Below are 57,671 nucleotides of genomic sequence, written 5' to 3'. Positions count from 1 at the left end.
TATTTTGCTTACAGGCGACATAGGCTGTAAAAAGCTATGCCATTTCTTTGACGCGGGTTTCGATGAAGTCAATTTCGTGCTGATCGAGGCCGTATTTGGCGTAGAGTTGCTGGTCGATTTCAGGAATTGATTTTGACCAGTCAATATCCGAATTGACGGTGAAGTCTTGTGTTGGAACTTTTGACCGGACATCTTTAGTTTTATTATGTTGTGTAGTTTTAACACCTAACAACACGCGTGCAAACTTCGTCTTAGAGATACTTTAATAAAGCATTTGCCTCAAAATCTGATTGGAAGTCACCCATCGATATGAATGTTGCGGTATGACTGACTCGGGATGGGCTATAAGAGGTTGCCCTATAAGGGGGGTTGGGATGATTTCCCCTATCGCTCCTGAACCATTTGCGGCTGGAACGAGAACCTTAAAGCTATTTAGATTTTCTGGAACTCGAACATAATCTGATTCAACCCACTTATAAACCCTCTCATTGCTTTGTCTGCCATAAATTTGAATTTGATTATCATTTTGTTTTTTTTCTAAGAAAATTTCTGGTATAGCATCAAAGATTCCAGATGTTAACTGGTTTCCAGATCCTTTGCCGACTCTATTTGGAAGATCTGGATAATCTTGATAGGCCCTAGTCGAAAATGTATAGCTTGTAACGCCGTAGATTAAGCCGCTTATGCTATTAAATAGCTCATTTTCTACTTTTTCTAGGATAGAGTTTAACTCAGGAAAAGGAGTGAACGTTTTGATAGCTCCAAAGTTAGTATTAGCATCGCGATACATAACTGCCACCCCGCCCATGATATCCGTGCCAGGAAAGATGCTAGATGAGTCTTGATGAAAGGACATAACCTTCAAATGTTCATCACTCAACATCTTATTATTCCATTCAAATCTTGTCGCGCCGGCGCCAAACAAAAACCTCGCTGGCGAAATTAGGCAGTACCGGTCAGACACCTTTTCAGCCAAATCATAAAAATACGGATAGATCGGCATGTCCTTTCCGCCATCCATACTTCTTGATACGGCGGAATCCCCACAACAGCGTCAAATTTCATAGTATTTCCTCCATTTCCAAATAGTTGTGCGAGCTTTGCTGGTGCGGTGCCACTTTTTGCCTCGGGTAGTAAATCGTGCATCGCAAAGTTGCGTGTACTTATGTCGTGGTCAACATCAAACCCGAAAATGTAGCTCGTGGTGATGCCGTGAAGCACGCCTGTTGGCGCTAGGCCATAGACTTGGTTTTCTAGTATGTGCTTCAGGCACTCCGCGTCGCTACTATAGTGCTGGCGGGTACCAGCAAAAAGCTTCTTCACAATCTCGGTGACGTACATACCAGATTTCATGTACAGGTCTATGAACATGCTGTCTGTGCGCTGGAATAGTTCTGGCTGCTCTTTTTCGAGACCATCTACCATCATCTTTACGACGCGTCTTGGCGTAAATATCTGGTTGTTCTTTTGGTTTGGTATCAGTTCAAAAATGTCTTCGTCTGTCTTGAAGTAATCGGCACGTTTGTGCTTTTCAGCTACAAACTCTGCAATAGAGGCATTGAACTTGTACTTATGGAATACGCCGTCGAAGTGCTGTCGCTCGCCGTTGTCATCGGTGTAGTCGAAGCCGTCACGAAGTTTATGGAATTCTTCTTTGGTGATGTTCGTTAGGTCTATGAAGTCTTCGTCACTGATTTGCTCGTCGAAATTATCAATCGTTATGACGTCACGGGATGCGTTCGCCATAACAAACATCGGGATAGTGCGGGTAAAGGCACGCAGGTGCTCGCGGACTTCTTCTTCTTTGGACTTTTGAACTGTTTCTACGGCTTTGGTCTCTTGCTGCTCGACCTTTGCTTGTACAAAGTCGTGTTCGATGATGGCTGTGAGGTTTTGCTTTAGCTGCTCGGCGTCTTTGATGTCGCTACTTTCGTATTCGGTGGTGGCAAGCCGTATTTTTTCGCCGATTTCTTGTTTGATCTCTTCAGCTTCGGCTTGGGTGAGCTTGTAGGTTTCTTTGTATTTGGCTATGAGTGGCTCAGCAACGGCGTCGACACTACCAGGCAAAGATTCCAGAGTTTCGTCGGCAGTCTCGTAGTTGACTGCGTTGTCTACTAGGCGCTCGATGTTGGCGGCGTAGATCTTTCGCCTAATATCACGCTGGTGTTTTCGTTGATTTTGGTTTGCTTGCCGACTTCTAGCTTGCGAGCGTCGTCGAGGTCGAGTTTGCGGTCGTCTTTTACAGCGCGTTTGCCGGTTTCTTTGTCCATCTTGTCGAGAATTTCTTCGACTTCTTTGGGGAAATGGAACACGCCTTTGATGTTGTCGTTAAACAGTAGGTTAGTCATGAACCTGGCTTGGACAATTTCTGTAGCCGCCAGAGCGTTCGGGAACGTCAAAACCTTTTCGGCGTCGAGCTCGACCATCTTGCCATTTACGTCCTCGGAAATAACTGGGAAGTAGTTGAGGAGCTCTTTTATATTGTCTTTGCGCTCTGCTTCAGTTTCTTCGCCATTTGCTGCACTAGGATTAAGCGCATTAGCAAAGGTATCGTAAATCTCGAGTACTCTTGTAGGGGCAAAATCAAACAGATAGGCAGACTTTTTGGCCTTGAACTCGCCGTTTTCGGTGAAGCGGAGTGGGTTTTGGGCGCGGAAGGCAGCCTGCATGTACTGTGATGGCGTCTTGATGTCAGTGAGCATGAGCACCGCGCTCCACTCTTTGATCGTCACGCCAGTAGTTAGCTGTCCGCAACTAAGCGTGATGGTCTTTGGATTTGTAGCAATGGCTTCTTTTACCTTATCGAAAGATTTTTCGTTACCCTTGAAGTCGCCCTCTTCTTCGTCGAACGATTTACCGTCACCTGCTGCAATGACGACTTTGTAATCTTTGAATATATTGTCATCGCGGTCTTCACCGAGTAGTTGCGCCAAGGCCTTTACTGATTCGACTCGGTTGCCTACATACCAAAAAGTATGCCGCAGCTCGTCGCGCAGTTCTGGGGTAGAAAATGGATATTTGGCATTGGTACTGAGGTTGCGTAGAAAATCGCGGACGTCGTCTTCATGAACAAACTTTTGGCTTTTTGTCGCAAAAAACTCGTTCAGGTCAAACGCATAGTCACGTGTTTCGTCGTCAATCTCTATACCTTCGTTCACCTCGCTAGCTGTCATCTGCGATATACGGTAGGTGTACAGACGAAGATCTGGCAGATCGGCGTGTGGGCCGCTATCCCCTACTAGTGGGTCGTCGAGCTCGGCCTGTTTTGCCTTTTGCTCATCCAGGTATGTCCAGTTAAATATTGCGTCTTTAGGGAACTTTTGGTTGGCCAGAGCTTTGAATGGTGTGCCGCTCAGGTGCAGCGTGTGCTTGCGCTTGACGATTTCAAAAGCTGCATCTGTGCGACCGGTGTCGACACCTTCGTGGGCTTCGTCAATAACTAACAAGTCCCACTCAAGGTCGGCAACCCAGCGGAGCTTATCGTGACTGCCGCCAAAGAACTTGGAGCCTTTGAGGTCTTGAAGTGACAGGAACGTGATCATCGACTTATCATGGCCTTCTATTGCATTGTATTGTTTCATGAGTGAGCGACCTGCGCTCAGAAAGCGAAGAGGTGTCTGAAATGAAATAGTAGCCGTCGATAAACATCTCAAAATCGTCAAACCAGCTGTTCGCGATGGCTTGGCGGTTGGTGACGATAAGGACTTTTTTGGCATCGAGACGCTTCGCGAGATCGTAGCTTGCAAGTGTTTTGCCGAAACGTGGCTTAGCGTTCCATAGGAATTCACCGTTTTCGTGAGCTCTGAAATACTCGACGGCTTTCTCTACAGCGCCTCTCTGTTCACTACGGAGTTCATAGCGAATCTTCTGCCCACCTGCCTGTAGTGCCGCGAATCCTTGTTGACGAAAAGTATCAAAAAGCTGCTTGGACTTTTCTGGTGTGCCATTGAAGAAAAACCACTCTTTACCTAGGTCTTGTCGATTTTCGATGCCATTTTTTACGAGGAATTTGTGAAATGTCTTGTCAGAAAAATCTTGTGGGGGCTGTTGTTGGTAAAACGCCGGAGCGCTCCATAATTTGTCATAACGGTGATGTTTTGCTGCAGTGTTTACTTGTTCTCGAATTCGCGCATCGACATCTTTGCGCTCAGTGTAGCCAATTTTTTGTGATCCTTCATTGTCTGTTTCGTCCGGAAGGGTATACGAATAAACCTGCGGATATACTACCTTTGTGGTTTTAATTTTTGGCATATCAATTATTTCTGAGTTATCCGGAGTTTGTTCATACATATTATCCAATATTATACCCTAAAAACAGAGATGATAGGAGGGCTAGACGGCAATTACGCATCACAAATTATTTGTGGTCGTTAAATGCTTGTAGAGTAACGAGCTCTTTTACCATTTGATCGGGTGTGGTGCGCAGGTCAATCTCGATCCACGAGTTGAGCACGCCATGCTCCTGAAGGTCGATCTTCTCCCCTGTAAAGCAATCGTCGTCGAACCAGAGAAATGGCTTTGCGAAGTCAATGGCTTCAGTCTTTTTGATGCTCCAAATCACCGGTTTGAACTTTTCGAGCCATGGACGTAAGTCTTCATCGGCCGCACGATTGAGATACTGTATGGCATGCTCGGTCGTGCCGTCCATGCAATGGGTTGTTAGCCAATACACATCAAAATGCTCGACGGCGTATTTGATAAACTCTACGGCACCAATTGCTAGATTATCTTCGTTGGCGAGTAACACGCCATCTATGTCGAGGTATACATTCATGAGTTAATAATAGGCAGAATAACGGTAATAATCTCGTCAGTTTCCTGTTGAGTCAATGGCTGTTTCTTCTTTTTGGACTTCATACAATGAAATCCTCGATATATTCAATCAAGGCGGGGTGAGCATCAAGTGAATTCGCCAGCCCTTGCGGTGCCGTGAATCCACGCTTCTTTAGCTTCGAAAGAGGGATAACCCCATCCTCGGCCTCACCTATCAGCTTCAGGCGAAAAATTCGCGGAAAGCTTCAAGATCTTTGAACACCCCGCCCAGAATGCGGCATCTATCTAGGGCCAGTAATACGTCAGCACCACTCAGTTTATAAACCCACCCGCCCACGAGGAGATAACTCGTACGTACACAACATCCCCGATTGCGAACTTATTGCTCGTTACCCAATCCATTTGGTTATTGGTCTGAAGCGAACCCTCGGCATTATAGGTTGCGGGGTTTGATGCGATGACCCAATTGCTCATCTGTTCTTTTCCTTGATCGACTCGACGAGCCTCATGACTTCCTCGTCAGAGACATAGGCGGCCATAACATTCTGTTTCGGCGCTACAACTGATTCGGCAAATATGAGGCGACCTTGTTGAGTTATATTTTCTGCGCCTGATTCACCCACTAGCCATTCGCTGTCAGCAGTAGACGCTACTGCAAAAACAAGTCGGCCAGATACGCCACCCATCAATTCACCTGGAAGCACATCCTCGCTTGGACGCTGTGTTGCAATATACATATGGATTCCAACCGCCTGGCCCAGCATCCAGATTTTGTTGAATGCCTCACGATAGAACTTGTTATCTACCATCATCAAATCAGCAATCTCGGTGCAAAGGAGGATGATAAATTGGAGCTTGTCTTCAGTCTTTGCGTTGTACTCAGCAATTTTGTTTATGCCAGCATCAGTAAATAGTTCGAATCGCCTATCTATCTCTTCTATCAAGTCGGTTACAGCAGACTTTGCACCTTCGGGCGTAAGAGCCAGCGGTCGCCACAAATACGAGATGCCCTCATATGGAGTCAGCTGAACTTGTTTCGGATCAATCATGACAAACTGTAATTCTTTAGGTGAATAGTTCTGTAAAAGATTTGTGACAAACACTGCTTCGTCGTAGCTGGCGTGTCCCGAGCCAACATGTCCAGAGGATATAAAGTGCCCTGTTTTCTGGAAGTCTCCATAGACTGCCATGCCGTCGTCGGTAGTTCCTACGAGAAACTGGAGCGTTGTACCATCGTTCATACCTAAATTATAGCTGATAATGATTATTTAATATCATGTCACTTCACGTACTGCCTCATTATACGTACCGAGCAAACCCGTCAAGGTCGTTCGTCCCGTTGGTAAACGTCAAGGGGCGCTCCACCTTGACAGATTTGCCATGCGGCACCGTGCTTTAACTCCGTTACGTAAAGTAAAGGAGAAATAACAATGAACGTAGCAGAGGTACAGACATACAATGGGTGGAGTAACTACGAGACGTGGCTCGCAAATCTCTGGCTCACAAACGATGAGTCAAGCTATGCGCTCCTGCTAGAAGCTACGAGCAAAGATGCGTGGCGAACATATGAACAAGCTGACTGGCTGGAGATGATGCTACGGTACCAGCTAGACGATGAAATAGATGTACCGTGCCTGTGGCAAGACTTGCTACAAACTGCTTTCGGACGCATTAGCTGGTCCGAGCTTATCGAGAGTAACCTCGAATAGCTCAAACGCCCTGAGCATGGCGCAAAAAGGCTACTTCGAATCAAGATAAGCTGAAGCCATCAGCTAGACACTTATCCATAGATGATAGCATTAATCGTGTTTTTCAATTATTCCGTTAAATATTACGATGCGCCTTTGAAAATTCTAGTCTCTTCTGGTTATATTCTTCTTCTGTTTTGCTGGTTGTATGCCAGCCCATACAAGTGCGACATACATATGAGCGCTTGAGTTCGCCGTTGCTATATTTTACAGCAAGATCTGCTTTCATTTTACTTTCAAAAAGAAGCTTATTCCTATTTATCGTATAGCAATGAGTCATACTCCTGCTATTATATGATCTATATATTTTTTCTTTAATGTTTTCTCGCACTTTTTGGCGATTTTCCCAGTCTCGTTTAGTTAGCTTGGTCATCAGATTCTACTCGTCCAATAAGACTAACCCTTTGACTCGTATTTACAGCCAGTTTAGGAAGATTGAGGAAGTCGGTATCTTCTATGTTACTGACACTTTTTGTTAATATTTCGAATGTTTTTCTCACTTCAAAGTTTGGAATATCCCAGCCAAGAACAGACTCAATAACTCCAAGGCCAGATATATCCTCGCTAGCCAATATGGACAATTCTTTATGTACTACTTCTGTATTTGGGTCTATAGCAACTATAGCCATTATTCCAGTTAAAGATATCGATGGCGATGTAGCTTGAGAAACTTCAGTATTCCAATAGGTGCTAGTTCTGAATTGCACTAATGCCACCCCCTCGGCCGCATAGTCTGTAATCGAAATAGCTCTTTTGTGTTCTATGTATTCCTCGTTTGTTATTGATATTTCATTTTGGAAATAACTTTTCGGCTTTATCCCAGGGGTCAATTGCGCCGTCATCGCTTTCATCACCGTAATCACTAGTAGCTACTTCCATGCACAAGTCGCTAATAAAAAAATGTGATGTGCCGTTCAGGCGATAGCATAAAGCCGTTTGTTAAAAGAGCAGTTCCGGTTCTTGTGTCGGCCTTTTCTAGTGTGCCGTAGAAAATGCCTAATTGGTTTTGAACCAATACAGGCTTACCGGTCAATGTTAGATCGTTATTTTGTGTTGTATTTAATAGCTTATCTTCTGGCTTTTGAGCCATAGACTATCCTCCTTGAAGATTCTTGATGATAATTATAATAATGATTCTGAATCTTTTTGTAGAATCATTAGGTATACAATGCACCTTTTGGTTCATTATGTCAAATTTGTTGCACTTATTAGTGAGGTATTTCCTTCCTCTGTCTCCTCAGTATACGGGCGCATTAGCTCGCTTGAGCTAAACGAGAATAAACTCGAAGTGTTTCACCGTGAACTCGACGTTATTAATACTTAGAATACATGCTATTGAAGTTAATGTTAAAATTTTAGTAATGGACTCTCAGTTAGCATTACTAGTTGGTTGTGCAATAGGTTATTGGTTGGCATATATAAACATAGACAATATTTTTATGTATGCTCGTTTACGTCGTTATTCTGGTAAAGATCCATATTTTGATTCCATATTTACTATGCTTGATTCTGAGGAAGATTTTAGTATCCATCACGGCGTAGTTTCAGGTCTGGGCTACAAACGATTCCATAAAATAATTCATGGCGGAACAGTAGATGTGAATCGTATATTCGCACAGTCAATGCATGATATCCTTAGATTCATCATTATTAGTTATAGTGTACTTTTGTTAGTGCCGTCGATTCTCGCAGTACAAGCAGCTCCATATTATGTCTTGGGGGTTGTATTAATGCATATTTCGTTTTTTTATTATAGATATACATTTTCAACAAACAGTCTCGCGTATTATGTATATTGGATGCAGGGGCTGATAATTAGAAAATATCTCGATACGGTTAATGGAGAAGAATCCGATGAACGTCAAAAATTGTAAACAATATAGCCAGCTTATCGAGGGCGAAGAAGCCGAGAGGATGTTAGCTACGGAAGAAAATACAGCTCCACGAATCCCGAAGATAGGATACTATTTACTCGAACTTCGCCGAGTATTATTCAGTAAACCATTCACCGAGCCAAGTTATTACCTGCTTCGTCACCAATAATCCGAAACAGATAGGTACCTGTTGGTCGGTATACAAGCTCATTACCCACGTCAACGTCGTTCGTCCCTAGGGCAAGTGCACTGGGACGTATTAGCTGGTCCGAGCTTATCGAGAGTAACCTCGAGTAGCACAAACTCCCTGAGTATGGCGCAAAAAGGTTCAAACAACATTTTTCAGCTCTAATAATAATTAACCTATTCTGCGGTTATTCCTATGTTTTTTCAATGTACGCACTGAACTTATTTAATCAACTCTGTATATTCATCAAATGGTTCTGGGAACTCATCGGCTGACACCTCCACATCACCATCATCACAAATAGATAACCATAGGTTTATCTTTTGGCCTATATAGGGAATATTAGCACCTTCTGAATCACCGTAAACAGTAAATGATTTTTTTAAAAGATCAGTCTTGACGGAATATAGCTTTTCTATACGATTTGGGTGTTTTTCGTCAGCTGCAATTTCGACACCTGTTATGGTAGCCGTAGGAAGTTTTTTGTTGGCAGTAGGCGGTTCCAGCGTTGAGCTACTTCTGCCATAGATGACGTCACCGACTTTCGGTGCCTTAGAATCTATAAAACACGTTAATTTTTCCGTAATGTTAGTTGGGGTTTCTGATAAATCATCACCTATGTACGCTAACCTAATGCTGTAAACGACTATATCTGGCGAACCGTCGATTGAGTAGTCGCTCGTTTTAGGACTTATTTTTATAACCTCTACTACTTTGTATGAGCTTATAATCATTTATTTTTCTTCATTTCAAATTAATTATATCAGCTATTAAAGGTTTTTTCCTTCCTCTGTCTTCCTCAGTATACGGGCGCACGTCCCGCGTCAACATCGTTCGTCCCTAGGGCTAAAGCGCCTGGGGGCGCTCCATATTGACCCTGGCCGATGCCAGCCCGTGCCCACCAGACAGAGAGGCAGAAAGCCCTCTCAAGAATAACAAGGAGGGTCTATATGGACACCGAAACAGCGTTAAATGAAACGTCTGCAAAGATTGCGGCAATAAACGACAACTTCCGTCGTGGGATGAGTGGTTGTACCGTCACGCGAGGCGTAGCGGCACTGGCACCGTTCATGAATGAGATATTCGTGAAAGTGAGGGACTTCGATAAGTTCTCTGAAGATAACGATCCGTACGGCGAGCATGATTTCGGATGTTTTGAAGCCCGGTAAAAGTTGTTTTGGAAAATAGATTACTACGACCAGAGTCTCGGATACTGGTGTGATCCGCTCAGTCCGGATTGCCACCGGGTACTGACTATCATGTTAGCCGAGGAGTATTAGCTCCTCGGTTTTCGTTATAGGTTGATGACGTCCCGAGCATGACGTAAAAAGGCTCAGTTTTTATTAGTACGTAAGTTTAGGAGATTCGATATGAAGATTGCAGAAAACATCACACGAGAAGACTTTAGCTATCGTGGAGGCGGTTGTGAGCTAGATTTATCTGCCTACGGTTACGAAGATGAGTTCCTGAGCGCCTACCAGAATTACTTAGGTGGCGGTATGCGAGGCGGTATCGGTAACAGTTGCACTGTCGAGGACTGGCAGATGGATGAGAGGCTCGTGCGATTAGCCGAAAGCTTAAGTGAGTACTACGCGGAGAAAATGCGTGAGCTCGAGTATATCGATGAGTATAACGAGATGACCATCGGGCGACCGGTGAGTTATCCAGGGCTTTAGAAACCCGTCCTGGGCATGACGTTAAACTGCCTCCTACGAAACGCTAAGCAATTATATGATGATAGTGTCGACCTAGGTATATTTTACTCGAATGTATAATCACGTATGCAGCCTGGGCTGGTATACTTTTTGTGGTAAATGCTGCCGCAATCGTCGCACTTGTATGATTCTTCTGCTCCCATTTCACACGCATCGTTAGTTCCTATCGGCTCAGTGATATATACATCTATATTTTCTACACCTCGGTGATACCAAACTTTGTAATCAACCAGATTGGAAGATCCACATTCACGACATGATCTTGATCTTTTGTGATTAATGACTTCATGCCTACATTGTACCAATGACACGCTCCATACTTCCACCTTCAGCTAAAGCTTCAGGTGCAAGAATGAATCATGTCTCAGATGTTTCTAACGAAACAACACAGGTTAATCAATTAATGAATATCTGCCACCAAGCACATCAGCCGGTACATATTCTTTCAGAAAATGTACACGTCTGTTGCACTAGTTAACAAATGAAACGCACCCTTAGTCGAAACAAGGCGACCATTACCTGCGCGCGATGCTTGCAGGCAATCGTCACCCAGCTCGTGAATTAACGTATCCAGTACTCATTGCAGCTTAATTTGATCCACTCCAGAAACTATACGAAACGCGAAGTCGCTATCATCGAGGTAGCTATCTTCCATCAATTGATTTATGAACTTACGTAAGCGCGTTCGATCCGACGCCGAAGAGCGCATGAAGTAGATGTCGGGGTATGTATCCCACTCCCATTCGTTTGATTCGTAGTTATCGATATACTTCCTAATGCGCTTCCTAATAAAGAATAGGTGCTGGCCATCGGCAACTTCTACGAAAAAGTTTTTGCCCGTTTGGGGCCTGACGAGCAATCCCGGCAATGGTTTAATAATGCCCTCCGTGCCATGTAGCTCCAAGGCCGTATCAATGGCTATTTTGTTACCAAATCGGGCCATAAGGTCGTTGTACGCTGCGTGGAGGGCAACTTGCAGATCGATGAAGTCTGGCGTTTTCTTGCCATCAGTCTTACGGCTTTTCCATATCGCATCATCAAGCTGGACGTCTGCTTGACTATGCAGGAACGTTAACGCTTGCTGGGTCAAAAAGTACCGTGCAGATTTATTTAAAAGTCGGTAACTTTTTTCATATATCTTTTCTAAGTAACCAGCTTTGCTGAGGATTTCTAATGCACTGTAGGCTGAGTTAGTTGTAATTGATTGATAGTGAGCGAGATTGTCGGTAGTTACGTATCTGAATTTGAGGACTGTTTTGAGATTTTGGATTTGATTGTTATTGAGTTGTCTGTCCATAAGGTATACATAGTATAAAAGAGAGAAACGCAAAAGTGCACTTTTACAGGGGCGGAATAGCAACAAGTTCTAATTTCGGAATTATAACTAAAATGCTTGTAGTTATCCCTATTGGTGTAGTATAATTATCCCTATAAGGTAAGCTTAACGAGGGTAGATATGAGCAGGCCTACAGGTTCAAAGAACAAAGAAACGCCACCAGAAATCGTCCAAGCGGACGAAGCGGATAGGCTTGCGTACTTAGCGACTCTCCTACTTGAGATAGCTGAAGAAGAACTTACACAGAGCGAGGCTACACTATGCACTCTGAATTAGCTGGCAAAAATGCCGTAGCAGCTATACGAGTATCCACGACCAAGCAAGGCACCGATGGCGATTCCCCCGAGGCGCAGAAAGAGCAAATCGAACGGTTCGCCGAGACTAAAGGCATAACAATCAAAAAGTACTTTGTGTTCATGGAATCAGCCAGTAAAGAACAGCAGCCCATGCAAGAAGCCGTTGACTACTGCAAAGATCCGAAGAACGCCATAGACCTATTTGTCATCAAATCGATTGACCGCTTTACCCGTGGTGGTTCTCTCAGCTACGATATCCTTAAGAACCAGCTCGAAGCGAGCAAAGTTCAGCTCGTCGATATATACGGCGTTATAAGCTCCCGGCAAGTGAATACGCTCGACCACCTTGGGTTCGAATATAAATGGAGCGTGTATAGCCCAAGCAAGAAGTCGGAGATCCTTGAAGCCGAACGTTCAAGAGACGAGCTGCGAGACATTATGAGCCGCATGATTGGCGCAGAGATCCGCTACACGAGGAACGGGTATTGGATGCGCAAACCGCCTTTTGGATACTACAGCGAAAAAGTAGACACTAATCAAGGAAAGCGTACCGTGCTAAGACCGCGCGAAGAAGAGGCGCAGTTTATACGCATGATGTTTGAATTACGGGCTGAAGGGCTGCTGACGGACACTGAAATCGTCGACAAGCTTAACGATCTCGGTTACCAAACTCGTGTGAGTTACATCCGTAACAAAGACGACTTAAGTAAAGTCATTTGTAAAAAAGGCGGTCGCCCACTCACCGTCAAAAGCATGCAGAAAATGCTGCAAAGCACAATTTATGCGGGTATTAATGTAGAGAAATGGACTGATTACCAGCCAGTTAAATGTGCCTTCGAAGGCTTAATCTCCATCGACTTGTTCAATAGAGCAAATCGCAGCAAAAAGTATATTGGCTACAACGAAAAGGATGGTGAGTATGAAATCCACCGACAAGCTCCGAAGCCACATTTAGTAAATAAAGTTATGAATAACCCTGACTTCCCTTACAAAAAAGTGGTATTGTGCCCCGAATGTAAAAATACGCTCCTCGGCAGCGCTAGCCGTGGCAAGTCCGGCAAATACTACCCGGCGTATCACTGCAGCAACAGAGGGCACTATTTCCGAGTACCAAAAGACGATATGGACGATAAGATTACGCAGTTTATCGCTCGCATAAAGGTTAACCAAGACCAGATAGACTTGCTACTCGATACTGTCCGTGCCGAGTTTGAGCGCAGACAATCACTGTCTGGTGCTGATAAGGCAACTATAGAAAGCCATATTACGGCACTTCAGGGCGAGGCGGAGGCTGCAATCAGCAAAATCATGCTTCTGTCGAATCCAACCGCTATCGCCTACATAGAAAAAGAAATCGAAAGCATCCACAGCAAGATAACAAAGTTAGAGAAGGAGAAACAAGCCATGCAGAACAAAAAACCTATCGATATCGACCGCATACTCTCGAGAGTGCGATATTTTCTGGAACACCTCGATTCACTACTGTTAAAGCAGCAGGATCCACTCAAAAAGGCCAAGTTATTTGGCTTATTGTTCAACGAACTTCCTACCTACAATGATTTAGATTATGGAACACCAAAAACACCCCTTTTTACGGGGGTGAATTCGGTCTTTCGGCTTGCGCCGCTTGAAAAATCTCTTATGGTGACCTCACGGAGAATCGAACTCCGATTGCCGGGATGAAAACCCGATTTCCTAACCGTTAGAAGATGAGGCCAAAAGCGCTAGCACTCCATTTTAATTTACATTCTTCATTTTTCAAATGGAGTTTAGCTGAAACAGTGTAGCATAACAGGGGCGAAAAGGGAATAGTGGTAGAATGGAAGAATAAAGGAGAAATGTATGGCAAAGCACGTTGTTGAAGCAGAAGTGATAGATAGGAGCGACAGGGGAGCCAATAAGCGTGTACGGAGACACCGGACAGTCATTCGTCAGGGCGGCGGTAACTCGGTTTACTCTATAGGCATGATTGGTGCGGCGATTTACTATATATCGACAGCAACTGGGTTCTGGATGGGCGCTTTTGGACTGCTGAAAGCTCTTGTTTGGCCGGCTTTTCTGGTTTACCACGCCATGAAAAACCTCGGCATGTAGCATATCGAGTAGTTATTATTACAGTCGCCTTCAGCGATTTTTTACCTGGGACGGAGTAATAACAGATACAAGTTTTACTTCACTTGATTTTCTCAAGAACTCTTAACTCCACTTAAGGCTCATATAGATGCACCTGTCCTTTAAGTGCTAACTAATGAAATATACGGGAGCTATTTGCTGTCATTTTTTTATTGTAGCTGTCTAGAACAAAGAAAAACTGTGCTCCCAAACAATCCTTCCGTGATACTATATTAATCATGAGCATGTCCAGGCGCAGACTACAACGAGCGGCAAACGAACCAGAGATGATTACACATGGTACAGTTACCGCCATTCCTTCGAATTTAACCGTCAGCCTCAGCGGCAGCATTACTACCACTTTACCGGTTACCTTCGATGGCCTCAATATTTCCGTCGCCCAAGACACCGGTGGCTACCCGTGGGTAGCTTCGACCGCTTTTGCTAATGGCCAGACAGTTAACGGTACTTTTAACCTGTCGGGATCGCTCACCTTGAGCGCTGGTAACTTCGTAGCCTATGTATCATACAGTATCGACAACCAAGCGACTTGGATTGTCGGGCCAAAGGTACAATTCAGCCTGCCGAGCACTAGCCCTAACACTATAACCAACTTTTTGATATCGTCTCCGACCAACACTACCCTTAACCTTGCTTGGAGCTATTCTGGCAGCGCGCTCAACGACTTTACGCTTAGACGCAACGGCAACATCATTGCATCGCCCGCAGCTGCCGCTCGAAGCTACAACGACACTGGCCTCACGCTTGGTACGAGCTATTCCTACAGCATAGTCGGTAACTTCTCGGCTGGTGGGACGACAAACACCGCTACGGTCACAGGAAGTACCACGGGCGGGACAAGCTCGCTTCCTGCCATTCTGGCTGGGTACTACGTCAACAAATGGAATTCACCGACACTGTCACAGTGTTTCTCGCATGGCGCCACTCATGCCTACGCATTTGTTGCCCAATCAGCCGCTTCGGGGACTGGTACATTAAGCTACTCGCCATTTGAGGGTGATGCCGCATTTATTGCTGCTAAACAAGCCGCTGGTAAAAAGGTGATCTTGACACTTGGTGGCGCCAATGATGGCGGCATTGCACTACAAACTGGCACGCACGTCACCCAGATGGTCAATAGTGTCAAGTCAATCATTGACCGGCTGGGACTTGATGGCATCGACTGGGACCTCGAATCATCCTCGTACACGGTAGCAAATATTATCAGTGTGTCGCAACAGCTTGTTGCCCACTATGGTTCTAGCTTCATGATTACCATGGTACCGCGGCCATGGGAAACCGCTCCTTTCCAAGCCGCCCAGCAACTACAGCAAGCTGGCATGCTCACACTGTTTGGCCTTCAGTTCTACGACAGCCCCGAGTACAGCAATTACTCCCAAGGTTGGTCGTATATCCAAACCTATATCAACAAAGCCGTCAGCACCTATGGTATACCTGCAAATAAGGTAATAATGGGCGTGACTGGCCCCAACTACAGCAACGGTGGTATGGCGTATTCACTGATGCTGCAATACTGGAGTTCTGCCCGCAGCCAATGGCCAACTCTACGCGGTATGTTCTTCTACGACGGTCCTATCGATCAGGCCGATGGTTGGGGATGGGCGAACAACGTACTTCCGACCGTTCTCTCTTCGTAGGAATCATACCCCTTCAGAAACAGCACCAGTAGACTACACGTAAGCAGCTTCAAATCAGAAGACAACAGGTCCACTAGACGCGTTTTACTTCATTCGCCAACAAATGGTTGGGCAAGGGGGAGGGTTGGGTCGAATTCGGCTATGCGTAGGAGCTCGTTGTATTTGGCGACACGGTCGCTGCGGCTTAAGCTACCGGTTTTGATTTGCCCGGCAGCAGTGCCGACAGCTAGGTGCGATATAAAGACGTCTTCTGTCTCGCCGCTGCGGTGCGAAATGATTACGCCCCAGCCAGCTTCTTTCGCGCGGTTGATTGCCTGAATAGTTTCGGTGAGTGTGCCGATTTGGTTTACCTTTATTAAAATGGCATTTCCGGCTTTTAGCTCAATAGCTTTATTGAGTCGTTCAAGATTGGTTACCAGTAGGTCATCGCCGACAAGTTGTGTCTGCTCGAGCTTTTGAGTCAATTTTTGCCAGTTGTCCCAGTCGTCTTCGGCAAGTCCGTCTTCAACAGAAACTAGCGGGTACTTCTGAGTGAGTTGCTCGTAGCGTTCAATTAGTTCCGCCGAGCTGAGTGTCGTATTTTCCCGGGCAAGATGGTAGCTGCCGTCTTTGTAGAGTTCGCTCGCGGCAACATCTAGGGCGAAAAATACATCTTTCCCCGGAATGTAACCAGCCTTCTGAGTGGCTACCGCAAGCAGGTGCAATACCTCTTCGTTATGATTGACGGCCACCGCGAAGCCGCCCTCATCACCAACCTGGGTTGAGAGCCCCTGATCTGCCAAGTGTTTCTGAAGCGCGTGAAATATTTCGCTGCCCATCCGGACGATATCGCTAAAACTGTTTGCGCCAGCCGGAATGACCATTCCTTCCTGAAAATCAGCTCCACCGAGGGCGTGTTTGCCGCCGTTGACGATATTCATCATGGGCATAGGTAGGCTCATGGCTGGGTTCCCGGCGATGTCGTTTAGGTGGCGATAAAGTGGCACGCCGCGCTCTAGTGCAGCGGCTCGAGCTGCGGCAAGGGATATTGACAATATGGCATTGGCACCCAGACGAGATTTGTTGGGGGTGCCGTCTAGCTCAATCATCAGACGGTCGAGAACGAACTGATCGTCGGCCGGTTTGTCGCATAGGGCTTTAGTAAGTTCACCGTTTACGGCGGCAACAGCTTTTTCGACGGACTGCCCGCCGTATTTTGTCGTATCACCGTCGCGCAGTTCGCAGGCTTCGTGGGTGCCAGTGCTCGCCCCGCTTGGTACCGCAGCGCGGCCCATAACGCCACTACCCAAGACAACATCGGCTTCGACAGTCGGGTTGCCTCGTGAATCTAATATTTGTCGTGCGTGTATGGATGTTATTTTCATATATTTATCATCGCATATTGCTTACGTTTATGCCACTAGCTATACTTTGCCGCTCCTCCCTGCGGGCTTTGAGGAAAAATGCACTTATGTTTGCCCTAGGAAAGCAAAATGCGTGACAGAGCCTATGCGTTTTATCCCGCTTATGGCATACTGAAGGCATATGGCACTAATCTATTTTTACGACGCTTCGAGCCTAGACAGGCGGCAACTCGAAGATGGTCTCAAAAGCACTGACCACCGCTGGACTTTTGTGGAAGAGGGTATAGCTTTAAACAATCTTGATCCCGAAGCCGAGGTTATTTAGGTGTTTGTCACCAGTAGTGTGACAAGTGAGATGTTAGAGAAACTGCCCAGGCTAAAACTTATCGCCTGTCGCTCAACCGGCTTCAACAATGTCGACCTGACGGCCGCTGAAGCCCGCGGTGTAAAGGTAGTAAATGTACCGACATACGGCGAATCAACAGTAGCCGAATATACTTTTACATTGCTCCTGGCACTTACCCGCAAACTTGCCCCCAGTCTAGGTTTTTTGAATCATGAAGTCGAGTTCAGCACACTGATGGGCAGTGACTTGCACGAAAAAACCATTGGCGTAGTGGGAACTGGGCATATTGGCCAGCATGTTATAAAAATTGCCAAGGGTTTTGAAATGCGTGTCGTTGGGTTTGACCCATACGGCAAAGAAGAGTTGGCGCGTGACCTTGGCTTTGAATATGTAAAGCTGGAAGAGCTTTTAAAGATTAGCGACGTAGTGACACTTCATGCGCCGTTTACTCCTGAAAATAAGCATCTCATAAACGCTGAACGACTAGCGCTCATGAAACCAACAGCCTTTTTAGTCAATACTGCCCGCGGTGAGCTCGTCGATGCCTCGGCTCTGGCAGATGCGCTCATGCACGACCGTCTTGGCGGTGCCGCGCTCGACGTGTTGGAAGGCGAACAGCTTTTCAAAATGGAGGAAGAAGTTGGCCTGCTGCGCAGTAACAAGTTGCCGCCATCAACCGGTGCCCAAAGCGTGGCGCTGATGGCACTCAACAAGTTGCCAAACGTGATACTGACCCCACATAACGCGTTTAACACCGAGGAAGCGATTGGCCGTATAAACGGCACAACCTGCCAAAATATCATTCGTTTTTGGTACGGCGACATACCAAACCAGGTAAAACCTATCAAGCCTACCGCTGGAAAGCTTTTGCTGACGCGTCACGCCGAAAGCGAGTGGAATGCAAGTGGTAAGTGGACAGGCCTAACGGATGTTCACCTGAGCGAAAAGGGTTTTCACGAAGCAAGTTTGCTTGGCATAGCGCTCCGTGAGCTCGACATGAAACTCGACAAAGCCTATTGCTCAGAGCAAGTGCGCACGCTCGAGACTCTTGAGGGCATGCTCAATGCCTCTCAGCAGTTCAATGTTCCGTATGAACGCCGCCGAGAAATAAACGAGCGTGATTACGGCGACTACACCGGAAAAAACAAGTGGGACATGAAAGAGCTAGTTGGCGAAGAAGAGTTTAACGGTATTCGGCGCGGCTGGGATCACTCGGTGCCAAATGGCGAAACGCTCAAAGTAGTCTATGAGCGCGCGGTGCCATTTTACCAAAATGAAGTTGTCCCGCTACTTATGGCTGGTAAGAATGTGCTGCTCGTTGCGCACGGCAATTCACTTCGCGCCCTCATAAAATACATTGAAAATATATCCGACCAAGCTGTTGAGAGTCTAGAAATGCCCTTCGGTGGCATTATTGCCTATGATGTTGACCCCGAAGGTCACATGCTTGCCCGCGACGAAACCCACATCGATACCCCACCCCCCAACGCGTAACTACCCCTGTGACACAGGCGGCTTGTCCTAGTTGGTCTTGCCTACGGTCAAGTCTGGTCGAATGATTGTACGGCCCTTCTCATCAGTGATAGGGCGGAAAGTATCAAATATTGAGCCTTGTGGCCCAGCTGCTATTTCAGCAATCAGAATAATATCTTTTTCCTCATCGGTCATAACGGTACTTTCATTAGGTTGTTCAGCTTCGGTTCGAATGGGTTGCGGCAATGCTTCTTCTATACTAAGCCGACCCGAGGGTATGAATGTTACAACAGTATCGTCCTTGACTCTATAAGTGTCGCTTTTCGGTCCGACGTAGATTCCGTGCACACTTGTAGGTGAAGCCAATTGGAGGTATGTGACGGCTTGGCCAGTAGTTTCATCAGTTATGGTACTGCGAGCTACAACAAGCTCTCTCGGCACCAGTTCACCATTAATGTTTGATCGATACAACCGCTTAACGGTGTACTCTACGCCGTCTAACTCAAAGACTTCTTCTACGACAGGGTTTTGTTTAGTATCGTCAGCCCTTAATACAGTCGTTTGCAATTCATCTGCCCAAATAACATGCTCAAGTTTTCCGGCATCATCCCATGCACAACCCGCTATAGGCAAGCTGCGCTTTCCCGTAATTCTTTCAGCTGAGTTCTCCACTAGGGCTGCTCTTGGGTCAGTAATGTTTACCCATATTTTTGATGGATCTATTTTGTCACGCTCGCCCTTTACGACCTGGAGCGGGGGATCTTTTTCCGGGATTATTGGTTTTATGGCAGACGGTAACTCACCGGTCACAAAGAATTTGTAACCGGTGTATGGTCGCGTATCGGCATACGTCCCATCAACGCGTGCCGTACCCCCACTGAGCGCGCTGCCAAGGACAAGACCAGCAAATGCCCGTCTCTTTGAGGTGATCTCGTCGTGGTCACCGCTACTGTGTTCTGGGTAGGCTTTAGTAATCGCTTCCCGCAGCTCATCAGTCACATCTGTCCCTGCAATGTTGCCCCTACCCCATAAGCTCCTGATAATATATGCAAAACGTGGTGCAAGCATGAGCCTATGAGTTTCGCGCAACTCATGCCTTACGGTGGCAATGTCAAATTTTGCACGGTTGTGATCCTCGTCAGTCGCAGAATCATTAGCAATAATTTCTCGGGGTATTTGACATAATGCATTCGCAGCTGCTGCATTGTCTTGAATATCTTGTCGAATTGTTTCAAGTGCCATTACAGCATCGAACAACTCATTTTTCTCTGGGGGTGTGTGAATTCCTAGCATGCGTACACTATAACAACAATTGTTAGATATGTCAAATATTTTGAAATAACTCGGCCTGGAGGTATGATAAAAGCATAAGAATAAAAAAGTAAAAAATCTTACTATCTGAAAGGTGGGCGAGCAATATGTATAAATACCTCAAGTTCTTCGAAGAGCTGAGCATAAACGATATTCCACAGGTGGGGGGCAAAAACGCTAGTTTAGGCGAAATGTACCATCACCTACGGCCGCAAGGGGTTAATTTGCCAAATGGTGTCGCTACAACGGCCGATGCCTACCGCTACTTTTTGAAAGATGCTGGCTTAAGTGAGGGGATTACCAAAACGCTCGAGGGGCTGGATGTCACAAATGTTCCTGAGCTTGCCAAGCGTGGACAAATCATCCGTGACATGATTGTTGCCGCAGAAATGCCGCAAGACTTCCAAGACGAAATACTGCTCGGCTACAAAGAGCTGAGCGAAAAATGCGGCCGTCCCAAAGGTGATCTGGTGGTTGCCATCCGCTCATCTGCCACAGCAGAGGACTTACCAAACGCATCATTTGCCGGGCAGCAGGCCACATTTTTGAACATATCTGGTGAGCAGGACGTGCTCCGTTCGGTCAAAGAGTGTATTGCCAGCCTTTTCACCGACCGAGCCATTGTCTACCGCGTGACAAACGGGTTTGACCACATGAAAGTGGCGCTCTCTGTCGGCATACAGCAAATGGTTGCCGTTCGCAGCGAATGTGCCGGTGTCATGTTTACCATAGATACTGAAAGCGGCTTCAAAAACGCTGTCGTGGTGAGTAGCATTTACGGTCTTGGCGAAAACATTGTTCAGGGCCATGTCAGCCCAGATGAGTTTATAGTCTTCAAGCCAACTATGGCGATTTTGAAGCGTCATCTTGGCACCAAAAAAATGAAGATGATTCCTATTGGCAATAGCCGTACAAAAAACAACGATGTTTCGGTACATGACCAAGAGCGTTTTAGTATTACAGATGAACAAGTAAAAACACTGGCTCATTGGGGCATGCTTATCGAGCAACACTACGGTCACCCGATGGATATTGAGTGGGCCCTAGACGATGACGACAAGCAACTGTACATTGTCCAAGCCCGTGCCGAAACGGTGCAGTCGCGCCGCGATGTCAACGTCGTCGAAGAGTACAAGCTCAAGCAGGAAGGCCGCGTGGTCGTTAAGGGCACAAGCGTCGGTAGCAAAATTGGTAGCGGTAAGGCCAGCAAGATTATGAGCGTCAAAGACATCGACGATTTCAAAGAAGGTGACGTGCTTGTGACCGAAATGACTGACCCCGACTGGGTGCCTATTATGCAAATTGCGAGCGCAATTGTAACCGACAAAGGTGGACGCACCTGTCATGCAGCGATTGTTTCCCGCGAGCTGGGCATACCCTGTGTTGTGGGTACTGGCAATGCATCACAATTAATTCACGACGATCAAGATTTGACAGTCAGTTGTGGTAGCGGTGGTGACGAAGGCACGGTTTACGACGGCATACTTGAGTTTGAGGTTCAAAGAACAGACATTGCTAATCTTGAACGGCCAAAAACGAAAATTATGATGAACATTGGCTCCCCGGACCACGCATTTAGCTACTCGCTTCTTCCAAATGACGGCGTGGGGCTGGCACGTGAAGAGTTCATTATCGATAGCCATATAAAAATACATCCACTCGCGCTACTACGCTTTCCGGAAGTGAAAGATAAGGCTGTCCGAGCACAAATCAAGGAGCTTACCAAGGGCTACGACGACAAAGCGCAATACTTTGTCGATAAGTTGGCTGAGGGTATTGCCATAATTGGCGCAGCGTTTCACCCAAATGATGTCATTATTCGTTTCAGTGACTTTAAAACCAACGAGTACGCTGGTCTAATCGGTGGTGTGCAATTTGAACCGAAAGAAGAAAACCCCATGATCGGCTGGCGGGGCGCTAGTCGTTACTACAGTCCAGAATATAAAGAAGCATTTGTACTAGAATGTAAGGCACTCAAAAAAGTCCGTGATGAGTTCGGACTTACCAACATTAAGGCAATGGTTCCATTTTGCCGTAACCTCGACGAAGCCGATAAAGTAATCGCCATTATGGCAGAAAACGGCCTAAGGCGCGGCGAAAACGGCTTCCAGGTGTATGTAATGTGTGAGATTCCAAGTAACGTCATCCTGGCCGAGCAGTTTGCAGAGCGATTCGATGGGTTCTCAATAGGCAGCAACGACCTAACGCAGCTCACACTCGGTGTTGACCGCGACAACCACACCGTGGCGCATGACTACGACGAGAACAACGAAGCGGTAAAAGTCATGATCCGCGAAGTAGTACGTGTTGCCAAAGCAAAAGGCGTCAAAATTGGCATTTGTGGCCAGGCTCCCTCGGACTACCCAGAGTTTGCCCGTTTTCTCGTCGAACTTGGTATAGACAGCATCTCTCTTGCGCCCGATACTATCGTCAAAACTACTATAGACCTTAAGAAAACCGAAGAAAGCCTCGGCCGCTAGAGCAGCTCCAGCTCGCTGTATGTACCACTGTTAGCGTCTCCAGGCTTTAGGCGCGCGAGCCCGCACGGCGCTTACTCCAAGTTCGTGTTAATCTAGGTGTCGCAGTCGTCTGATTACTAAACACTTCCCAGTGACATTTGTCACAGACAGCGAATGGTGTAAACTATGAGAAGTATGATTCCGCAAACTCACGAGCATTTTGTGCCCCTTAAACGTTATAAACGTACCAAAATCATTGCCACAGTAGGCCCTGCCACCGATAGTTATGCCGCTATCAAGCGCCTCATAGAAGACGGTGCCAACGGTTTGCGCCTCAATTTTAGCCACGGCGATCACCCTCAAAAGACACAGCACATAGCGTGGATACGCAAAGCCAGCCGTGAGCTGAAAAAGCCTGTTGCTATCATTCAAGATTTACAGGGCCCCAAAATTCGTCTCGGTGAATTTGACGACATCATCACAGTACAAAAAGGTCAGACACTCAAACTAGGCTACGATGCTAACTGGCTCGAAACAGGCATAATCCCAACGCAGTACGACTTAAGCTCCAAGGTAAAACGCGGGGAAAGGTTGTATATTTTTGACGGCAAAATTCGTACCAAAATTACGACAGTCCGCGAAGGAATAGTTTATTGTGAAGCAGAAAACGACGGCATTTTGATTAAGCGCAAAGGTATCAACCTTCCAGATACAGATTTTGGCGGTGACGTCATAACCGAAAAAGATAGGGCAGACCTCGCTTACGGCAGCACACAGGATATTGACTATGTCGCAATGAGCTTTATCCAGTCTGCTGCGGATATCGAGTCAATGCGGGGCATACTAAAAAACCTTGGGTATGACGTTAAAATTATCGCTAAACTTGAAACCAAACTTGCCATCGACAACATTGAAGAAATTATGCAGGTGACCGATGCGGCAATGGTTGCTCGTGGTGACATGGCAGTTGAGGTAAATCCTGAAGTTGTACCAGTCGCACAGCGTCAAATTATCAGTTTTGGGCTGCAGTACGGCAAACCGACCATTGTCGCGACACAAATGCTCGGCAGTATGACCGAGTCCCCAGAACCAAGTCGTGCTGAAGTTTCTGATGTTGCCACGGCTGTATACCTCGGTGCTGACTGCGTCATGCTCAGTGATGAAACAGCCATGGGCAAATATCCGCACGAAGCTGTAAAGATTATGAAGAGAATTATCAATTATTCCCAGCAACACGGTGTGGTGAGAGTAACATTTCGGAGTCAGGCAGAAAAACATCCATCGCGCCAGCTGGCAATTAGCCGTGGCGTCATAAAAATGGCAGAAAGCATCCACGCCAACGCCATTGTGGCCGAAACCAAAACCGGTGCGACTGTGCTAAACATTGCCTCTGAACGTCCAGACGTACCGATAATTGCCGTAACAGACAGCCATCGCACCGCCCAACAACTTGCTATCGTCTACGACGTAAAAAGCTACGTGCGACCAGTCAGCGCTCGTGCAGCCCAAAAAATCACTGATTTCATGCAGCGCGAGCATGTATTTAGCAAAGGCGATATCATTGTCATGGTGAGTGGTAAGCAGCCTGGAGTCGTTGGTACAACTGATACTATCAAAATCCGCCAGCTCGACTAAAAGGTTAGGTAAAGATAGAATATTCTGTTGGTATACGCTATAGTAATAAGCATAAGGTTTGTAGTTCTTTCACCTATAACCTCTAACCTAATTTCGGTGGGCAGATGAGCTTCAATAAAAAAACAATTCGGGATATTGATGTTTCAGGCAAAAAAGTCCTTGTGCGGGCAGATTACAACGTGCCGCTGAACGACAAGGGTGAAATAACGGACGACTATCGTATCCAGCAAAGCGTGCCAACGCTCAAATACCTTCTGGAGCATGGCGCCGCGCTCATACTTTGTTCTCACCTCGGCCGACCAGACGGTAAGCCAGACCCAAAGTACAGCCTTTTTCCAGTGGCAAAATCACTTGGGAAGTTCCTAGAAACAGGGGTAGAGTTTGTTCCGGATTGCACGGGCGAACGAGCCGAAAAGGCGGTGAACAATCTTCAGCCAGGTCAAGTGCTACTGCTCGAAAATCTCCGTTTTCATGCCGAAGAAGAAGCTAACGATGCTACCTTTGCCCAGCAGCTCGCTAGCCTGGCCGATATATTCGTACAGGACGGCTTTGGCGTGGTGCATCGGGCGCATGCTAGTACCGAAGGTGTAACACATTATTTACCGAGCGCGGCCGGTTTACTACTCGAAAGAGAAGTCGATACCATATCTGGAGCCATGGAGAACCCGAAACGTCCGCTTGTAGCAGTGATAGGCGGGGCGAAGATTGCCGATAAAATTGAAATATTGCAGCGATTTCTTGGTATTGCAGACGCCGTAGCTGTTGGTGGGGCTATGGCAAATACGTTTCTTCATGCCACTGGCCTCAAGGTTGGCAAAAGCAAAATCGACCCAGATGATCTCCCTCTCGCCAAAGAAATCATGCACACAGTTACCGAGGTAAAAAAACAGCGTGATTTTGTGTTTTACTTACCTCAAGACGGTGTGGTCGCCAAAAAACTTGACTCTGCTGCTCCGACGCGTATTGTCGACTGGAGTGCGCACGTCATTGCCGACATAGAGGCCTATCCAAAACGACCCGTTCACGAAGCCAGCCAGATAGCCGAGGATGAAATGTTACTGGACATTGGCCCGTTTAGCGGCGCTTTTATTGCCGGACTGCTGCAGCTCGCCGAAACCGTGGTTTGGAATGGCACTATGGGCGTGACAGAAACAAAGGGGTTGCAGGGTCCAGTTGGCCCAACGGCGCACGGTACCGAGCTTCTGACAGAAGCGATGCTCGGGCAATTTGGTAACAAGCCTTTTAGTATTGTTGGTGGTGGGGATACGGTTGGTTTTGTGCAAAGCCGGGGTCTAACGGCAAGCTTTAACCATGTTTCCACTGGTGGCGGAGCCAGCCTAGAATTGATGAGCGGTCGTAAATTGCCAGGTGTCGAAGCACTGGAGAACAAATGAAAAGCCTGGCTCGTTGCCCAGACAATTATAAAGTTCTACGCTCCATGCAGTGGAAATCCATTGATACTTTTATAAAAATTGTAAATTGTGAAATGAAAATCTATACTAAGGCATAAGCATTATGGATAAAAAACTCCTCATTGTCGGTAATTGGAAAATGCACCTCAGCGTGCATCAGTCGAGCTTACTTGTACATAGACTGAGTGAACGAATTGCGTCGCACCGTGACGTTGAGGTCGTGTTAGCGCCGAGCATGCTCGCGCTCCAACCGCTAAGCGTCGAGATAGATCGTCGTCGTTTTCGTTTGGCTGCCCAAGACGCGTTTTATAAAGACGAGGGGCCATGTACAGGTGAAGTCAGTTTTGCCATGCTGGGAGACCTCGTGCATTACGCCATTGTCGGCCACTCGTGGCGGCGGTTAAATGCTGGCGATACGCTCGATGTTGTACGGGACAAAGTTCAAGCGGCCATGCGCAACGACATATCCCCCATTATTTGCATAGGAGAAACTAAGCAAGATCGTGATGCAGGTGAAGCCAAAAGAGTCATTCATGACCAACTCACAACGGCGCTGATGAATATTACGAGCAAAGAAGTAGAGTCCATTGTACTTACCTACGAACCCGTTTGGGCCATCAGTACGGGCGAAGGTATTATTGCCAAGCCTCGTGACGCTCAAGACATGATTCGTTACATGCGCCTACAAGTCAGCGAACTATACGGCGAACGAGCGGCCAACAATATGCACATCCTTTATGGCGGTAGTGTCAACGAGCATGATGTCCGTAGCTATCTTGAGCTGCCGGAAGTTGACGGCGTTTTAGTAGGTGCAGCGAGTCTCAATTACCACCAATTTTCTGAGATTGTAAAAATTGCGTACCAGGTTCAAACCGAGAGGAAGTAACGTGGCAATCCCAAAAAAAACAGCCAAAATCATGGACGGTGTACATCCTAGCGACACACCGCCAACAACTTCCGGTCGTCCGGTTATTGTCACAAATCGTTCTGTACTCACGACCGACCCCATGCTTAACGCGGGAGAAGGGGTAAGCGCAAGCGTAGAAAAACCGTCTGGTGAGGCGGCAGCCACGCCAAGTGGTGTGCCTAAAATAACTCGGGCTGCAGGCAACCTTATACCAGTTGATACCACAAATAGCGAAGTCACAGCCGCGGCGGCTGAACCGTCGGAAGGGCAAGGCGCAGAAGTCGCCGAATCAAAAGAAACCGAAAAACCGACTCAGTCCGTAGAAGCTGAGCAAGATCCAGAAGTGCCTCAAGAAGAACCGACTCAAAAACGAGAAAAACTGCACATTGCACCGCTGCACGAAATGAAACCAACATCTGATGAGGACGAATCCCAGGTGAAATCAGACGATTCCGAAGAAACCAGTTACCCGGGTTCGACCGAAGTGCCTGAAAAGCAAGAAGACTCAAAATCCGCTCAAGAACTGGAAATTGAACGACATATTACCGCCGGCACCTACTTTGTCCCCATAGGCCAAATAAAACGCCGTCGTCGAATGCTCACAACCCTGATAATCCTCACGCTTCTCACAGTTATTATAGTTGTCGACCTCCTCCTAGACATGGAGCTTCTTAACTTTAACCTCCCCCATACAACGTTCTTAAGTTAGCTGGGGTTAAGACCGCGCAACTATTCTTAACTTCCACCAAAAAAGGCTAAGCCTTAGAGGCGTAGAGGTTTTTTTCGCAGAATCCGAAAAATTCCTACGGTGCAGAAAAATCCAGGGTCTTTCAATGTTGTCTTATGTCGGCTATGATTAAGTTATCGTATAAAGGATTGCTCTATGAAGAAAAATGAAGATGGTTTTAGCATAGTAGAAATACTAATTGTGATACTCGTGCTTAGTCTCGTAGGTACTATAGGCTGGATTGCCTTTAATAGACTGGGGGGTAATGTTAAACAAACAGACCAGACCAATTCTTCGCAAGCAAATAAATCCACAAGAACCAACAGCACAGCAGCACTTCAGCCAGAAGATGTAACTGCCAAAATAAAGAGTAGCTACGAATCAAAGTATAAGCTTCTAGACATTGATGAAAACAACCAGCCAAAACAAGGGGAGATGAGTATCAGGCTCTCGAAGAGTGCGCCACCCCAAAAAGCTGAGGGCTACAACTTTTACACGGATTATGATGGTGGCTCAAGTATTTTCTTAATGGTTGGTCCTGTAAATTGGGATTCTGATACTCTCCCACGTAAAGCAGATACGACAATCCGCACAGAAGTAGCAGATATATTAAAAGACTTTGGACTAACAAAAACAGGAACCAACGGTAAAACAGATGATGGTACCGCAACAGACGTATATAGAGGTAGGGGGTTGATTTGTGTCATTGAGGCACCGGCCTCTCGAACAAGCTCAACTGGGCTTAGCTGTGGGCGTATTGACGCATACAAAGAAACGGCCGCGAAAACGCAACCGATTGCTAGTGCCATGCCCAATGTAGAGCAATCGACGGTCCTTATGAATCTGAAAATTACTGACAGCAAAGTAAGTGGCTACCAAAAAGCACAGATCAGCCAAGGTAGTATTGATAGCGGTGGTGGCTCAACTGCACTACTCTACAAGAAGAATAATGATCCATGGGTGTACTTCAGGAACACTCAGCAGGATATTTTGTGCTCTGAATATAACACTACGGATTTACGCAACGCCTTTAAGGGCGATGTATGTTATGGTGCCAATGATGTATTTTCGACGGTTCAATAACATGGCTTTTTTAGAAGTTTTTTCCAGGGCCTAGCCTCTGACAGGGGAACATTTCACAGATTATTGGACGGCATCGTCTGGTAGAATAGATAGGTGCAAGAAGAGTTACTCAGAGGGCTAAATGACGAGCAGAGACGCGCCGTTTTGACGACGGATGGACCGCTTCTGATTCAAGCTGGGGCAGGCAGCGGCAAGACCAAAACGCTTACACATCGGATCGCCTATCTTATTGCAACCCGTCAAGCCACGCCGTATAGCATTTTAGCCGTCACTTTTACGAATAAAGCAGCAAAAGAAATGCGTACCCGAGTCGCGGATTTACTTGGCCAGTCGGCTGATGATAGGCGATTTATGCCGTGGATGGGCACCTTTCACAGTATTTGTGTCCGGTTGCTTCGGATGGACGGTGAACATATCGGCATACCACGTTCTTACGTCATATTTGATGAAAGCGATCGGTTGAGTGTGGTAAAACGCATTTGTAAAGAGCTGCACGTTGACGAAAAGTCATTTACACCTCGCACAATTTCGAGCTATATCAGCAGCGCCAAGAATGACATGATTGACCCTGCCGAATACGCAGAGACTGCCAAAAGTCCGACCGCTCACATTGTTAAACAGGTGTATCCGCGCTATCAGGCGGCTTTGAAAGACGCTATGGCGCTCGATTTCGACGACCTCATCTGGCGCACAGTGCAACTACTAGAGGCACATAAAGAAGTTCGTAGTAAATGGCAGAAACACTTTAGCCACATTATGATTGACGAGTACCAGGACACAAACACTGCCCAGTATCAGCTCGTTAAAATGCTCGTCAGTGACGCCCACAATCTTGCCGTGGTGGGCGACGACTGGCAGTCGATATATAGTTGGCGCGGGGCAGATTTTCGCAATATTTTGCGTTTCGAAAAAGATTATAAAGATTGTGCCGTCATTAAATTAGAGCAAAACTACCGCAGTACCGGACATATTCTGAACGCGGCGCATGGTGTTGTAACCAAAAACACTCAGCGTAGCGAGAAACAGCTATGGACAAGCGAGGGTGACGGCCGAAAGGTTCAGCTCACACAAGTTATGACCGAACGCAGTGAGGCAGAAACGGTTGTCCGTACCATCCGCACAGCAGTCGATACTGGGTTCAGGCAGTACAAAGATTGTGCTGTGCTGTATCGTACCAATGCCCAGAGCCGCAGCGTCGAAGAAGTTTTTGTGCAATACGGCGTGCCGTACCGAGTGGTTGGTGGTGTGCGCTTTTATGATCGCAAGGAAATCAAAGACCTCATTGCCTACCTGAGACTGCTGTACCAGCCAGAAGATCGTACGAGCTTTGAGCGAATTGCCAACGTGCCAGGCAGAGCGGTAGGGGCAGTAAGTTTAGGCAACTTTCTCGGTTGGGCTGCAGCCGAAAAACTACCACTTAGCGAAGCGCTCGATCGCGTGAGCGAATGTGATACTGTGACCGGTAAGGCACGAAAGGGGCTGATAGAGCTGGCTGACATATTGCATAGTCTACGCTCCCAGCTCGAGGAATTACCGCCGGACATTCTTGTCGAGAGTCTGGTGAAGCGGCTGAATTATCTTGCGTATCTTGACGATAAAACAACCCAGGGTGAGAGTCGGCAGGAAAATGTCCGCGAACTTATTGGGGTGGCGCAGGGCTATCACGACGAAGGGCTGAGTAGTTTTTTGGAGGAAGTGGCATTAATATCTGACCTCGACACCGCAAATCTCGGTGATAACGCCGTTACGCTCATGACTTTGCATAGCGCAAAAGGTTTGGAATTTCCGGTTGTTTTTATGCTTGGGCTAGAAGAATCTATTTTGCCACACTCCCGCGCACTGTACGACCAAAGTGAAATGGAAGAAGAGCGGCGGCTGTGCTACGTTGGTATGACACGGGCACGCGAGGAGCTGTACATGCTGTACACGACATCGCGGTCGCTCTACGGTGGCTTGCAGCACAACATACCGAGTCGATTCCTCAGCGAAATTGCAGGTGATCATGTAGAAGAAACGACGATTATGCCTAGCTTTGGCCGTACAGACTTCACCCGGGATGAAGATATTACAGAGGAAGGTTTTACTTCATTGCATGTCTCATCGTTTGCCGGTGTCGAGGAGCCACGTTACGTACCCGAGCTATTTGAGGGAGACACGGTACGGCATGAGTTGTTTGGGACGGGAACGGTCGTAGAAATACAAGGTGATACCGCAGCCATATACTTTAAAGGCAAGGGGCTTAAGAAACTTAATACCGCTTTTGCCCCACTGCAAAAACTATAGCATTTGTTTTGCTATACTTTAGTAGTGCATCACATGATTGCATGATACGTATGATAACAATAAAACAAGTTGTAAAAACAGTCCTCGAGCCCATAAATGAACGCACGCGTTGGTATCATAAGCATCCGGCGAATGTGCCTCTGCTGCTATTTGCGACTCTGCTGGCGCTGAGCGGTGCGGTCTATTGGTATGCAAATAAACAGGGAGTCGTGGCTGATTTTGTCGCGCGCGATACCTTTATTGCAATGGTGTCGTACGATGGACAAAAAACAACTGTTCCGACCGATGCGGAAAAAGTAGGCGATTTACTGAAAAAAATGAACATCCGTTTGGCTGCTGGTGACCGCGTCGAACCGGCGGCTAGCGAACAAATCACCCAAGATAATTTTCTCGTCAATGTGTACCGATCGGCGCCAATAGTCGTAGAAGATAGTGATGTACGGACGATAACTCGTTCGGCCGCGGCAACACCTAGGAGCATGGTTGAAACGGCAAACATTACCCTGTACGGTGAAGACTTGGTCAATGTGATGCCGGCAGAAAATTTCTTGCTCCAAAAAACACTAGGCCACCGAGTAGTCATTGACCGGGCAGTTCCGGTCGGTATCACGCTGTACGGGCAGCCGCTGTCGGTGCGGTCTCAGGCATCAACTGTAGACGAGCTGCTGCAGGAGAAAAAGATTACGCTAGGCAAAGACGACACCGTCAAGCCAGCCGCTAGCACAGCCGTTTCGCCTAATATGCAAGTTTCTGTAGTCAGAAACGGCATACAGGTAATTACGCTTAGCGAAGATATTCCGGCCCCGGTACGAACGGTAATAGATATGTCGCTTTCTTTTGGCAGCCAGGCTGTAAGACAAGAGGGCAGTGCAGGCAAGCGCGTGCAAACTTACGAAATTAATGTTCAAAACGGCGAGGAAGTAAGTCGTAAATTGCTTCAGTCCGTGGTGACGGTGCAACCTGTTGAGCGCATAGTCGCCAAGGGCAACACTGTCAACATCCCCGCCGACAAGCAGGCCGTTATGGCTGCAGCGGGTATTAGCCCGAATGACTATGCCTACGTAGATTACGTTTTTTCGCGGGAGTCGCGCTGGAATACGGCAGCGACCAACGCGGGTGGTTGTGCTGGGTTAGGCCAGGCGTGTCCAGGGAGTAAAGTCACCAATGCCTGTGCGAACTGGCAAACAAACGCAGTCTGTCAGACCCAGTTTTTTACTGGGTATGCGGTCGGACGCTATGGCAGCTGGGAACGGGCGTATAACTTCTGGCTCAGTCACCACTGGTGGTAGTCTAGTCGGGTATCAGGCTTAAGAAGTATGTGACTTATTGGAATCAAGAGTCAGGTCAGACACTAATGAGCTGTTACAATGGTTAAGATGAAAGAAACAACGCCAAAAAAATCTCTAGGGCAGCATTGGCTATACGACGAAGCCACGCTTGATAGTATCTGTGATAGTGCCCACGTTCAAGCAGGTGACCATGTGCTCGAAGTTGGACCGGGGCTTGGTTCGCTGACGCGTAAGTTACTGCAACGCGGTGCGGTTGTGACGGCGGTAGAGCTAGACCACACACTTGCCCTGAACCTCGAGAGCAACTTACGGGACGGATTTATAGATAGGCGTTTGCTCGAAAACATTACGGTTGTGGAGGGTGATATTTTACGGTTTAATCTGCGTCAGCTCCCACGGCAGTACAAAGTGGTCGCCAATATCCCGTATTATTTGACAAGCAACCTTATCCGCGTGCTTTCGGAGAGTGAGAATCCGTTTAGCGAGGCCGCTCTGTTAGTCCAGAAAGAAGTAGCCGAACGCGTTGTCGCCGTGCCTGGGCAAATGAGCATACTGAGCGTAAGCGTACAGTACTACTGCCAAGTTTCGCTCGGTGCTTTTGTGCCAAAGAAGCTTTTTACACCGCCACCTAAGGTAGACAGTCAGGTGCTGGAGCTGAACTTTCGCCAAACGCCGTTGTTTAACGATGTCGCAACCAATGTATTTTTCCGGCTGGTTAAAGCGGGTTTCAGCCAAAAACGCAAAACCCTTGTCAACGCTTTAAGCGCAGGTTTAGCAATGCCCAAGGAAGAGGCGCGTGCTCTACTCGCTAGCGCGGGAATCGAAGAAAGATCTCGCGCGCAAGCCCTATCGCTCGAGCAGTGGCACAAACTCTACACGCTTCATGAAACACATAACAAAAAGCAAGCAGCATCCATTAAGGAGCCGGCTTAAGTAGGAGTCGCCGAGTTCGGGTTATTATACAAGAATCGGCTTCACCAGTTCCCGGCGTACATTACGTTGCTTAATATCTCAACTATCCTTATGCTACAATTCCTGCAGGGAATAGATCATGCCAAGTCAAGCAATCAAAACAACAAACCAACCGAGCCCCCTAAAAGATTTATTTTTACTCTTTGCAGTTCCAATACAGAAGTTACATAATCATACTCAATGAATAAAAAACGTAAAATAGTTATAGTTACCGCTTCCGCTCTACTCGTACTATTGATTGGCGGTACGACGGCCCTCACTCTACTTGGTAAAGAAACTCCACTTACTGGAATTGTTACTAATGTCCAATCAAGCCAGTGCAAAGGTTTTGCTATGAAACTACTAGAGGCAGAAAAGGCTACTAATCCCTTCTATCGGTGCGAGCAGGAAACCTATAAGGTCGCTGACGGTAGTAAATCTGTAGCAAGAATTTACGTTGTTGCGGGTGCCGTAGAACGGCAATGGGAGTTTGAGTGTGGTTTTATGGATCCTTGTGCAACGTATGTTGGGTGGTTTGATGACGACGGTAATCTATTTGACTTCGCTGAACCACCTGATGTTGCTAACCACGACCCTGCCGTCTACACACTTGGCTGCGGACAAGTCAGTTCGTCGTCAATTTACGATATTGAAGTGAAGCCAAAACTTGTTTTTGAACGAGGCAAGTACTGGTGGAAAATAGACTACAACAACACTTCTACCGACAGACAGGGTGGCTCTTGTAAGGTTAGTGGCTCTTCACTTATTGGATATAAAGAAGTCCTATCAAGCGTAAAAGCCAAGTACTTATTCAATATCGACAACTGTACCACTAGCACACCTACACCTTGTCAAACAGCTAAGGCTGTAAAAACAAAATCAGTTGAACCCTGTAAATACAACCAGCAAGAACTTAATGGCACCCAGCCTAAATATGACTATGAATGTATCGCAAATTATATTGCTCAAACAAGCGATACAGCTTTATGCGGAATAGAGGCCAATTATGGCAAGATAACTTGCGATAATATTGTAAATATCAAGCAGCTCTAGACTTATTTTGCGTCGTCCAAATAAAAAAGACCTCAACACGAGGTCAATCTTAACAATAGTGGAGCACCTCGAAAATAGTTCACCCCTCATTATTAATGAGATACATCGTTGGCGTGATTTACTCTGGGAGGATTGGTTGGATTATCAACAAGATGAAAGACGGCGTAAGGAAGTAAGGACCCCTAGCGGTTAGCACCATCTACCGATTCACCTTTGTCCAGTTACCCTGAGGGTATTCGGTTTCAATCCAGTTATCTATCGTTATATAGAGTTTCTTTTTGCTGTAACAAGATTGTCGGAACTGCCTTGCAGTGTCCTGTAATGCAGTAGTCATTGACTTGGACGCAAATACATAAGACTTCGGTGAGCCTTCCGATATCTCAATACCCGTAGTCGATTTCTCAGCCTTGTCCAGCCATGCTCTAGTGCTAGAATCCTTTACTAAGTTTATGTCTGTGTAGCCAACAAAGTAATCCGCTTTACAGTTTTGCATGAAGCTAATTGCTTCTTCCTTGCTCTTTCCTGGGTCTACATTTTGCACGACCTGACCATTGAAGTACCACTTACCGTCTTTGTACTGTTCATAGTTACCATCGTGCCAGAACTGTATACCACAAGAGTGCTGTGCATTACGAGCGACTGGCACCATGGTATTCACCATACTGTCCGCAATATGCATTCGGTATTTGCCAGCATCGCCACTACTTGGAGTAGTCGTATCATCAAACGACTTGAGCATTTTGTAGAGAAGAATGCCTGTGCTTGTTTTCTCAGCATTTTCAGCACCGTTAGTCCCATCTTGTTTGGTGTAATAGAAACCAAACACCTGACAGCTATTTAGAAGCTGTGTTGCTTGTTCTACGGTTGCATTAGAGCGAGCGGTAGCCTCCTGCTCTTTATAGCTTTCTATCGTCTGGTCGATTTTTTTGTTCCATTTACTCTCTATCGACCTAACGTTGTGTATAAAAAAGACGCCCGCAGCCACTGCAAGTATACTCAGGACAAGCAGCATTATACCCATAACTTTATATTTACCAGATAGAAATTTCTTAGCTAACAGGAGTGGTATGACCAACAGGTTCGGTAGACCAATTACTCCGAGCGGCACGGCCCCTATGTAAACAAGAACTATTACCAGAGGAGTAAAGTATGCTGACACCATTACCAACAGTGCGACGAGGGAGATAACAACATATGTTTCGGCAAATCTATGTCGGACTGGTTCGGTAGTTACAGAGGGTGCTGGTGCTTGAAGTTGAACTTGAGGACTAGATGAGGAACCAACTACTATGATGGGCTGGGTGGTTTCATTACTGTCTTCAATTTTTTTGTCTTCTGGCATATCTGTTCAACCTTCACGATAATAATATGTTTAACGTATATAAAAAGCAACAAAAATGACCTCAAATAACTGAGGTCATAGTGCTTATGGTTTGGTGGAGCTGGCGGGTACAGGCTCATTTTATCCGCTCGGCAACGTGTCGGCCACTGCCGCCACGCTCGCGGGGCAAGCAAGGACTACTCAGACTGCCACCGGCAGTCCTCACCCTCCCGGGCAGCACCCCAATTCAAGACCAATGAAAAAGCCCGAGCGAATGGCTCAGGCATTTTCATTGGTGGAGCTGGTGGGTACTGCCCCCACGTCCGTCAGACTGTCAGTCAGAATACTACAGGTTTAGTCTATCTTAATGTCTTAGCGCTTAGGTTTAGAAACAGACAAACATATCGAGTGAGCAATCCTAGTCTTAGCGCATGGTTTGAATAGTTCCATGCGAGCGTCCAGAAATATAAAACGCTACCTACACCATCTGGAATCGTATAGGGCGTTACGTAGTGTTTAGGCTACGTTGTATGCCAGCTGGCGTCCAAAAAGAAATGCTTGCGCACTCTCTTTGAGGCTAACTAGCTTATCAGTGAATTTTGCAATTACTGAGTTTTGCCTATAACGCTGACAAGCGACCTGCATTCATGACCGAAAGGTACCAACGTCGAGCTTAAAATTCAGCCCCATGTCTACTTATCTTACGATAAGACTACCATCATACCATAAACAGTTCCGTTTTACCAAATAAATCTCGCCAAATGTAATATAGCTCATAGTTTTTTGTAAGCACTATAGCGCATAGTAGTAGCTGGAAAGGGGAAAACATAATGAAATATCATGTTCTCATCAATAAAATAAAAAAACTGGCAAACTCACGCGATGGGGTGTCGCAGGATGCACTCGAACTCGTGGTGGAAAACGTGGCTATGCACCTAACTGACTATACGCGTCGTGGTTTTGCGGCCAAACTCCCCGAGGAACTGCGCTCAGCAGCCATGATGGTACCCACAGCGAGTACGCTCGACGACGATATTATTGAACAGTTTATGGATATAGATGATGTCGATGAACGCAGTGCGCGAGATTATGTTCGCGCGGCCTGGCAAGCCATCAGTGAGCTGTTTGATAGAGAGTCTGTAGAAGATATTACTGCCGAGCTGCCGAGGAGAATGGTTGCGGTTCTGGAGTAGTTTTACATATTTTAAATGTCTATTACTAATCTGCTAGGAGGATGTAACTATGTCATTACGAGAAAAATTGCGACATCAGTGCAAAAGTGTCAGTCGCGCCCGCAGCCTGTTTCATAAACATGATGGGCACAAACTTGCATCGGTTGTAAACCATGTTCACTTTGAGCGTTACCATGGGTTTGAAAGTACAAAACATAAAAGCAAGCATTCTCAGGAAATGTCCGCGGCAAAACCAGCATAGACTGATTTACAAAATGCCCCGAAAAGTATCGGGGCATTTTTTTATTGGACAGCGTGGTGGAGCTACAGGGACTCGAACCCTGGACCTCTTCCATGCCATGGAAGCGCTCTAGCCAACTGAGCTACAGCCCCATTTTTTAGAACAGAGATAGTGTAGCGTATTGTTCTGGCGATTTCTAGTGGTCACGCATATCGCACCGGTCAGCCTGCTCGGCCGGCAGAACCGTGAAGCACTGAAGGTTTCGCACTGGCTCGCTTAACGCCCAAAGGCGCTAACAGTGGTGCTTACACTGGGCTGGGGTTATAATTATGGGAAACCGGTAGTACTTATGCCGAACTGAGGTTATACTACCAATATTATTACGTAAGCGTTATGGAGTTATACTTCTATGGAGCCAACAAACCCTTCTCAATCAACCAATCCGACGGACGGCCCTGCCCCCACGGGGTCTGTTCCGCCCACAGTGGATAATTTCGCTCCAGAACAGCCTTCGGCGCCAACACAATCTGCACCTGAAGTCATGTCTACGCCACAGGTTACTACGCCTGTCGTCTCAGGTAGCCCTGTTGTTGGAGGTGGTGTGCAACAAAGCCCAGTATTCACGGCATCTCCCGGTGGTTCAGGTGGCCCTGGAAGAAAGAAAAAGTGGCTGATTCCTGCCTTGGCTGGTGGCGCACTTACGGTGTTGCTTGCAGCTGGGTATGTCTTTGGTCTGTATCTGCCAAATAAGCCAGAAGCAGTCTTTAGTAAGAGCTTAACACAAAGCGGGAAGGCACTCGATAAGCTCATAGAGTACGTCCAAGAAGAAGCAAAATCGCCATCACCGAGCTTTGTAGTAAACGGCACCATCAATGTAAAGTCGCCTGATGTGAGCTTCGATATTACAACAAAGGGAAATATGAGCGATAAGGAAGCCGATCTAACCATGGATGCAAATATCGTTGGTCAGAAGCTGAAGGCAGATTTTCGCATGATAGACGCCGAGGGTTCAGATAATCCGGACATGTATATCAAGCTTGACGGCGCAGCAGATATGCTACAAGGCCTCGGTGCGCAACCATCGCAGGCAGCGACAGTCGAGGACAAATGGATTGCTATCGACCACACGTTGCTTGACTCAGTGGCAAGCCAAGCGGCGGGAGCAAGCCTGAAAACAAATCCAACAACAGAACAGATGCAGGATGCATTGGCAAAGGTTCAGGTCGTCAACAAGGAATATCTCTTTACAGACAATAGTACAAAGGGCGTCGTACAGTACAAAAGCTTTGAAGGTAAATCAACTGCAGATGGCCGGGACGTCATGCAGTACAAGGCAACTTACAGCAAGACCAATATGAAGGCGTATGTTAAGGCGGTTGGAAAAGCTCTTGACGAAAGTAAACTCAACGACTGGTACAAAAACCAGTCAGACGAAAGCTTCAGTCAGTCCATGCAGCTTAAGGAGCTCGAGAAAAGCATTGACGATGCAAAAGACGACTACGTATTTGACGTGTACGTCGACGAACAGACTAAACTAATACATAGCTTGGTTTTCTCTGATCCAGATGATGACAAAACCAGACTCACTATTTACCAGAATTACACGGAGGGTTCAGTCTATCCTGTTGGGATCAAATTTACTACCGATACCTCTGGTCAAACAGGATCATTTGACCTCGGTATGTCTGTAGATACCAAAACGGATATAACCAACTTTGATGTGAACGTAGAAGTGGGTTCGGAGGGTAGCACGGCAACAATAACTGGCAAATTTACTTTTACTCCAAGCAAGGATGACCTTACCGTAGAGATGCCCGCCGGATCGACTCCAATAACTACAGTCATGAATCAACTTGGATTTAGCGGCGACAGCGTCCTTGGCGCATTCACTGACTCAACGAACAGCCTGTAGAAAACTGTACGACAAACCAGTCTGCAAAATGCCCCCGTGTTTCGTGACACGAGGGGCATTTTGTGCAAAAATAGAATCATGAAGAAAACCTGGTGGGCGGTTCAGCGTTTTTACGCGCTACATTTTCCAGCAAATGTATTAGCGGCATGGCGCGTGCATAATGAGCAATTGTTACCATTTTTACGCTGGTTTGGACGAACAAAAACGTTTCGCGTAGCCCATCCAAACCAGCTACAAACAGATAAGTCGCTTCTAAGATTAATGCAAAGTGTGCTGCTGGCAACCTATGCTGCGGGTGGTGCGTTGCTATGGAAATGGGTTACCCAGGGAACGGTGGGATCGTGGGCGTTTGGTCTGGCGATAATTATTGGAGGGCCGCTCCTGCTCGTGACACTTTTTGTCATATGTGCCGTTGTGATACGAAGCTTGTACTACGTCATTCATCCAAAACTACTCGGGAAAGCAATTGTTGCAAACATATTGGAAAGTCAGGTCATACGACTTCGCCAAAAACATCGATTTACAGTTGTAGCCGTCGCTGGTTCAGTAGGCAAAACTAGTACAAAGCTGGCAACCGCCCAACTACTCGGCCAGAATGTGCGCGTGCAATACCAGTCAGGTAATTACAATGACCGAGTTACCGTACCACTTATCTTTTTTGGTCAAGAGGAGCCGCCTTTATTGAATCCCTTTGCCTGGATGCGCGTATTCGGTGAAATTGCCGCAAGCCTCCACCACCCCTACCCGTACGACGTGGTAGTAATCGAACTTGGTACTGATAAACCCGGCCAGATGCAGCGTTTTGCCTACACCCGGCCGGATATTACTGTCTTGACGGCAGTTGCTCCAGAACATATGGCATATTTTGGTACGCTCGAGGCGGTTGCGGCAGAAGAAACCAAGGTATTTGACTACAGTGGCTTCGTGCTGGTCAATGCTGACGCTGTAGCGCCGAAGTTACTGGTTGGCCGCTCGTCCACTACCTACAGTTTACGCAAAGGTTCAGCGCACGGGTACTACGCAGAGTCGAGCCGAGTTAACTTGGGAGGTCAGTTTTTACAGATACAGACTCCGTCCGGGGTTATAGATGCGCATACAAAGCTTGTCGGGCAGCAGGGCGCATCAAGCGTGCTTGCCGCAGCTGCGGTGGCGGATATGTTGGGCCTGAAACACGCTAGCATAGCCGAAGCCATAAAGGAGCTTGAACCATCTGCTGGACGTATTCAAGTGCTGGACGGTATAAAAAACAGTAAGCTTATAGATGATACATATAATTCATCACCAATAGCCGTAAAAGCGGCTTTAGACGTAGTATATGGGTCGCGTGCAACTCAGCGGATTGCTGTACTTGGTAGTATGAACGAGCTAGGTGCGTACTCAAAAGAAGCACATACCGAAGTCGGTAGCTACTGTGAACCAAACAAGCTTGATTTTGTTCTGACACTCGGCAGTGATTCTCAGCGCTGGTTAGCTCCATCGGCGCGTAAAAACGGCTGTGTTGTGCACAGTTTTTCTAGCCAGACTGCCTGTGCCGCCTTTGTGCGCAAGCACCTGAAAACAGGTGCAGTTGTACTAGTAAAAGGCTCTCAAAACGGTGTCTTTGCCGAAGAGGTTGTCAAGCAACTACTCGCTCATCCGCGCGACGCCAACAAGCTAGTGCGGCAAAGCTCATACTGGCTTCGTCGCAAGGCAAAATAACAAAATACTGCTACACTGTAAGTTGTATGCGGGTCATCGTTCAAAACATTGCAACAGACTATACTCGTACCGGTAGTGGCCGGGTATTGCTTGTATTGCACGGTTGGGGTGACAGCAGTGCAAGCTGGCAGACATTTGCTGCCAAGCTTGCAAAAAACTATGATGTTGTTGTACCCGATTTGCCAGGATTTGGGCTTACCGAGGCACCGCCTGAAGCATGGAACTTAACCGACTACGCTACCTTTGTCCGCGATTTCTTACAAAAAATTGGAGTCAAACCATACGCAGTGATGGGCCATAGTAACGGGGGAGCAATTGCAATACGCGGGGTCGGTCGGGGGCTATTTCAGGCCGAAAAGTTAGTCCTGCTTGCAAGCGCAGGTGTACGAAGTTCCAATAGCGCTACGGCGTACCGAGTTATAGCAAAAGTTGGGAAGGCAATCACTGCTCCACTGCCAAAACGTGTCACGTCCAAATTACGTCGTAAACTGTACGAAACGGCGGGTTCCGACCTGCTAGTCGCAGAGCACATGCAAGAAACATTTAAAAAAATAGTTCGAGACGATGTTCGAGCCGACGCAGCATATATAAGTACTCCTACTTTATTATTGTATGGCGCTGCCGACGAGCAAACACCGGTCAAGCTCGGTGAGCAGCTCAATCATGACATAGATGGTTCGAGCCTGCGTATCTTAAACGGAGCAGGTCATTTTATTCATCTTGACGCCCCAGAAGAAGTGGTCAGTGCTACTGAGGAATTTTTAGGTGAATAGAGTTCTTAGAAATCTGTACAATTTTTATGCTCCGCTGCGCATCAGCCGTAGTTTGACCTACATGGCGCAAGCAACTGAGTACCAATCATTTCCATTTCTGCGATGGTTATGGCAGATACAGGATTTTTCGGCGGTTATGCAGCGTCGTTCGCTGGAACCGACCAGAGCTGCGCGGTTACTACGCCTCGGGCTGTTATCAGGGATGTTCAGCCAAATAATTTTGGCCTTTTCGCTCATATATGTCAGTCAAAATACACCATACGATGAAATACGATGGTATGGGTTGGCGCTGCTTGTTTCCTACCCTATCGTTTGGGCGCATATGCTTGCGCTATTTTTGGCGCTTGGTCGCATCATAATTACGGAACCACGCGAAAACAGGCAGGCTATCCAGGCGGCTGAATTGTTCCAAAAACACCCTGGAAATCGTATTGCCATAGCCGGAAGCTACGGAAAAACCAGCATGAAAGAGCTGCTCCAAACAGTGCTTAGTGAAGGTCTTGCGGTTGCGGCCACGCCGGCAAATATGAATGTTGTTAGCTCTCACTTACTTTTTGCTCAAACTCTCACAGGCAAGGAAGACGTTGTACTCGTGGAGTTTGGCGAAGGTAAGCCGGGCGATGTGGCGCAGTTTAGTGCCATGGTGCGGCCGACACAGGCAGTCATTACTGGTTTGGCGCCAGCTCACCTAGACCAATACAAGACGCTGCAAGCCGCTGGAAAAGACATCTTTTCACTATCGCGTTACGTCTCGCCTGACAACATGTACGTCAATGCCGAATCTGACGCGATGCTTGGTTTTATAAAACCGAAATACCAAACCTATTCTCGTAGCAATGTGCTCGGCTGGAGAGTGGACAAGGCTCGGACAGGACTGGACGGAACCTCATTTGAGCTGGTAAAAGAAAAAAAGCATCTGAAGTTTCATAGCGGCCTAGTCGGGCTTCACCAGGTTGGCCCGCTTGCGTTTGCCGCCGCTTTTGGGCTAACGTGCGGGCTAAGTGAAAAAGAAGTCAAAACTGGTGTTGGCAAAACGACGCCGTTTGAACACCGTATGCAACCATATAAGCTTTCTGGAGCCTGGGTTATAGACGATACCTACAACGGCAACCTCGAAGGAATTCGCGCAGGGACTGAGCTGCTGGCGGGGCTAAAGGCGAAGCGTAAGATGTATATAACGCCAGGTCTAGTTGACCAAGGAAAAGAAACCGCCGATATTCACCGTCAAGTTGGTCGTCTGATCGCTGCCGCCCAACCAGATGTAGTAGTGCTTATGCGCAATTCTGTTACCGCAGACATACAGGCGGGACTCGATGATACTGACTACAAAGGCGAGCTTCTCGTCCAAGATAACCCGCTCGAATTTTACACTAACCTATCGAACTTTGTTGCGACGGGTGACGTTGTACTCATGCAAAACGATTGGACTGATAACTACCACTGACTCATACGGTCCTAAAATGTCCCTCCACTCTGCCTGAAGCTCGCCGATACGCCCGTTCGCCCCTTCAATACCTCGGCACTTACGCCGAGTTGGGGTTATGCACTCTTAGCTCTTCGCTGTATACTACTGACATGCAAACAGTAGCAGTATTTTTTGGAGGACAATCCGCTGAGCACGATGTATCAATCGTCACGGCGCTTACGTCTATTATCAACCCGCTCGAACTCACTAAAAAATACCGTGTTGTACCGGTTTACATTGCCAAGGACGGTCAGTGGTATGTGCATGAAAAACTAAAAAACGTTGCACTCTACAGGAGCAACGACCTAAAAGATGTTCTGGCCCAGGTGAAGCCAACAGGGGTGATTTTGGGCAATGGGATGAAACTGCTAGTTCCAACTCGTTTGGGGGGACGCAAAACTATTCCCGTGGATATAGCATTTCCGGCTATGCATGGTACGCACGGCGAAGACGGCGAGCTCATGGGCGTGTTTGAAATGGCCGGCGTTCCATACGTTGGTTGTGGTGTTGCTGCTGCGGCAGTAGCTATGGATAAAGTACTTGCCAAACAGCTTGTGTACGCTGAAGGTTTGCCAGTTACAAAGGGAGTTTGGTTTCATAGCCAAATGCTTGGTCAAGATAGTAAAGCAGCCATTCGGCAGTGTGCTGGGTTGCGATATCCCCTTTTCGTAAAGCCGGCTCATTTGGGTTCAAGCATCGGTATTAGCCGAGTAGAAAATATGACGGAGCTACAGAACGGCCTAGAGATTGCCGCCCACTACGACGACAAAATTATCGTCGAAGAGGCCGTGCACAACTTGGTTGAGGTCACTCTACCTGTTATGGGCAATGACAACCCTGAACCTGCACTGCTTGAGCAGCCGCTCCTTCACGCCGAAGACTTCTTTGACTTTGAAACAAAGTACCTAAACGGCGGTAAAAAGAGTGGTAAAAGCATGAGAAGCGGCGGTAAAAAAATGGGTTCAAAAGGAGCCCAGGGCTACAGCCGCATTCCAGCGGATCTTCCAAAAGAGCTGTCTGAAAAAGCCGTGAAGCTGGCGCTTGACGTCTATCGCACGCTGGGCTGCACGGGCATTGCCCGCGTAGATTTGCTGATCGATACCAAGGCAAAAAAAGTATACTTTAACGAGGTAAATCCGCTTCCCGGTAGTTTGTACGCGCACAACTGGGCTCAAGCAGGTATTTCCAGGGTAGCTTTAGTCGAAAAACTCACTGCCTACGCTCTAGAGCGTCATGCGCAGCGCGCCAAACTCACCACCACTTTCACCACGAATTTTCTCAAGCAGTTCTAATTTTGACCGCCTCTGTTATACTTAGGTTCTATGAAACGCTATAACCCTAAGGAAATAGAACCAAAGTGGCAAGCAGAGTGGGACAGACAGCAGGTCTATAAAGCCAATCTGAATTCTGATAAACCAAAATATATCGCCATGAGTATGTTTAACTACCCGAGCGGTGCAGGTATTCATATTGGCCATGCGATGAACTACACAATCTCAGATGTCATGGCTCGTTACAAACGCCAACAAGGTTACGAGAGTTATCATCCAGTGGGTTGGGATGCGTTTGGCTTGCCAGCAGAAAATTATGCTATTAAAGCCGGTGTGTCTCCGCAGGAAAGCATGGCAAAAATCATTCCCAGCTACCACACCCAGTACAAAGCCATGGGTTGGAGTAACGATTGGTCAAAAGAAATATCTACCCATTTACCAGAATATTACCGCTGGACTCAGTGGATTTTTGTGCAGATGTACAAACACGGTCTGGCCTACCAAGATGCTCGCATGCAGTGGTGGTGCACAAAGTGTCAGACAGTGCTCGCAAACGAGCAGGTGTTAGACGGCAAATGCTGGCGTCACGATGCTGCCGATGACCCCGAAGTACAAAAAAAAGAAGTCAAACAATGGTTTTTCAAGATTACCGAATACGCGGACGAATTGCTAGAAGCGACCGATGCGCTCGATTGGTCAGAAGTGGTCAAAACTGCTCAAAAAAACTGGATTGGTAAAAGCGAAGGAGCCAATGTTCGTTTTAAAGTCGAAGGCCTTGGTGCGGTTGATGAATTCGTAGAGGTATTTACTACCGCTCATGATACGATTTTTGGGACAACTTTTATGGTGCTTGCTCCAGAGCATGCGTTGGTTTCGCGCTACGGTCAACTTGCAGAAAATGCGGTTGATATTGAAGAGTATACTGCTGCTGTTATGCGCAAAAGTGAGCTAGAGCGCATGGCTGATAAAACGAAGAGTGGCGTTCCGATAGAGGGCCTTTTTGCGATCAATCCGCTTAACGGCGCCAAAATTCCGATATGGACTGCTGATTATGTCCTGATGGGATACGGGACGGGTGCAGTTATGGGCGTACCTGGTGAAGATGAACGAGACAATGAATTTGCAAAAAAATTTGGTCTACCGATTATATTTACTACCGAGCAGCAAGAGTTTGTATCTTATAGCGAATGCATTAAGCCGCACCGTAAAGAGTATATCGTTTCCAACTCAGGAGAATTCGATGGCATGGATTTTGAAAAGGGCCGACAAGCTATGCTTGACGCACTTGTAGCTAAAAATTCAGGAGAGCCTGTTACACAGTATAAAATTCGTGATTGGAGCGTCAGTAGGCAGCGCTACTGGGGAGCGCCAATCCCCATCATTCACTGTCCAAAAGACGGAATTGTACTCGACGAAAACTTGCCAGTGATACTGCCAGAGCTCGACGATTTTGCGCCGAGTGGTGATGGCCGCTCTGCCTTGGCGAGGGCCGAAGATTGGCTAAAAGTCGACTGCCCACAGTGTGGCGGTCCAGCCGAGCGCGAAACAGACACCCTTGACACCTACATTTGCAGCAGTTGGTACTACCTGCGCTATTTCGACGGAGCAAACAAGGACGCAATATTCGATAGTGCCATTGCCAACAAATGGATGCCGATAGATTTTTACAATGGAGGCGATCACGCCACGGCGCACATGATATACGCGCGGTTCATAACCCGCTTTTTCCATAAGCTTGGGCTTGTTGATAGCCCTGAACCATTCAAAAGGTTCTTGTTCAACGGCAAAGTTACCGCTAGTGATGGCACAATGTTTAGTAAAAGCAAGGGAAATGGTGTCGACCCGCTTGAGATTATTGCCCAAGGCTACGGCGCCGATGCGTTGCGCACCTACCTGATGTTTGCGGCCCCGCTCGACCTTTGGATGCGCTGGGATCCGCAGGGTGTACCAGGTACGTACCGGTTTTTAAACCGCGTGTTCAATCTGGTGCAAGAATTCTGCATGCCCTCAACGAGCCGAGAGTCAGTCGCCAATACTCCAGTACAAAATCCGGCGGTTTTGCGGGCGATTCATGCAGCAATCCAAAAGGTAACAGCCGATCTTGAGTCGCAGCGCTATAACACTGCCATCGCCGCCATGATGGAAGCTACCAATACACTCTATGCATTGAAAACCAAAGATAATTTTGCCGACCGTGCCGCCTGGCAGTTTGCGCTCGAGAGTCTCGTTGCCCTGGTGGCGCCCTTTGCGCCGCATATCGCCGATGAGCTGTGGCACGACCTAGGTAGGGAATCCTCAGTGCAGCAGGATAGCTGGCCGCTGTGCGACGAGCAGTACTTAGTGACGGACACGATGACAATAGCTATCCAGGTAAATGGTAAACTGCGTGGAACTATCGACGTCGGAAACGAATCAAGTGAAGCTGACATCGTAGAAACTGCCAAGCGGGACGAAAAAGTAGCGGCACATCTAGAGGGTAAAGCAATTATCAAAACCATCTATGTCCCCAAAAAACTGGTCAGCTTCGTCCTGAAGTAGTTTGCATATTAGCGTAAAACATATTATAAATAAACATAATGAAACGTAATGATTGCGGCCGAGTACCCTTTTTACCTAGTTTCACCGAATGCGCGACGGTGAGCCTGCTTTCGTTCACTATATTGTTGGGCAGCGCGGCCTGCTCTGCGATCCCTGGTGCGTCGCTATTTTCACGATGCGATGAGCCTACAGCCGAAGACAAGGCTGTCGTCGATGCATTGTTCGCCCACCCTCTGCCTAAATTTCCTCAAGATAAAAAAGAAAGCACCCAAGATAGTCTTTGGCGGCTGCGTAAAGAAGCGGCTGCTAAAAACGGCCTCCATGTCTTTGACCCAAGGGCAACGCTTGATCGGTACAGTAGTAACCTCTATGAAAACAATGGCAAAAACATACCATTGAGCGACTACCAGCTTATGGCCAAGGAGTTCATGGCACGATACGGGGTAAGTGTGATTCAACCAACTGACGTCACAACATACCCGCTACGAGGTATAGTACCTTTGTCCAGCGCTACTATTACTGAGTCAGATGAATTTGCTATCAAGCAAAACTACGTAACACTGGTTAGGAGTACTGCCGAGCTGCCCGTGGAGCTAGTGAATCAAATTGGTTTGACAGAAGTGATCGTAGTGAAAATTGCTGATAAAACGATTTTGGGTCGAGCCGAAACGGCAACTAAGACAAAAGATTTTGGACGGTTTTATATAGATGCAACGAAGCCAACAATTTCGGCAACTTTTCATCACGAGATTTTTCATTTATGGGATGCAAACCAATGCACTGGAAGGGATGGGATTTATGGAGATCCTTCGTTTACTGAGTTAAACCCTGATGGGGCTGCGACTTATGTCGGTATGCTTGCATACAAAGCTAAAGCAGAGGCAAACCCAAGCCTTACTGTGGAAAATACCAGTAATTCGCAAGCAGCAAAGGACGTGATAAATGAATGGCAGATTGCGTCCGCTAAAGCAGTATTTACCAAAGAACAGAATGCCTTTTATACTGCTAAGTATAATGAACTTTTCAGCAAGGCCATCGTGCATCGTGATTACGCGCTATCAGATGTAGCGGAGGACAAGGCTGTAAATGGTGAAATAATTCTTTGGCCATACTACTATAATTATGGAGCGCATAACAATAATTATGGAGCGCTTGCGCCTTGGTCTTCGGTCGTACGAGCCAAAAGTTTGTTTCTCCTGACGCGCATGTACCAAGATGATCCGCGGATTGTGCAGTATTATAACTATGTCGGCAACAGGCAAGCTGAGTAAGATTACGGTGGTCCACCTACCGAACATCTAGCACACTAGTATCCACCGTCGCCTGCTCGTAACCCTTCAAGCTTTGCAGGTATTCAATCGGTGTCATCATGTCTAGCATACTATGCGGTCGGTAAAAGTTGTAGTCGAGACAATCTTCGTTACAAAACTCTCTTAATTCGACAAGTGTGTGCGAATTCGTTGTTAGCCGTTTGTATCTATCCTTGTCTACTCCGTGCGGTCGCTCGACTCGACCGTTGAGATGTGGCGATGACGGCGGGATGCGGAGGTGCTCAATCCCATGTTCTCTGAGCCACCGGACAGTCGGGCACTCTGTTTCCGGTCTCACTTGCGGCAAATGGTCGTAGGTGAACTCTGTGCCATTGTCGGTCTGAATCCCTTTGAACCTGAAAGCTGGGTCAAAGAACCTGACCGCATGCTCAAGAAAATCTACCGTTGTCGCAGGGTCGCATCCAGGATAGATCCGTTTGTATTTTATCCTCGTAGCACAGTCGACGATGTCATACTGGTAGCCTTTGCGCTTCCAATGTTTGACATCCATCTGTCCGACTTCGCCCGGGTAATACTCACGGTCACTGAGCTGGCGGGTTTTGCGTACCTTCTTTTGCGCTCTTCTAGTAACTTTGCTCGGCTCAGGATGTTGTGGACACCGTGCACAGATGTGGCGACGCCGTAATCCCGCCTGAGGACATGCGCAAGAGCATTTTCGCCGTAACCAAGACCAAGGCGAAGCTGCACGACGAGACTCACTACCTCGTCATCGGCGTCATTAGTGTGGCTCTTTGGCGTACGAGGCATATCGTACAGGCTCGTCAGGGCTTTGCCCTGACTCACCCAGCGACTATGCCAGTAGTAATATGTTCGTCGAGGAATGCCGTAGAACCGGCAGGCTGCCGCAACATTCCCGAGTTCTTCGGCTTTACGAAACCACCCTAAACGAATCCGTGCTCCATACACGAGCAATTGTTTCTCTGTCATCTTGCGGTATCTCACTTTCACTCCTTTCTACTTTAGTGAGGTGATGAAAGTGTGCAAGATGTATGGGAGGTTAATAAGTAAGATTACGGTAGATAAGCCTGCTTGCCAGCAGGAGATTATTGACCAGTACTCACCAAATACCACAACTACCGTCTGCACCAAATACTCGGCTACTTGTCACCCGATGAATACCAGCCAATTGGAGGCAGAAGTGTCCTCGATGTATTGAACCTCCACACTGACTTGAGATATAGGTCAAAATAGCGTATGATAGTCTTAAATATCAGATAAAACTTCCAAGAAGGAGTTAGCACATATATGGGTAAACCAAAAAAACGAACCAGTCCACGCGCCACAGGCGCACGCCGCAGCCACCTACTACTAAAATTGGCACGAGCTGTAAACAAAAAATCACCTGTTAAGGTCTATACAACGCGTCGTGAAAGCGGTAAGAAACTCGCCGCTGCGACTAGTAGCAAGTAGCATGTAGTCACAAGCATGGGTAACCATGTTTACGCTAAAGATTTATATATGAGCATGCTCACTACATTTTACCTACTACAAGTGAACGGAGATTGTCATGGCTTCTAACCGCCACCTTGGTCGCATTGTTGCACTTCAAACGCTCTATGAGCTGGATTTTCGGCGCGAAGCAAACGATGACACATTTGACCTAGGTTTGGTACTCAAGCGCAATATTTCGCGCTACGAATCAACAGTCGATGATGTGTTTTTCATAGAGGAACTAGTCAAGGGCGTCGCCAAGTATCAAGATCAGCTAGACAACGAACTCCGTCCGCTCGCACCCGAGTGGCCTTTGGAGCAGATTGCACGGATGGATCGTGTAGTGCTAAGGATGGGATTGTATGAGCTGCATTATGAACCGGATGTTCCGCCAAAAGTGGTTATAAATGAAGCGGTCGAGCTTGCCAAAGCCTTTGGCGGCGACAACTCAAGCAAGTTTATAAACGGTGTTCTTGGTACGGCTCTAAAAAACAAAGAAGGCACAGATGCGGTGAAAGCTACAGAGGAAAAAGTATTATCCGAAGTGAAACCAGTCAAAAAATCACCTGTCAAAAAAGTAGCTTTAAAAAAAACCACCAAACCTAGTGCGAAGAAGGCAGCGTAACGGTTATGGGTGAGGCAAAGCGAAAAAGAATTGCCATGGAAGGTATCAAGAAACCGATTGAAGGTATTCGCAATTTTGTGACACGTCGGCCGGTCATTCAGGAAGTTGTACACGAAACGACTTCTGGCGGCGTCGTGTATCGTCGGAATGAAAAAGCTGGTAACGTAGAGATACTGCTCATTAAAGATGCGAAAAATCGCTGGACTATACCAAAAGGGCATGTTGAAGAGGGTGAAGAGCCAAAAGCGACCGCCGAGCGAGAAATTCGCGAAGAAACAGGTCTCCAAGAAATGCATGTCCAACAATGGCTTGGCAAAGTAAACTTTCGCTACCGCCGCAACCATACGCTGGTACTGATGACGATGCACATTTACCTTGTCGAGGGCATGGGCAATACTAACCGCCTCCACCCCGAAGATTGGCTGAGTGACATTCAGTGGTTACCCGCACCTAAGGCAGTCGATGAGATTGCCTACGAAGACATCGGTAAACTTATGCTGGTTGGGATGAAAAAAGTACGAGAAAGGAACGCAAACTAGTAGACCGGAGACTGCTGCTGACGGTAGGTTTAGCTATTGCTACGCCCTACAAATCACTGGCCACTCACCAAACACCACAATCTACAGTCTACAATCTACCAATTGTTATGGACACAACACTATATCAGGATTTTGCAAAACAGTTTTTGGGAGGAGCATTTAAGAACCTTGAAGTGCTTATTGTGGCATTTACACACCGTTCTTATTTGAACGAGCATAAAAAATCGGCCAGCGAACACAATGAGCGACTTGAATTTCTCGGCGATGCTGTACTGGAGCTGGTTGTGACCGAATATCTATACACTCACCACAGTGAGCCAGAGGGTATCCTTACTAACTGGCGAAGCTCACTTGTTCGGACTGAGAGTATTAGTGCGGCCGGTGCCCGCCTGGGAGTTGAGCCTTTGCTTCGCCTGAGCCGAGGAGAAAAGAATGGCACAGAACGTGCACGGGCACAAATACTAGCCAACGCATTTGAAGCAATTATTGGCGCGCTGTACCTGGAGCGTGGATATGAAGCCTGTAGAATATTTATAACTGATACAATCCTCTCGACATTTGACGATATACTCGAAACAGGTTCATGGATGGATCCAAAATCGCGGCTGCAGGAAATAGTGCAGGGTCAGGTGGGCGCCACTCCAAATTACCGAGTGTTAAGCGAGGAAGGCCCCGACCATGAAAAAGAATTTACAGTGGGTGTGTATGTCAACGACAAGCTTGTTGGGCGTGGTAATGGCCCTAGCAAACAGACCGCTCAAGTTTCCGCCGCCGCAACGGCCCTCAAGACTTACGTTTGACAACAGGGGTGGTAACCTGTAGAATAGGACAAGTATCAAACTAATGGGAAGGAAATAACGAATGTTAGTTATTCGTTTGCAGCGCACAGGCCGTAAGGGCCACGCACAATTCCGCGTTGTCGTGCAAGACAGCCGTCGGACCCCAACCAGTGGCAAAATTGTCGCGCAGGTCGGAACATATGACCCACATACCAAAACACTCAATCTAGACAAAGAGCGTGCACAACACTATCTTGATCATGGCGCACAGCCAAGTGATAGGGTTGTGTTGATCTTCAAAAAAGAAGGCATGAAGCTGCCTAGCTGGGTGAAAACACCCGCAAAACAAGAAGGCAAGCTCCGCCACCCAGAAAAACTTCGTCGCAATCAACCCGAAGAGCCCAAAGAAGAAGCACCTGCTAAAGAGCCAGATGCTGAACCGGCGGCTGAGCAACCAGCTGCTACAGAAGTTGAGACTCCTGTAGCCGAAGAAAAACCGGTTGAATAAGTAATTTTGCGAGCGGGTTAAACTGGTGTTTTTTACATTCTCGGACTGGCTCCGAGATTGTTTTATTTTTAAACTTCAAATGTTTCTGCACACTATCTCAACAGCAAACAAACTGGTATAATCGTAACTATCAGTTAAGCCATAGGAGGCAGCATGTCAGCGACCATAGACGAACAATTCGTCGAGTACGTAGTAAAATCACTCGTCGGAAAACCAGAGGCAGTTAGTATAAAACGCAGCGTAGATGAAAAAGGTGTATTGCTTGAACTTACCGTAGACGCAGAAGACCTTGGTCGCGTGATTGGTAAGCGGGGTGCAACGGCACAAAGTATTCGCACTTTGCTACGAGCGCTTGGTACCAAGCAAGAAGCGCGCTACAACCTAAAAATTGTAGATGTTGACCGCTTAGACGAAAACGGCAATCCTCTACCTCGTCCCGAGAGACCAGAGAGAGTACAGAATGATTCTAGCAGTAACTATGCCGATGGAAACGGTAGCAGTGCAGCGCCAGTAGCAGATGACGCTTCAGACGACAGCTCAGGCAGCTCATTTGTTTCAGCCGCCGTACCGAATGACGACGACGATCAAGAGGACAAACCAGTTGAGAAAAAAGAAAGTGACGCCATGGCTCGCACTCGTGCGGAGCTTGCCGATCTCGACGATCTCGACATCTAACCTTTACCCCAGCGCTTCACCACCTCATTACAGCAACTACGTTGCACGCGTGCGCGCAAGAGCACTCTATTAGCGTGAATAAACTGACCTATAGGCCATTTCATTCACATGGTTTTGTTTCTGAAGGATTGATGGGTGGGGTGCGTTAGTTTGGGAAAAATGGTGTCGTGGGCTGGACAAAATGCTTATGCCGTGCTAGGGTAGTAGGAGTCTTTACAAAGACTAACACCGATAAAATAAAAACATCTAGTAGCTCGTGCGAGCCAACGCCGTAAAAAATCGTTGGGAGCTTTATGTGACAAAACCACCACTGGTAACAGGGGTGGTTTTGGTTTATACGTAACATAGAGAACATGCCCCTCCTCGTTTAACCGAAATATGTTTGAATTAGTGCCCCGTAACTCGCCCGTCAGCTCGTTTGGCTGCATACCCGGTACACCATTAGGGCGTTATGATATGCGTGCGTTATACTGTTGCCAATGAGAATTCAGATTATTACCTTATTTCCAGATATGTTTACCGGTATGCTTGGGAGCAGCATGCTGTGGAAGGCTGCCAACCGGGGTATTGTGCAATATGAATTAATAAATTTACGGGATTTTGGACTTGGCCCCCGCAAGCAAGTCGACGATACGCCTTATGGTGGTGGAGATGGTATGCTCATTAAACCAGAACCGGTTGTGGCGGCTGTAGAATTCGCAAAGGATCGAGACCCTGCAGCAAAAGTTATATTACCGACCCCCAGAGGCAAGATGTATAAACAATCAGACGCAAAACGTCTAGCGGCCGATGAAAACGGGCTCATTGTCGTCTGCCCTCGGTACGAAGGCTATGATGAGCGCATTACGCAGTGGGTCGATGAACAATTTTGCATGGGTAAGTATGTCCTCACGGGCGGCGAGCTACCTGCCATGATCATCATCGACAGCGTTGTTCGCCTGCTTCCCGGTGTACTTGGCGGCGAAACTAGCGCAGACATAGAATCGTTCCAAGATGACGATGAAACAATAGAGTACCCCCAGTACACGCGCCCAGCAGAATTTCGAGGCCTCAAAGTGCCCGAAGTGCTCCAAAACGGCAATCACGCCGCCATCGCAAAGTGGCGTGAAAAAACTTGCTAAATATACAAAAACATGTATAATAACAGCATTATGATTGGAGAAAGCCTTTACCGAGTAGGGCATCAGTATGTCCCTGTGACTACATACTCAGGGGGGGGTAGAGCTTCCAGGTTCCATTATTACTGCTCGGCAGGGTAGACTGACTGAAAATTCGGACGCAGTGGCGACGAAAATTACAGAGATTTATGATGGAATCCAGCAGCTTGTCTCGACAGACGGACGTTATCTTTTTGAGGTTGTGACCGTAAACAACGAGGCTACGGGCGGAGTCATTCTTGAAGCCGGTACATACTCATCGTCACGGACAGGTAACTCGGGAAATGTGTATGAAACTGCCGTTAAAGCAGCAGATGCCTCAAACCTGAAACATGTGGTTGTTGCGTTGCCCGGTAACGGTTTATCCGGAGCTCTGACCGCCAAAGAGCGCAGATATTTTGCGCAGCATGGAAGCTTATATGACTGGAAAGAAAAGGCAGCACTGCCTGTAGTGATTGCGCTCCGTGAAGTTTTAGAACAGAATCAATTAATGCCGCAACACCTTACTAGCGATTCAGCTGGTGCTGTTTTGACAACGGCACTAGGTATTATTGCGCCAATGAACAGTATCGAAACTGTTTTTCAAAATGTGCGTACGGGTTGGGCTAATATGAGCCCTGCCAAACTTGCGTGGGGTATGCTTGTAGCCGAGAATAAACACGCAAAAAGACATCAGGCAGAAACACCCGATAAGCTGGCAGTGAACGCGGCTACACTTGCGATTGTGGCAGCAAATCGCCCAAAGTCCTATGATCAAAGAGGCTTGAAACCCGGAAAGTCACTGCCTATGCTCCAGTCTTACCTTTACGGTTTGGCAGCTGGGCCGGATAGGGGAGTCGATCCACTACTAAACGATGTGGTTGCTTTAGTTAAAAGGCAAAATACCGCAAAGGTACTATTCGTATCTGGCAGAAATGATGTGCTTACAAATACACCAGATATCGATGAACGTATCAAATCGGTATTAAAGTTTGTTTCTATTGCTGGCGGTGCTAGTGTAAGTGCTGTAATGATTGAAGGCGGTTCTCATACGACGCATACTCACTATCCTCAATTTGTAGAAGCACTACACCGTTCTTTGTACTAGCGTGTATACTAGAAACAGAAACGGAGGGTAGTGCATGAGGCTATTTCGAATTAAACCGGTGTATGCGCATTGTGATTTGCCGTGTGGGGTGTATGACCCGGCGCAAGCACGGATTGAAGCTGAGAGTGTGAAGGCAATGATGGCCAAGTACGAAGGGCTAGACGACCACAACAAAATGCGCGCCGTTATTCTCATTGAGCAGCGTGCTGAGCTTGTAAAACATCACCTTTGGGTGCTCTGGACGGACTATTTTAAGCCAGTTCACCTCGAGAAATATCCAGATCTTCACGACAAGTTTTGGCTGGCTACTAAGCAGGCCGGTGAGTGTAAACATCATATGGATGTTTCTGAAGCGGATAAGCTGCTTACCATGATTGATGATATTGCAACAATATTTTGGGAAACAAAAAAATAGAGAAAAGAATATGAGCCAAGAGTCCAAAAGACGCACATTTATTCTCATCCGGCGGGTGGTGGGCAAGAGCATGTGGCCAGTACTCGACCCAGAGCAGGTGGTTATTGCTGTAAGGAAGCGGCAGTATGAGCCTGAAGATGTCGTGGTTATCTCGCACCGTGGCCGAGAAAAAATAAAAAGGATTCATAAGGTAGAAGGTGGTAAATACGACGTTAGGGGAGATAATTTGTCTCAAAGTACAGATAGTCGCCACTTTGGTCCCGTTGCCAAGGAGGACATTTTGGGTAAGGTGGTGTGGCCAAGAGTGTAAGATATCTTATAGCAATTTCTGCTCCGAGGGTGTAAGTTGGCTATAGCAGAATAGCGCGGGGGTTTTGTATGGCAAAAGAACAATCAGGTAAGGGTTGGCACGGAGACTCCGAAGGCCATGCTAGAGCTGGTCGTAAGGGCGGCAAACTGAGTTCTGGCAATTTCAAGAACAACCCCGAGCGCGCATCGCTTGCGGGTAAAGCTGGTGGCAGTATAAGCCCCGGCAATTTCAAGAACAACCCCGAGCGCGCGCGAGAAGCGGGCCGCAAAGGCGGCAAAGCGTAAACGCTACAAGTACTTAGCCTTCAAATAACAGTGACCTAAAACACCCCCTGGATTGCTCTGGATTAAGTGCAGGTTTGTGCTTGTCCAGTAATACCGTCAGCAATCTGTAGCGTTACTGTGGCTTTTATCACACCATATGTGTGAATTACGTTACAGCAGATTATCGCAGCCTGCCGTATGATAAAAATGTCATACGGGAGGGAATGCGTATGAATACCATATTTAAACAAACCTTTAACTTGCACCCGCGTAGCGAGGCCGAGCTTCAAGCCGTCATACGACGTTTTGAAGACAAGTGGCAGCGTCGTCGCAGGGCTCATCGTATTGCAGGTCTTGCGCTGTAGGGCGCGAGGAATGTGTATGATGAACGTCTTTCTGCAAGTGTAAAAAGCCTCGGTAATCGAGGCTTTTTATTTTGTTAAATGTTTTGCCTGTGAGCAGACCCAATTGCGCTAGAAATGTTTGAAAACCCATCTTTGCTAAGCTGATTTGCGAGTTGGCGATTGATCTGGCCGATAAGTTGTGGCCCCTCGTATATAACGCCGGTGATAAGCTCAACCAGGCTGGCGCCGAGTCGAATTTTGCGGTAAGCATCTTCGGCGGTAAATATTCCCCCTACGCCAATGATTGTCAGTCGGTCGCCGTACGACTGGTAGGTTTGTCCTATCAGCTCGTCACTAAGTGTTTGAGTGGGCAGTCCGCTCAGGTTGCCCTTAACCTCATTCGGCAATTCTTCAGATGGAATTATACTCCGCTCCTTGCTAAGGTTGCCAATGGTAACTCCCTGGATATTGTGTTTGAGAACGACTTTTAGTAGAGCATCGAAATCTGGCCAGGAGTGGTTTATAGGCATTTTTACCCAGATTGGCTTTGTAATTTTGAGTGTATCAACTGCACTAAGTAATGTTTCTAGCCGCTTTGGATCAGTAAATGGTTCGCCGCCGTAAGCGTTGGGACAGGAAATATTGATTTCCAGTATACCCACCCGCGGTTCATCTTTGAGCTTGACCAAACTACCCAAATAATCCGCAATTGCCTCGTCATCTGTGCAATTTTCGGGGATGTTTGTTTTTGCAACGGAAACAACTAGAGGAAACCCTCGGACCAATGCTGCTTTGTACTTTGTGAGACGCTTTTGTATTTTTTCAACGCCCTCATTTGCTAAGCCTGCATTAACAACTAGTGATTTGTGATTGGGCAGGCGGTAAAACCAAGGCCGCGGGTTGCCTGCGCAAGGTTGATGCGTTACCGAACCAATAGTGCCAAAGCCAAAGCCGATTGCAGGGAGTACAGCAACCATTTCGGCATTTTTGTCAAGCCCAGCAGCAAGACCAACGGGGTTAGGGAACGTTGTGCCGTAAAAGTTTTGGCTAAGTCGCTTGTCGTCATGCCGATACACTAGGCGTGTGAGCCAGCGTAAAGGGGCAACTTTGCCAACAAAACGGGAAGCTTTTATCATGCGCTCATGGACAATGTCTGGCTTGCGACGAAACAGGATTGGCTTGACCCCAACCGTGTATACGCGAGCCGTTAGTGCAGAAAAAGGAACTAGCATTGCATGTAGTATACGACATTCGGCTTGGGTACGCTTGTCATTTGAATGCCGTTAGCGCATCATAGTAGTACAAGTAAGGAGGGTCGTATATGGCAAAGTTTGAAGTATACCCAAGCAAAAATGGTTGGCGCTGGCGACTAAAGGCAGGCAACGGGGAAATTGTTGCTACGGGCGAAGAATACACCACTAAAGACGGTGCGGTACGAGGTTGTGAAGCAGTGACTCGGGCTGCGGCAGAAGCCGACGTTGTTGAAGCTGCATCATAGTTAATCCTCCGTCCCGCCGAAGTACCACCGATTTTTGACCAAAACGATCGAAGGTTGTGAGCTAAAAAAGCGAGCGTTCGGAAAGTTCGTTTGCGCAGTCAGTCGTGCAAATAGAAAACTCCCATTTTTAAAGAGGAGTTTTCTATTTTGTTTTCTGATGCGACAATACTGGTATGCAATCTGAAAAGGCAAAGTTGCGGATGGAGCTTTTGAAGCGTCGAAAGGCATTGTCTCGCGGCGAAATACGTGCGGCAAGCGAGGCTGTTGTCCGGCAGATGCCGGCGGTCTGTGATTGGTCGCGGGTTAGTACTGTGCATATATATCGTTCGCTTCCCGATCTGGGCGAG

General features: G+C 47.2%; 56 protein-coding genes, 2 tRNA genes, 1 other RNA gene and 3 pseudogenes (1 of these 62 only partly in view). 43 read left to right on the top strand and 19 right to left on the bottom strand.

All coding sequences use genetic code 11. The features are described from left to right. Nucleotides 1-34 precede the first annotated feature (34 nt). The 6 genes and pseudogenes from IPL85_06290 to IPL85_06265 all read right to left on the bottom strand — a co-directional run bounded on the left by IPL85_06290 (nucleotide 35) and on the right by IPL85_06265 (nucleotide 6,014). On the bottom strand, nucleotides 35-235 hold the full coding sequence (locus IPL85_06290; protein QQS19835.1) for a type II restriction endonuclease: 201 nt from the start codon (nucleotides 233-235) through the stop codon (nucleotides 35-37). A 27-nt stretch (nucleotides 236-262) separates the two neighbouring features. Next, the gene (locus IPL85_06285) at nucleotides 263-1,021 is read right to left on the bottom strand and encodes an Eco57I restriction-modification methylase domain-containing protein (GenBank protein QQS19834.1); all 759 of its coding nucleotides are present in this window, start codon (nucleotides 1,019-1,021) and stop codon (nucleotides 263-265) included. Then, a pseudogene (locus IPL85_06280) lies at nucleotides 943-4,251 on the bottom strand (DEAD/DEAH box helicase family protein). The gene IPL85_06285 and the pseudogene IPL85_06280 overlap by 79 nt, the downstream one beginning before the upstream one ends. 106 nt (nucleotides 4,252-4,357) lie before the next feature. Next, nucleotides 4,358-4,774, bottom strand: a complete 417-nt coding sequence (locus tag IPL85_06275; GenBank protein QQS19833.1) for a hypothetical protein — start codon at nucleotides 4,772-4,774, stop codon at nucleotides 4,358-4,360. A gap of 311 nt (nucleotides 4,775-5,085) precedes the next feature. Next, nucleotides 5,086-5,247 carry a hypothetical protein gene (locus IPL85_06270; protein ID QQS19832.1) on the bottom strand — a complete coding sequence of 54 codons (162 nt, stop codon included), beginning with the start codon at nucleotides 5,245-5,247 and terminating at the stop codon, nucleotides 5,086-5,088. Beyond that, nucleotides 5,244-6,014, bottom strand: a complete 771-nt coding sequence (locus IPL85_06265) for a DNA translocase FtsK (protein QQS19831.1) — start codon at nucleotides 6,012-6,014, stop codon at nucleotides 5,244-5,246. The genes IPL85_06270 and IPL85_06265 overlap by 4 nt, the downstream gene beginning before the upstream one ends. A gap of 189 nt (nucleotides 6,015-6,203) precedes the next feature. On the opposite strand from IPL85_06265, the gene IPL85_06260 reads away from it, so the two are divergent. Next, nucleotides 6,204-6,482: a hypothetical protein gene (locus IPL85_06260; protein ID QQS19830.1), complete on the top strand. Its 279-nt coding sequence runs from the start codon at nucleotides 6,204-6,206 to the stop codon at nucleotides 6,480-6,482. Nucleotides 6,483-6,877: 395 nt separating this feature from the next. Here IPL85_06260 and IPL85_06255 read toward each other — a convergent pair whose 3' ends face one another. Next, nucleotides 6,878-7,372 (bottom strand): hypothetical protein, encoded by a 495-nt coding sequence (locus IPL85_06255; protein ID QQS19829.1) that lies wholly within the window; start codon nucleotides 7,370-7,372, stop codon nucleotides 6,878-6,880. A gap of 38 nt (nucleotides 7,373-7,410) precedes the next feature. Further along, a complete protein-coding gene (locus IPL85_06250) occupies nucleotides 7,411-7,611 on the bottom strand; it encodes a hypothetical protein (protein ID QQS19828.1) in 201 nt (66 codons plus the stop codon). A gap of 271 nt (nucleotides 7,612-7,882) precedes the next feature. Between IPL85_06250 and IPL85_06245 the strand changes: the two genes are divergently transcribed. Then, complete coding sequence (locus tag IPL85_06245) at nucleotides 7,883-8,395, top strand: hypothetical protein (GenBank protein QQS19827.1); 513 nt, start codon at nucleotides 7,883-7,885, stop codon at nucleotides 8,393-8,395. 408 nt (nucleotides 8,396-8,803) lie between these two features. On the opposite strand, the gene IPL85_06240 is transcribed toward IPL85_06245, so the two are convergent. After that, complete coding sequence (locus IPL85_06240) at nucleotides 8,804-9,316, bottom strand: hypothetical protein (GenBank protein QQS19826.1); 513 nt, start codon at nucleotides 9,314-9,316, stop codon at nucleotides 8,804-8,806. 216 nt (nucleotides 9,317-9,532) lie between these two features. On the opposite strand from IPL85_06240, the pseudogene IPL85_06235 reads away from it, so the two are divergent. Beyond that, nucleotides 9,533-9,862 (top strand): annotated as a pseudogene (locus IPL85_06235) (DUF3768 domain-containing protein). 90 nt (nucleotides 9,863-9,952) lie between these two features. Then, on the top strand, nucleotides 9,953-10,258 hold the full coding sequence (locus tag IPL85_06230) for a hypothetical protein (GenBank protein ID QQS19825.1): 306 nt from the start codon (nucleotides 9,953-9,955) through the stop codon (nucleotides 10,256-10,258). A gap of 616 nt (nucleotides 10,259-10,874) precedes the next feature. Here IPL85_06230 and IPL85_06225 read toward each other — a convergent pair. Next, the gene (locus tag IPL85_06225) at nucleotides 10,875-11,594 is read right to left on the bottom strand and encodes a replication-relaxation family protein (protein QQS19824.1); all 720 of its coding nucleotides are present in this window, start codon (nucleotides 11,592-11,594) and stop codon (nucleotides 10,875-10,877) included. Nucleotides 11,595-11,753: 159 nt separating this feature from the next. On the opposite strand from IPL85_06225, the gene IPL85_06220 reads away from it, so the two are divergent. The 3 genes and pseudogenes from IPL85_06220 to IPL85_06210 all read left to right on the top strand — a co-directional run bounded on the left by IPL85_06220 (nucleotide 11,754) and on the right by IPL85_06210 (nucleotide 13,612). Then, nucleotides 11,754-11,909: a hypothetical protein gene (locus IPL85_06220; GenBank protein QQS19823.1), complete on the top strand. Its 156-nt coding sequence runs from the start codon at nucleotides 11,754-11,756 to the stop codon at nucleotides 11,907-11,909. Beyond that, a pseudogene (locus tag IPL85_06215) lies at nucleotides 11,894-12,235 on the top strand (recombinase family protein). Before IPL85_06220 ends, IPL85_06215 begins: the two are co-directional and overlap by 16 nt. 132 nt (nucleotides 12,236-12,367) lie before the next feature. After that, nucleotides 12,368-13,612: a recombinase family protein gene (locus IPL85_06210; protein QQS20453.1), complete on the top strand. Its 1,245-nt coding sequence runs from the start codon at nucleotides 12,368-12,370 to the stop codon at nucleotides 13,610-13,612. Here IPL85_06210 and IPL85_06205 read toward each other — a convergent pair. Next, nucleotides 13,572-13,646 (bottom strand) — tRNA-Glu (locus IPL85_06205). The genes IPL85_06210 and IPL85_06205 overlap by 41 nt on opposite strands. A gap of 125 nt (nucleotides 13,647-13,771) precedes the next feature. Between IPL85_06205 and IPL85_06200 the strand changes: the two genes are divergently transcribed. Both IPL85_06200 and IPL85_06195 read left to right on the top strand, forming a co-directional pair. Next, nucleotides 13,772-14,023 carry a hypothetical protein gene (locus tag IPL85_06200; GenBank protein QQS20455.1) on the top strand — a complete coding sequence of 84 codons (252 nt, stop codon included), beginning with the start codon at nucleotides 13,772-13,774 and terminating at the stop codon, nucleotides 14,021-14,023. Nucleotides 14,024-14,280: 257 nt separating this feature from the next. After that, the gene (locus IPL85_06195; GenBank protein ID QQS19822.1) at nucleotides 14,281-15,699 is read left to right on the top strand and encodes a hypothetical protein; all 1,419 of its coding nucleotides are present in this window, start codon (nucleotides 14,281-14,283) and stop codon (nucleotides 15,697-15,699) included. An 89-nt stretch (nucleotides 15,700-15,788) separates the two neighbouring features. Here the strand turns inward: IPL85_06195 and eno are convergent, their stop codons facing one another. Then, a complete protein-coding gene (gene eno / locus IPL85_06190; protein ID QQS19821.1) occupies nucleotides 15,789-17,063 on the bottom strand; it encodes a phosphopyruvate hydratase in 1,275 nt (424 codons plus the stop codon). 160 nt (nucleotides 17,064-17,223) lie between these two features. Between eno and IPL85_06185 the strand changes: the two genes are divergently transcribed. Further along, nucleotides 17,224-17,367 carry a hypothetical protein gene (locus tag IPL85_06185; protein QQS19820.1) on the top strand — a complete coding sequence of 48 codons (144 nt, stop codon included), beginning with the start codon at nucleotides 17,224-17,226 and terminating at the stop codon, nucleotides 17,365-17,367. A gap of 30 nt (nucleotides 17,368-17,397) precedes the next feature. Next, nucleotides 17,398-18,882, top strand: a complete 1,485-nt coding sequence (locus IPL85_06180; GenBank protein ID QQS19819.1) for a 2,3-bisphosphoglycerate-dependent phosphoglycerate mutase — start codon at nucleotides 17,398-17,400, stop codon at nucleotides 18,880-18,882. A 27-nt stretch (nucleotides 18,883-18,909) separates the two neighbouring features. Here IPL85_06180 and IPL85_06175 read toward each other — a convergent pair whose 3' ends face one another. Then, nucleotides 18,910-20,154 (bottom strand): hypothetical protein, encoded by a 1,245-nt coding sequence (locus tag IPL85_06175; GenBank protein QQS19818.1) that lies wholly within the window; start codon nucleotides 20,152-20,154, stop codon nucleotides 18,910-18,912. 125 nt (nucleotides 20,155-20,279) lie between these two features. Here IPL85_06175 and ppsA point away from each other — a divergent pair, with 125 nt between their 5' ends. The 10 genes from ppsA to IPL85_06125 all read left to right on the top strand — a co-directional run bounded on the left by ppsA (nucleotide 20,280) and on the right by IPL85_06125 (nucleotide 33,971). Further along, the gene (ppsA, locus tag IPL85_06170; GenBank protein ID QQS19817.1) at nucleotides 20,280-22,652 is read left to right on the top strand and encodes a phosphoenolpyruvate synthase; all 2,373 of its coding nucleotides are present in this window, start codon (nucleotides 20,280-20,282) and stop codon (nucleotides 22,650-22,652) included. A 174-nt stretch (nucleotides 22,653-22,826) separates the two neighbouring features. Next, on the top strand, nucleotides 22,827-24,266 hold the full coding sequence (gene pyk, locus IPL85_06165; GenBank protein ID QQS20452.1) for a pyruvate kinase: 1,440 nt from the start codon (nucleotides 22,827-22,829) through the stop codon (nucleotides 24,264-24,266). Between the two features lie 104 nt (nucleotides 24,267-24,370). Further along, the gene (locus tag IPL85_06160; GenBank protein ID QQS19816.1) at nucleotides 24,371-25,660 is read left to right on the top strand and encodes a phosphoglycerate kinase; all 1,290 of its coding nucleotides are present in this window, start codon (nucleotides 24,371-24,373) and stop codon (nucleotides 25,658-25,660) included. 121 nt (nucleotides 25,661-25,781) lie between these two features. Then, entirely contained in the window at nucleotides 25,782-26,564 is a 783-nt protein-coding gene (locus IPL85_06155; protein ID QQS19815.1) for a triose-phosphate isomerase, read from the top strand. 1 nt (nucleotide 26,565) lies between these two features. Continuing rightward, nucleotides 26,566-27,294 (top strand): hypothetical protein, encoded by a 729-nt coding sequence (locus IPL85_06150; GenBank protein QQS19814.1) that lies wholly within the window; start codon nucleotides 26,566-26,568, stop codon nucleotides 27,292-27,294. Nucleotides 27,295-27,468: 174 nt separating this feature from the next. Then, nucleotides 27,469-28,395, top strand: a complete 927-nt coding sequence (locus tag IPL85_06145) for a prepilin-type N-terminal cleavage/methylation domain-containing protein (GenBank protein QQS19813.1) — start codon at nucleotides 27,469-27,471, stop codon at nucleotides 28,393-28,395. A 93-nt stretch (nucleotides 28,396-28,488) separates the two neighbouring features. Beyond that, the gene (locus IPL85_06140; protein ID QQS19812.1) at nucleotides 28,489-30,678 is read left to right on the top strand and encodes a UvrD-helicase domain-containing protein; all 2,190 of its coding nucleotides are present in this window, start codon (nucleotides 28,489-28,491) and stop codon (nucleotides 30,676-30,678) included. Between the two features lie 50 nt (nucleotides 30,679-30,728). Further along, nucleotides 30,729-31,967: a DUF348 domain-containing protein gene (locus tag IPL85_06135; protein ID QQS19811.1), complete on the top strand. Its 1,239-nt coding sequence runs from the start codon at nucleotides 30,729-30,731 to the stop codon at nucleotides 31,965-31,967. A gap of 87 nt (nucleotides 31,968-32,054) precedes the next feature. Beyond that, nucleotides 32,055-32,900: a ribosomal RNA small subunit methyltransferase A gene (gene rsmA, locus IPL85_06130; GenBank protein ID QQS19810.1), complete on the top strand. Its 846-nt coding sequence runs from the start codon at nucleotides 32,055-32,057 to the stop codon at nucleotides 32,898-32,900. Nucleotides 32,901-33,119: 219 nt separating this feature from the next. After that, nucleotides 33,120-33,971 (top strand): hypothetical protein, encoded by an 852-nt coding sequence (locus IPL85_06125; GenBank protein QQS19809.1) that lies wholly within the window; start codon nucleotides 33,120-33,122, stop codon nucleotides 33,969-33,971. Between the two features lie 199 nt (nucleotides 33,972-34,170). On the opposite strand, the gene IPL85_06120 is transcribed toward IPL85_06125, so the two are convergent. Both IPL85_06120 and ssrA read right to left on the bottom strand, forming a co-directional pair. Continuing rightward, nucleotides 34,171-35,313, bottom strand: a complete 1,143-nt coding sequence (locus IPL85_06120) for a hypothetical protein (GenBank protein ID QQS19808.1) — start codon at nucleotides 35,311-35,313, stop codon at nucleotides 34,171-34,173. Nucleotides 35,314-35,585: 272 nt separating this feature from the next. After that, nucleotides 35,586-35,980: a transfer-messenger RNA gene (gene ssrA / locus IPL85_06115) on the bottom strand. Nucleotides 35,981-36,122: 142 nt separating this feature from the next. Between ssrA and IPL85_06110 the strand changes: the two genes are divergently transcribed. Beyond that, nucleotides 36,123-36,485 (top strand): DUF2267 domain-containing protein, encoded by a 363-nt coding sequence (locus IPL85_06110; GenBank protein ID QQS19807.1) that lies wholly within the window; start codon nucleotides 36,123-36,125, stop codon nucleotides 36,483-36,485. Nucleotides 36,486-36,780: 295 nt separating this feature from the next. Here IPL85_06110 and IPL85_06105 read toward each other — a convergent pair. Further along, nucleotides 36,781-36,857 (bottom strand) — tRNA-Ala (locus tag IPL85_06105). 257 nt (nucleotides 36,858-37,114) lie between these two features. On the opposite strand from IPL85_06105, the gene IPL85_06100 reads away from it, so the two are divergent. The 7 genes from IPL85_06100 to IPL85_06070 all read left to right on the top strand — a co-directional run bounded on the left by IPL85_06100 (nucleotide 37,115) and on the right by IPL85_06070 (nucleotide 47,633). Continuing rightward, a complete protein-coding gene (locus IPL85_06100) occupies nucleotides 37,115-38,617 on the top strand; it encodes a hypothetical protein (protein QQS19806.1) in 1,503 nt (500 codons plus the stop codon). A gap of 78 nt (nucleotides 38,618-38,695) precedes the next feature. Continuing rightward, nucleotides 38,696-40,315, top strand: a complete 1,620-nt coding sequence (locus IPL85_06095; GenBank protein QQS19805.1) for a hypothetical protein — start codon at nucleotides 38,696-38,698, stop codon at nucleotides 40,313-40,315. A 26-nt stretch (nucleotides 40,316-40,341) separates the two neighbouring features. Next, the gene (locus IPL85_06090; protein QQS19804.1) at nucleotides 40,342-41,088 is read left to right on the top strand and encodes an alpha/beta hydrolase; all 747 of its coding nucleotides are present in this window, start codon (nucleotides 40,342-40,344) and stop codon (nucleotides 41,086-41,088) included. Then, nucleotides 41,081-42,532, top strand: a complete 1,452-nt coding sequence (locus IPL85_06085; protein ID QQS19803.1) for a hypothetical protein — start codon at nucleotides 41,081-41,083, stop codon at nucleotides 42,530-42,532. The genes IPL85_06090 and IPL85_06085 overlap by 8 nt, the downstream gene beginning before the upstream one ends. A gap of 131 nt (nucleotides 42,533-42,663) precedes the next feature. Further along, entirely contained in the window at nucleotides 42,664-43,845 is a 1,182-nt protein-coding gene (locus IPL85_06080; GenBank protein QQS19802.1) for a hypothetical protein, read from the top strand. Nucleotides 43,846-43,875: 30 nt separating this feature from the next. After that, entirely contained in the window at nucleotides 43,876-46,362 is a 2,487-nt protein-coding gene (locus IPL85_06075) for a leucine--tRNA ligase (GenBank protein QQS19801.1), read from the top strand. Between the two features lie 38 nt (nucleotides 46,363-46,400). Beyond that, the gene (locus tag IPL85_06070; GenBank protein QQS19800.1) at nucleotides 46,401-47,633 is read left to right on the top strand and encodes a hypothetical protein; all 1,233 of its coding nucleotides are present in this window, start codon (nucleotides 46,401-46,403) and stop codon (nucleotides 47,631-47,633) included. Nucleotides 47,634-47,649: 16 nt separating this feature from the next. Here the strand turns inward: IPL85_06070 and IPL85_06065 are convergent, their stop codons facing one another. Beyond that, nucleotides 47,650-48,183, bottom strand: a complete 534-nt coding sequence (locus IPL85_06065) for a transposase (GenBank protein ID QQS19799.1) — start codon at nucleotides 48,181-48,183, stop codon at nucleotides 47,650-47,652. Further along, nucleotides 48,117-48,620, bottom strand: a complete 504-nt coding sequence (locus IPL85_06060) for a helix-turn-helix domain-containing protein (protein ID QQS19798.1) — start codon at nucleotides 48,618-48,620, stop codon at nucleotides 48,117-48,119. Before IPL85_06060 ends, IPL85_06065 begins: the two co-directional genes overlap by 67 nt. A 318-nt stretch (nucleotides 48,621-48,938) precedes the next feature. Here IPL85_06060 and IPL85_06055 point away from each other — a divergent pair, with 318 nt between their 5' ends. The 12 genes from IPL85_06055 (at nucleotide 48,939) to IPL85_06000 (ending at nucleotide 55,847) form a co-directional block, all read left to right on the top strand. Further along, the gene (locus IPL85_06055) at nucleotides 48,939-49,103 is read left to right on the top strand and encodes a hypothetical protein (protein QQS19797.1); all 165 of its coding nucleotides are present in this window, start codon (nucleotides 48,939-48,941) and stop codon (nucleotides 49,101-49,103) included. 97 nt (nucleotides 49,104-49,200) lie between these two features. Further along, on the top strand, nucleotides 49,201-49,749 hold the full coding sequence (gene nusB / locus IPL85_06050) for a transcription antitermination factor NusB (GenBank protein ID QQS19796.1): 549 nt from the start codon (nucleotides 49,201-49,203) through the stop codon (nucleotides 49,747-49,749). 5 nt (nucleotides 49,750-49,754) lie between these two features. Next, nucleotides 49,755-50,288: an NUDIX domain-containing protein gene (locus tag IPL85_06045; GenBank protein QQS19795.1), complete on the top strand. Its 534-nt coding sequence runs from the start codon at nucleotides 49,755-49,757 to the stop codon at nucleotides 50,286-50,288. Between the two features lie 107 nt (nucleotides 50,289-50,395). Continuing rightward, complete coding sequence (gene rnc / locus IPL85_06040; GenBank protein ID QQS19794.1) at nucleotides 50,396-51,088, top strand: ribonuclease III; 693 nt, start codon at nucleotides 50,396-50,398, stop codon at nucleotides 51,086-51,088. A gap of 61 nt (nucleotides 51,089-51,149) precedes the next feature. Then, nucleotides 51,150-51,575, top strand: a complete 426-nt coding sequence (rpsP, locus tag IPL85_06035; GenBank protein ID QQS19793.1) for a 30S ribosomal protein S16 — start codon at nucleotides 51,150-51,152, stop codon at nucleotides 51,573-51,575. 165 nt (nucleotides 51,576-51,740) lie between these two features. Next, nucleotides 51,741-52,250 carry a KH domain-containing protein gene (locus IPL85_06030; protein ID QQS20451.1) on the top strand — a complete coding sequence of 170 codons (510 nt, stop codon included), beginning with the start codon at nucleotides 51,741-51,743 and terminating at the stop codon, nucleotides 52,248-52,250. A 479-nt stretch (nucleotides 52,251-52,729) separates the two neighbouring features. After that, nucleotides 52,730-53,371 carry a tRNA (guanosine(37)-N1)-methyltransferase TrmD gene (gene trmD / locus IPL85_06025; protein ID QQS19792.1) on the top strand — a complete coding sequence of 214 codons (642 nt, stop codon included), beginning with the start codon at nucleotides 52,730-52,732 and terminating at the stop codon, nucleotides 53,369-53,371. A gap of 160 nt (nucleotides 53,372-53,531) precedes the next feature. Then, complete coding sequence (locus IPL85_06020) at nucleotides 53,532-54,494, top strand: hypothetical protein (protein ID QQS19791.1); 963 nt, start codon at nucleotides 53,532-53,534, stop codon at nucleotides 54,492-54,494. Between the two features lie 34 nt (nucleotides 54,495-54,528). Further along, the gene (gene sodN, locus IPL85_06015; protein QQS19790.1) at nucleotides 54,529-54,909 is read left to right on the top strand and encodes a superoxide dismutase, Ni; all 381 of its coding nucleotides are present in this window, start codon (nucleotides 54,529-54,531) and stop codon (nucleotides 54,907-54,909) included. Nucleotides 54,910-54,919: 10 nt separating this feature from the next. Next, a complete protein-coding gene (locus IPL85_06010) occupies nucleotides 54,920-55,219 on the top strand; it encodes a S26 family signal peptidase (GenBank protein ID QQS19789.1) in 300 nt (99 codons plus the stop codon). A 68-nt stretch (nucleotides 55,220-55,287) separates the two neighbouring features. Continuing rightward, entirely contained in the window at nucleotides 55,288-55,503 is a 216-nt protein-coding gene (locus IPL85_06005; protein QQS19788.1) for a general stress protein, read from the top strand. A 140-nt stretch (nucleotides 55,504-55,643) separates the two neighbouring features. Further along, nucleotides 55,644-55,847 (top strand): hypothetical protein, encoded by a 204-nt coding sequence (locus IPL85_06000; GenBank protein QQS19787.1) that lies wholly within the window; start codon nucleotides 55,644-55,646, stop codon nucleotides 55,845-55,847. Nucleotides 55,848-55,921: 74 nt separating this feature from the next. On the opposite strand, the gene IPL85_05995 is transcribed toward IPL85_06000, so the two are convergent. After that, a complete protein-coding gene (locus tag IPL85_05995; protein QQS19786.1) occupies nucleotides 55,922-57,058 on the bottom strand; it encodes a quinone-dependent dihydroorotate dehydrogenase in 1,137 nt (378 codons plus the stop codon). Nucleotides 57,059-57,147: 89 nt separating this feature from the next. Here IPL85_05995 and IPL85_05990 point away from each other — a divergent pair, with 89 nt between their 5' ends. Continuing rightward, nucleotides 57,148-57,324: a DUF1508 domain-containing protein gene (locus IPL85_05990; GenBank protein ID QQS19785.1), complete on the top strand. Its 177-nt coding sequence runs from the start codon at nucleotides 57,148-57,150 to the stop codon at nucleotides 57,322-57,324. A gap of 173 nt (nucleotides 57,325-57,497) precedes the next feature. Next, nucleotides 57,498-57,671 carry the 5' end (the start) of a hypothetical protein gene (locus IPL85_05985; GenBank protein QQS19784.1) on the top strand. 333 nt of this gene lie beyond the right edge of the window, so 174 of the gene's 507 nt are visible here — the first part of the coding sequence; its start codon is at nucleotides 57,498-57,500; its stop codon lies beyond the right edge, outside the window.

It is taken from the genome of Candidatus Saccharibacteria bacterium, from assembly GCA_016699955.1.
Taxonomy (GTDB): domain Bacteria; phylum Patescibacteriota; class Saccharimonadia; order Saccharimonadales; family UBA4665; genus JAGXIT01.
This window is presented reverse-complemented; position numbering and strand designations above follow the sequence as displayed.

Bases quoted from the DNA above. Each gene is read 5' to 3' on its own strand.
- IPL85_06285 (QQS19834.1), bottom strand. From the start codon at position 1,021: ATGGATGGCGGAAAGGACATGCCGATCTATCCGTATTTTTATGATTTG.
- IPL85_06275 (QQS19833.1), bottom strand. From the start codon at position 4,774: ATGAATGTATACCTCGACATAGATGGCGTGTTACTCGCCAACGAAGAT.
- IPL85_06270 (QQS19832.1), bottom strand. From the start codon at position 5,247: ATGAGCAATTGGGTCATCGCATCAAACCCCGCAACCTATAATGCCGAG.
- IPL85_06265 (QQS19831.1), bottom strand. From the start codon at position 6,014: ATGAACGATGGTACAACGCTCCAGTTTCTCGTAGGAACTACCGACGAC.
- IPL85_06260 (QQS19830.1), top strand. From the start codon at position 6,204: ATGAACGTAGCAGAGGTACAGACATACAATGGGTGGAGTAACTACGAG.
- IPL85_06255 (QQS19829.1), bottom strand. From the start codon at position 7,372: ATGAAAGCGATGACGGCGCAATTGACCCCTGGGATAAAGCCGAAAAGT.
- IPL85_06250 (QQS19828.1), bottom strand. From the start codon at position 7,611: ATGGCTCAAAAGCCAGAAGATAAGCTATTAAATACAACACAAAATAAC.
- IPL85_06245 (QQS19827.1), top strand. From the start codon at position 7,883: ATGGACTCTCAGTTAGCATTACTAGTTGGTTGTGCAATAGGTTATTGG.
- IPL85_06240 (QQS19826.1), bottom strand. From the start codon at position 9,316: ATGATTATAAGCTCATACAAAGTAGTAGAGGTTATAAAAATAAGTCCT.
- IPL85_06230 (QQS19825.1), top strand. From the start codon at position 9,953: ATGAAGATTGCAGAAAACATCACACGAGAAGACTTTAGCTATCGTGGA.
- IPL85_06225 (QQS19824.1), bottom strand. From the start codon at position 11,594: ATGGACAGACAACTCAATAACAATCAAATCCAAAATCTCAAAACAGTC.
- IPL85_06220 (QQS19823.1), top strand. From the start codon at position 11,754: ATGAGCAGGCCTACAGGTTCAAAGAACAAAGAAACGCCACCAGAAATC.
- IPL85_06210 (QQS20453.1), top strand. From the start codon at position 12,368: ATGAGCCGCATGATTGGCGCAGAGATCCGCTACACGAGGAACGGGTAT.
- IPL85_06200 (QQS20455.1), top strand. From the start codon at position 13,772: ATGGCAAAGCACGTTGTTGAAGCAGAAGTGATAGATAGGAGCGACAGG.
- IPL85_06195 (QQS19822.1), top strand. From the start codon at position 14,281: ATGAGCATGTCCAGGCGCAGACTACAACGAGCGGCAAACGAACCAGAG.
- eno (QQS19821.1), bottom strand. From the start codon at position 17,063: ATGAAAATAACATCCATACACGCACGACAAATATTAGATTCACGAGGC.
- IPL85_06185 (QQS19820.1), top strand. From the start codon at position 17,224: ATGGCACTAATCTATTTTTACGACGCTTCGAGCCTAGACAGGCGGCAA.
- IPL85_06180 (QQS19819.1), top strand. From the start codon at position 17,398: ATGTTAGAGAAACTGCCCAGGCTAAAACTTATCGCCTGTCGCTCAACC.
- IPL85_06175 (QQS19818.1), bottom strand. From the start codon at position 20,154: ATGCTAGGAATTCACACACCCCCAGAGAAAAATGAGTTGTTCGATGCT.
- ppsA (QQS19817.1), top strand. From the start codon at position 20,280: ATGTATAAATACCTCAAGTTCTTCGAAGAGCTGAGCATAAACGATATT.
- pyk (QQS20452.1), top strand. From the start codon at position 22,827: ATGATTCCGCAAACTCACGAGCATTTTGTGCCCCTTAAACGTTATAAA.
- IPL85_06160 (QQS19816.1), top strand. From the start codon at position 24,371: ATGAGCTTCAATAAAAAAACAATTCGGGATATTGATGTTTCAGGCAAA.
- IPL85_06155 (QQS19815.1), top strand. From the start codon at position 25,782: ATGGATAAAAAACTCCTCATTGTCGGTAATTGGAAAATGCACCTCAGC.
- IPL85_06145 (QQS19813.1), top strand. From the start codon at position 27,469: ATGAAGAAAAATGAAGATGGTTTTAGCATAGTAGAAATACTAATTGTG.
- IPL85_06135 (QQS19811.1), top strand. From the start codon at position 30,729: ATGATAACAATAAAACAAGTTGTAAAAACAGTCCTCGAGCCCATAAAT.
- rsmA (QQS19810.1), top strand. From the start codon at position 32,055: ATGAAAGAAACAACGCCAAAAAAATCTCTAGGGCAGCATTGGCTATAC.
- IPL85_06125 (QQS19809.1), top strand. From the start codon at position 33,120: ATGAATAAAAAACGTAAAATAGTTATAGTTACCGCTTCCGCTCTACTC.
- IPL85_06120 (QQS19808.1), bottom strand. From the start codon at position 35,313: ATGCCAGAAGACAAAAAAATTGAAGACAGTAATGAAACCACCCAGCCC.
- IPL85_06110 (QQS19807.1), top strand. From the start codon at position 36,123: ATGAAATATCATGTTCTCATCAATAAAATAAAAAAACTGGCAAACTCA.
- IPL85_06100 (QQS19806.1), top strand. From the start codon at position 37,115: ATGGAGCCAACAAACCCTTCTCAATCAACCAATCCGACGGACGGCCCT.
- IPL85_06095 (QQS19805.1), top strand. From the start codon at position 38,696: ATGAAGAAAACCTGGTGGGCGGTTCAGCGTTTTTACGCGCTACATTTT.
- IPL85_06090 (QQS19804.1), top strand. From the start codon at position 40,342: ATGCGGGTCATCGTTCAAAACATTGCAACAGACTATACTCGTACCGGT.
- IPL85_06080 (QQS19802.1), top strand. From the start codon at position 42,664: ATGCAAACAGTAGCAGTATTTTTTGGAGGACAATCCGCTGAGCACGAT.
- IPL85_06075 (QQS19801.1), top strand. From the start codon at position 43,876: ATGAAACGCTATAACCCTAAGGAAATAGAACCAAAGTGGCAAGCAGAG.
- IPL85_06070 (QQS19800.1), top strand. From the start codon at position 46,401: ATGAAACGTAATGATTGCGGCCGAGTACCCTTTTTACCTAGTTTCACC.
- IPL85_06065 (QQS19799.1), bottom strand. From the start codon at position 48,183: ATGGATGTCAAACATTGGAAGCGCAAAGGCTACCAGTATGACATCGTC.
- IPL85_06060 (QQS19798.1), bottom strand. From the start codon at position 48,620: ATGACAGAGAAACAATTGCTCGTGTATGGAGCACGGATTCGTTTAGGG.
- IPL85_06055 (QQS19797.1), top strand. From the start codon at position 48,939: ATGGGTAAACCAAAAAAACGAACCAGTCCACGCGCCACAGGCGCACGC.
- nusB (QQS19796.1), top strand. From the start codon at position 49,201: ATGGCTTCTAACCGCCACCTTGGTCGCATTGTTGCACTTCAAACGCTC.
- IPL85_06045 (QQS19795.1), top strand. From the start codon at position 49,755: ATGGGTGAGGCAAAGCGAAAAAGAATTGCCATGGAAGGTATCAAGAAA.
- rnc (QQS19794.1), top strand. From the start codon at position 50,396: ATGGACACAACACTATATCAGGATTTTGCAAAACAGTTTTTGGGAGGA.
- rpsP (QQS19793.1), top strand. From the start codon at position 51,150: ATGTTAGTTATTCGTTTGCAGCGCACAGGCCGTAAGGGCCACGCACAA.
- trmD (QQS19792.1), top strand. From the start codon at position 52,730: ATGAGAATTCAGATTATTACCTTATTTCCAGATATGTTTACCGGTATG.
- sodN (QQS19790.1), top strand. From the start codon at position 54,529: ATGAGGCTATTTCGAATTAAACCGGTGTATGCGCATTGTGATTTGCCG.
- IPL85_06010 (QQS19789.1), top strand. From the start codon at position 54,920: ATGAGCCAAGAGTCCAAAAGACGCACATTTATTCTCATCCGGCGGGTG.
- IPL85_06005 (QQS19788.1), top strand. From the start codon at position 55,288: ATGGCAAAAGAACAATCAGGTAAGGGTTGGCACGGAGACTCCGAAGGC.
- IPL85_05995 (QQS19786.1), bottom strand. From the start codon at position 57,058: ATGCTAGTTCCTTTTTCTGCACTAACGGCTCGCGTATACACGGTTGGG.
- IPL85_05990 (QQS19785.1), top strand. From the start codon at position 57,148: ATGGCAAAGTTTGAAGTATACCCAAGCAAAAATGGTTGGCGCTGGCGA.